The organism is Flagellimonas meishanensis, from assembly GCF_019880545.1.
Lineage (GTDB): Bacteria > Bacteroidota > Bacteroidia > Flavobacteriales > Flavobacteriaceae > Flagellimonas > Flagellimonas meishanensis.
Map to the genome: position 1 here is coordinate 576,447 of NZ_JAINVW010000001.1, position 57,671 is coordinate 634,117.

Here is a 57,671-nt window from a genome sequence, read left to right on the forward strand (position 1 = left end):
AAAATGCGAATTCAAAATTATTTAGGTCTTTATATAACCTGATGGTTTTCTTCGTTTCGGTTGGATAGATCCTGACTGTTAATTCAAAGTTGTCATTTGGCTGATAAGCTTCTTTGTCAAATGCCAAGTATAGATTAGTGTTTTCAAAATCATTCTTGGAACAACCAAAGGTTAAAATCGAAAGTAGGAAAATAGATAAGGTGCATTTCATTTTCAAAATAGGTTACAACTTGTTAATGGTAGTGTAAAATACATTTCTGTGCTTCCTAGTTGGGCCAAAATCGATGTATTAAATCCCCTTTTATTTTCATCGTTTATTTGAACTTTCTGTATAAAATATAAATCCTAACTCCTTAGTTTCCCTACTTAGAGTGTGGTTTAAGTTTAATTCCAGCATATATACGAATTGGCAGGTCATTTTCTTTTGGTGGAATTGGGCATGAATATTTTGGGCTGTAAGCACAATAAGGATTATATGCTTTGTTAAAGTCAATTATAATGAAATCCTCTTTTGGAATTTCCAAATCGATAAATCTACCCCCAACATAGGTTTCCTCTCCATTGGTTAAGTCAGTGAAAGGTAAAAACAGATAGTCTTTGTATTCCTCGGTATCCCTTAGACTATGACTTTGGTAAATATTTAATTTAAGTTTTTGATTATTTAACTCGAAGGTCGCAACACCATAAATTTCATAAGTGGGCAATCTGTCCGTTGTTGTTTTCATTAGGAACGGGACTGCTTTGTCAACCCTCTTGAATTCTGCTTTCACCTTAAATTTTTCATCGATTGGGAAAAAATCATGTCCCTTGAATTTTTTAACATCACTCTTTTCAAGTGGCGATTTTTCAGAATCTTGATATTCGGCATTTAAGTGGGATTGAAATTCAAGGACTGAATCCTTGTACGATTGACCAATGATTGTGTTCATTTGAAGTAAAATGCCAATAAGCAATGCTAATCTCATATGCTTCGTTTATTATAATTATTGTCGATGTTGGAATTAAACTGGTGTGGCATAATAGTTAATTTGAAATTTAACTATTCTAACCTATTACATTTTAGTCTTTTCTATATGAGTTGTTTGATCCATAACACTTTTTGTCTGTAATTCTATTGCGAAGACGTCCAACTCTGTTTTTAAATTCATCTCCATTTCAAGATAAAACTTTGTAAAAAACTGCTTTTCGATATCATAATCAATCTGCCCATCTCCAGTACCATCCAGCACCATTTCATAGTCTTTAGTTGCAGATTTAATAATGTAATCTTGATTTAAATCAAAATATCCAACCCCTTTGTCAATTTTTCTCAGGGTGTATTTCGAGTCAATTTCCAATTCGATGGTGACATCTGCAATTGGCATTGAAATTGGGTTTTTCTGCTCAAAGGTTTCACCAACCTTTATCTTTCTATTTGGATACTTGATTTGATTCAGCATTGATTCCATTGCTTGAATTAAAACCTCTTTTTCATCTACCGCCATAACGGATGAATAAATTGAATCAATTTCGATTTCTCCATCAATGGTCTTTCCATAAAATTTGGTTCCACTTACTAAAGTTGGATTATTGGACTCCAATAATTCTATTTCAACAGGAAATTCATTTCCAATTTGTTTTCCTGTTTTAGAAATACTTTTGAGTAAACTCGTATCCTTTGATATTGTAGGATTTTCAATTCCATTATTTTCAAGTCTTTGTAAAATCTCATCTGAGGCGATGTATTTCACATTGTTTTCTGAAATTTGTTTTTGTTTTAATGTATAATTGAAGTTTGGCAAATAGCCGACTTTAAAATCAATTTCTTCTTGACACATTACCTTGACATAAACAAACGTCAATAAAATAAGTAGGGTTGTTTTTTTCATGAGGATGTTTCGAATGTATTGGTAATCCTTTATTTGAACTTTTCCATTTATACTTTACAAGTCCTAATCTATAAAATTCACTTTTACTGCTTCCTAAAATTAATAGATAAGTTCTGAATTCTCATTTTTAACCAAGCATACGTGTGCTTTGCTCTACTTTGAACTCCTAATCCATGATTTAATGGAGAAAAATTGGATTTAAAAGTATTATGCTTGCATAATAAATTTTTTAGTAGTACTTTTAAGTTAGTGATAAGAAAAATGATACATACAGGTGTTAATAAAAGTCATACGAAGAAGAGATCGAGAGACCGGCGGTTCGTTCTGACGTAATTTACCCTAGGATATAAATTATTTTACAAACCGCTTGAAAATCAGGCGGTTTTTTTGTGAATACCCCCCAAGTTCTTATTTGATAGATGAATTTCTGAAAGGCAATTTAGACGTGTTATTGGATTATTATCCAAATGGTTATTCCCTAATAAATCCTAAAAACCATTACAAATGAAAAATTCTAAATTCAGAAAGACTTTAAAAAAATTCATTAACGAAATTGACTCCTGGAGCCGAGAAACAAGAGACGGTGTAATACTTATTATTACTGTGTTTTTCGCAGTGTTGTTCATAATCCTATTAAGAATACCATTCTTTAGGGAATTTGTAGCAAAAGAACTGGGAGAACCGTTGGAACTGGTTATAACATCTCTACTCTACATCATAGTTTCATTATACATTTTTTTCTGGGTATTGTTTAAGAAAATAAGGATGCTTTTAGAAAAGCTTGAAGAAACAAAATTGGATTTTGATGATAAGTTGAATTTCGAAGGTACTGATGGAATTTATAAATCGGTCAATGAAGAAATGAAAAAGCGAAAAATCTTAACCGATAAAGTTACCATTGATATTATTGGATATACTCTGTATTCTGTTCAACCCAAAATAATTGAATGGAAAAAAATGGGATTGCTTAAAAATATTGAAATAAACATTTGTCACCTGGACCCCTCTTTTATTGAAAATAACGAACAGTTTGACAAAACTTGGAGCACTCATCTCAAAATGTATTTAAAATCAATTGGTATATTCATAAAGGATAATGAACTGGAATTGAGAAACAATAAGGTTAAGTTCAACTTTTACCCCTATAAGCACAATCCTGGAGTCCACGGGTTTCGACTTTCAAATGGTTCTTTGTTCATGTCCTTCGCGAATTGGGACGGTGGAATAATAGAACAACCTACTAATTCAGTTTTTGTTCATTTAAGGCCAAATGAAAACTCTCAAATGGCCTTTCGAATGAGGCTTTTATTTAGAAACTGGTTGGAAAAATCTAAATCATATGCCTTCAAAAGGCGAGTGGACGGAAATGAGTCAGAAGACCAGATGAGAAAGGCGTAAATAAAAAAATATCTGACTGATAGGTCATCAACCTAATAGTTTTTAAGTACATATTGAATATCTAAGCGAACACAATATGCACATGGCCTCGTTTTGCCTAAATGTTGCCTTGTTAGTAATGGATTGGATCCTTTATTTGAATTTAACATCACTGTTTGCAAATAGCTGAAATAAAAAGGTAATGTCCATTTTTTATTGCTTTATAGAGGCTGCCTTTTTTGGTAAAAGCCACGTGCATTTTATTTTTTCCTGTTAAATATATTTTTTCACCCTCCATTTGATACAAAAGATCTACTTCAAGCACTCCGCTTGTAATCCCCGCTACCACGCGAATATCTTCAATTCTTACTCTGGAAAAAGTCGAAGAACTCGATGGCAAAACATTAGAATCAACATATTTTAGGGACATTTCTGTGTCTTTATCCAATTCACGGATTGATTTAATAAAGGTTTGTTTAAAGTCGGGGAACTTTGAATCTCCATATGTAGGGAGCCCCTCGTATTGAAATTTTTCAAAATCACTTCGTTCATCATATGCAAAATAAAAAGTTCTATCACAATTGATTTCTGAAGCAAGTTTATTCGTTTGCTTGTGTGAAACACATCCAATGTTAAGAATTACTGAAATTATGAGTATTACTTTCTTCAATTGTAGCTTTCGGGTAACTTGTTTATAGCGATATCAAATGCACTTCTATAATATCAGATCGGAAAAAAATCGATGTATTAGATCATCTATTATTCGAATCGTTTATTTGAACTTTTGGATCAGTTCCTTAAACATTATTTGCACATTGTTTCTCAAAAACATCAACTAAGCGCCCTATACAATACAAGAATCAGTCCCACCATAAAAATAGTGGTAAATATTAGTTTGTTATACTTGGCCAACCAGTTAGGTAAGAAAATGTCAAAGTTATCTTTTTGGGAACTCGAATAGTTTCGTGCCACAACAGTGAGAGGGCAAGACATTTTGAACAGTAGGAGAACCAATCCTTCCCCAATTATTAAACCAATGCCAATCCAGGTATAGGTGGTTAATCTGTTTGTAACACCTGAGTAGACGATATAAAAGATTATAGCAACGAAAATCACCCAAATAAGGGTATGGATTAGTTTGATGGCAAGTAGTTTACTTTCCTTGTTCATACCTCCTCCAGCTTCTTATATTGCACTGACGGTCTCGTATAACCGTCACGGCTAAATTTACGTTAAATTTCGGATAGCACGCACGTCAGTAATTACGTAGTGGATTCGGACATAGTCGAATCCGCCGAAATTGCGGTTATACATTGTTGTAGACTGCCTTTTTTATTTTTCAATATGAATCTTATTCAGTTGCCGGTTGTATTATTTCACGTATGGTAGCCCAACCAGTCGGGCTTTTATCATATCTAATATAAGTAACCATCGTTCGCCCACTAAAAATAAAAGGCTCACCACCGTTTTTTGGTATTCCTCTTATTGAAAACTTGGTTTGTTCAATTGCAATATTCTCATTTACGAAAATACTTTCAACATCATTCTTAATGAATTCTAAATTGAAATTTTCTAATGTTTCCTTCAGACCTCTAATGACTTCATCCCTTCCAATTTTCAGGTCATTATATCCCAATGCCTTAATGACATCAGGATGATGCAGAGATTTTATTTTTTCGATATTCCCATCAGCAAAGGCTTTTCGAATAATTTCTCCGTTTTTGAGAATTTCACTTTCAATACTCTTATTTTGAGAATAAACTCCAGTTGGTATTTGAAGTGCCATAAAGAGTATTAAAATCCAATTATTTGTTCTATTTCTTGTTTTCATTAGATTACTTTAAGTTGTCTACAACGACCCGCTAAACGTAGTTCCGGGATTTTTAAGGAAATATAGCGAAATCGTCCAACAATGTTGCAAGAAATGGACTTCCTATGTCTCTTGTGGCATTGTTTTTCAAGTAGGTCCCGAAGGGTCCGTTACTTGTCGATTTAGCGGTATTGGGAATAAAAATTTCGGCACCAAATTACCGTTTAGTACCCTGTTATGGTACGTTGCCGCTTGAGCGGCTCCATCGCCCGAAGCTGTATGGCGCTCATCGTACCGTGATTTGGTTTAGCGGGTCGTTAGGGTACATTTCTTTTGGGGCGGGAATGCGCAGCATGTAGCAACAAAAGTCAGCCGAGGGCTGAATGTACCCTAACGGTCTCGCGTAAATGGCGTTGCGAGCAAAAGCTCGCAATGAGTATTTTATGCATTGTTCTCTTTTCATTTCCTGAATGAATATCACCTAACTGATTTAAATAGCTCTTCCGCACATATATTTTAGTGCATTTTCAGTTGCCAGCAAAAAGTATCAAATTGAATAGCCCCCTCATTGTCATATCATTTAAGTCCTTAGGAAATAGATAAATACAGCTCAATTCACACATAAAATCTTACAATTTATACAGTTTTATCCAAGATACTACAGAAAATTTGCTATTTTTTTTGGCATTGGTACTTTGATCTGGCTCACTTCATTTTTACCTATCCATCTGAATGTCAAGTTAATCGTCGGAACAACGTGCGAATATCAAATAATTAATTAAGTCTTAAGGTCATGCTTAGAAAAAGGAATCTTGTTATAATCCTAGCATTGGTTTTTGCAAACTGTCATGTACAGCAAGAACAAAGAAAAGTGGATTTCGTCAGAACAGCACTTTTTAACGGACAGCTAAGATTTAACCAAAATGCGGGAACCCAAGATGTCCCGCTGCTTGTAGAAGAATTTATTATAGATGGTGGGCAGCGCTTACCTGAGATTGATTTTCCATTTGAAGGCCTATTGATAATTCAGCTACGGGGCGGAGAACTTACAACCTTGGAGAATAACAAAACCATAAAAAGAGATGTTAACGAATTTTGGGTTGTTCCAGGGAATGGCCCTTTACAAATTAACACTTCCGATGATTCCGCAATAATCAGAACTTACTTGCTGGGAAAGGAGTTTCTTGAAATGAACCAAGAAAGATCTGCAATAGTAAACGAACAAAAAGGGCCTTATAGTTATTCAGAAATCGCCAAAAATCTATTTGCAAAAGAATTCCAAGTATTCGGTACTGACAATGGGCCTATTATCCGGTTTATCGATTTTAACATTGGCCCCGGAAGAATTACTGAGGGCATCACACTCCCCGGAGCCGTACAAATTCAGGTGGTCTCCGGTGGTAATGACTTGGTCGTTAATAACAACCGTCTTGATAAAGGCCTTGGAGCTACAATGGCAATACCAGAAGGAGAGCAAATAATTGTGGACAATCGCAAAGGAATCAAACCCGTCAAACTAAGGGCTGTGATATTCCTTAAATAATGTCAAACTAAAAACCTCATTATGCTTTGCACACCCGCCATTTTAAAGTTACTTCCTAGAAGTGTGACTGCTGTCAAAATACTTATGTCGTTTGTTTGGGTTCTGACCATTATTGGATGTCGTGGTGATGACCGGATATCGGAGGTACGAGAACCAGACCCCAATGAAGTTCCGACTCCAGACATAAATCCGAACAGGGAATTTGTCTCACCTCCTACTTTACAAAAACCAATTTATGAGTGTGCTTCCACTGTAGTGGTCAAGGACTTTGTTTATAACGCTATTTTGGAAGTTTTTGTTGATGGAGCTCCCGTTACTTCCCAACAAGGAACAATAGTGGGGGGCCAACCAATCGACGTTGGGTTTGAGTTTAATTTAGGCCAAGAGGTTTATGTAACTCAAAGTTTTGAAGCAGGGACCAGTGACCCATCCAATATGGTGGTTGTCAGTAGTTATTTAGACGATTATCCCGATGGGCTTCCCATGCCAAGAATAAGTCGTGTTCCTCTATTGGAATGTGGCAGGGCCATAGGCCTTGCCGATTATGTGCCTGGGGCTACAGTAAGGGTATATGCCGAAAATCCTGATGGAGCAGGAGGGTTTGATCCCCCTACAATAATTGCAAGCCAGAAAGATTTTGGATACGTTTATGTTCCAAGTTTAGTTAAGGACGCCAGAATATATCTAGATCAAACCCTTTGTGGTGATGATAGTGACCCTTCAACACCAAAAGAAGAAGTACAACCAGATCCAGGCACTCCGCCAACGCCAACATTGGATCCAACCCCAATTGCAGGTGCAGAAATTGTTGTGTTCTGGGGCCCTGGCGGTAGCCCAAGTGAATTAATGAATGGGACTGTTCTAACCATTGAGGAAAGTGGAACAAAGGTTGGAGGTCAACCAACCCCGGGTGGAGGACAGCAAGTTGGTGTAAATCCGCCAATTGATGATAGTAAAACGTATTCTGTTATTCAGGAACTCTGCGATTCCTCACCACCTGGAACCATCAATCCAGAACCATGTTCATCTCTCACCGCACCTAAAATTTATCCACCATTACCTGGGCAATCTTTCGTAGAAGTTTACGAGTATCATCCTGGAGCACAGATTTTAGTGTTTTCAGGAGGTCAAGAGATAGGTCATTCAGGACCAACAATAATTAACTTAAATAAAATTTTGGTACAAGGGGAAACTCTTGTTGTGGTTCAGAAATTAGGAAATTGTATTAGTTCTACCGCAATTCAAATTGACGTTGATTGCAATATTGGGAGAAACAGTACGGCCTGTGGAGGAGATTGGCCCACTTTTAGACAGAATGCCGCACGTAATGCCTGGCAGCCCAACGCTCCCAATTTGGCAGACCCGAATGACATCAAAACCTTAACGGTCAAAGCGGAGTGGACCCCAGGTTCAATGCCAGAGGGATTTACAGCTTCTCCCATTGTATATAAAGGCAAAGTTATTATCGGCGGATCCAACGGAAAAGTGTACTGTTTAAGTGACGATCTGGGGACAGTGCTCTGGGAATACCCATCAGGCGGTGGAACGTTAACATCAACATACACGTGTAATCCCTCTAGTGAAGGTATCGCATCAACCGCTGCCATAGGTTTGGTAGATAATGAATTGGAAGTTGTTATTTTTGGAGCGCCTGACCAAAGCATTGGTGCTGGTCTGGGATCTGGCAGGCTTTTCGCCTTGGATATTACAAATGGTAATTTGGTCTGGGATTCAGATGAAGTTGCGGTTTTAGATGGGTCCAATCCTGGGAGTTTTTCAGAATTACATGAACAAATTGGTTATTCTTCTCCCTTGGTCTATAATGACAGGGTTTATGTTGGTATTTCTAACCATTGCGATAACCCAATACAAAGAGGAAAAGTACGTGCAGTAAGCTTAAGCACCGGTAATTTAGTAGGAGGGTTTCAATGGGAAGGCGTAGGCGGTGATGAAAAGACCGCCGATGGACGTGGAGGAGGAGTTTGGAATTCACCCACAGGAGGATATTCCGGCGGAGTGTATTTTACCACAGGGAATACCCGTATAGGCAGTCAAAGTGGAGAGCCCTCTCCCAATCATGGACTTAGCCTGGTGCGCGTAAATGAAAATACTGGGGATATGATATGGAAATTACAGCCAGTACCATATCCGATGGATGGAGATCCAGATTGGGCGGCCGGAGCTATAGTCACGAACACATCTTGCGGAGAAGTTGTTTTGTCTACAATGAAGGATGGCTGGGCCTATGGAGTAGATGCGGGTTCGGGAAGGCCTGGAACCGCTCCGGTAAGGTGGCAATTTCCCCCTACAGGGACTTTTGACCCAGCGACCACCAATTTCTTTTCTCCCGGTGACGGCACAAATCATGGTGATATCAGATATCTTGTTCCCGGAGCAGCGCAACGTAACAATTATGTCACCATGACCGGTGGAGAAGAAGTCACGGATAATGTCAATCTTGGATTTGGCCGACTTCATTCTGTAAATGCTTGTTTCGGAAATGTACGATGGCTCAAAGACATTCCCGGGACTGGCTCAAGTAGTTATCAATTGGGGCCGCCATCTATTTCAAATGGAATTACATATGTTGGCACAAGACAGGGTAACTTAATCGCTATTGCCGACCCTTCGGTCTATAGCACAGCAAACTCCCAATGCAGCAATCCGGCATTTTCAGTTGCCGACTGTGTGGCCAACGGATATAGTATTGTAAAAGACCCTATCATTTTGAAGAACTTGGCCATTGGCCGAGGGCCAATGATTAGGAATGAACCTGTAATTGCCAATAATCGTATTTATATCTCCACGACCTCTGGATGGCTTATGATGATCGAGCCAGAATAATTTATAATTGTTAGGATGCCAAAATTATTTCATTTTTTATTCGGATTGGTTGTACTAATTTCTGCGTGCACAGAGAGTAATGTCCCCAAAGGAATTGCTTATGTGAGCAATGAGGATTCCGGAACGGTCAGTATTGTAGATCTAAATTCTTTACAAGTTGTTGATTCCATCAGTGTTGGCAAACGTCCCAGGGGAATAAGATTATCACCAGATGGAAAAAAGCTCTATGTGGCCTTAAGTGGATCTCCAAAATGTCCTCCCTGGATGCCTAATGAAGAGTGCGAAAGCCAAATTGAAGATAAATCTGCGGACGGTATTGCGGAAATTGACCTGGAACAAAAGAAGGTAATCAGGGTAATTGAAGGGGGGTCGGACCCGGAACAATTTGATATTACCAAAGATGGGGCACTTTTGTTTGTTTCCAACGAAGATATTGGCAAGGCAAGTGTCCTAGATCTTAATAAAGGTGAAATTTTAAAGCAACTAACTGTCGGTGGAGAGCCCGAAGGGGTTAAAATAAGTCCAGACCAAAGATTGGCACTTGTTACCAACGAGGCTGATGCAAGTGTTTCCGTTATTGATGTAGCAACTCTGGAAGTTATCAATAATCTGGCTGTGGGCAATAGACCCCGGGATATTTGTTTTCATCCAGATAACAACCTTGTTTATATTTCAAATGAGTTTAATCATTCAGTATCAATTTTAGATTTATCCAATAACATCCCTACGGAAAAGATTCAACTTGAGAAAGGTCAATTACCAATGGGATTGGCCCTTGATGTCAAAAGCAATAAATTATTTGTTGCTACAGGAAGGGGACAAAAAGTGGTCTCCTACAATATCAAAGACAAAAAACTTCTTCAAGAGGCGATAGTCGGGAAAAGACCTTGGGGAATTGCATTAACTTCAAATAAGAAGTTTTTGATCTCCGCCAACGGTCCATCCAATGACGTTACCATACTAGACACTAAAAATTTCCAGATAATAAAAAAGATTCAGGTTGGAAGAAATCCTTGGGGCGTAGTCATTGGTTCGTCCCCTTAGCTTAAAGGTTCATCGTTAATTTAAACTATTAATAGAACTAATCAGGAACATAATAACAAACCAGTCGGCCATTATTTTTCACGGCTACCAATCCAAGCCCTTTCTTATAATATCTTGTGTCCTTTTGCCCACTTGCATACAACATCTCGATAACCAACAAATCGGCAAGTTTTCCTTTGGGTGTTTTTAAAGTCGCTCCGACTTTTCTTACGGTACCATTTGCGGTTGTTTCTCCTTCAACTGGGTTAATGCTGAAAAATGGCATGTCGGTCCTTTTTACCTCATTGAAATAGTAAATAGTGTCGTTCGAATTACGATAGTACATATTAATGGTTTCATCAGGTGGAAAAATCTGGGCCACTTGAGTATAGACTTCGCCTTCAAAAGTAATTGTATCCTTGATGACTTCTCTATACTTATTTTTATACCACGTCAAAGTTTTACTTATCCCTTTAGCAAGAGGAAAATAGCTATCCTTTTCGGTGATACTGTCCTGTCCAAAAGTTATTGTACAATACAATAAGGTTGTAATAATGAAAATCAATTTTGTCATATCGTTTATTTGAACTTTACTTAAGACTTTTCAGAACCTCTCTTATTTCCACTGCCTTTGTGGTATCAAACAACATTGTCCTGGTACAGCGGTTGGTCCACAATCGATTCTGATTCACTCTATTGTCATAATCTCCAAAAAATTTCTTTGATAGTCTTTCTGGATGCAAGAAGACAATGAATTCTTTTCCTACTTCAAAACCAAAGTAACCACATGATGGGCCATGCATGTAAGTATAGATTGTTAAACTAGTTCTATCCATGTTTCCTTTATACGAGTCAACTATTTCTATTTCAACTTTGGTGACAGATTTAGGTTCAAAAACGTTCAGCATTTTAGGTTCGGATTCAAATTTCTTTGCTAGGTACTGAAGCTCTTCGATTGTAAAAATTTCTTTTTTGGACACATAATCAATGTTTATAACCCTAGCATGCAGAATTGAGCTGGTATGCTTTAATTCATTTCTTAACTCAGTGGTATGGCAAGTACATGCAAAACTCTTGCAAGTAGATAGTGCGAAAATTATAAATAGAATCCTCCTCATCGTTTTTTCGAACCTAAAAAATTCAACAGTCTTTTATTTTAGTTTTAACTCTTTTCCCATCGACTCAACCGCGTATATTGAAATTTTGTCATCTCGTAACTTCAGTTTAATACCATTGGATATTAAGGATGTCTCTCCCATTTGCATTTGCGTTGCATCATCGTTATAAACAGGATGTATGAAGATTACCTCTCCCGATTCCGGAGTTATTCTGAGTTTTTCATGCTCCTTGTTTCGTTTGCAACTGTAAATATGTTCCATATCGGCTTTGACTTTATGAAGGAAATATGCCCCTTTCTTTACATAAATCAACTTTTCCCCATTATATAAAACTTTGGCTGTGGGTAATTTTGCACAATAAATGTATACATGGGAATATCCATTTTCAGGCTTTACAATACTTGACTTATTGAATGATTCTACAATGCTTTCGTCCGACACGAAAATATCTGATAGGTTCATCAAGTTAATTACAAAGGGTTGGGATTGTTTGAATAGCCGATATGTGACCCTCCCATTTTTGATTTTGACAATCTTACAATTAAGTATTATCCCATTCAAGTCTTTTATATAGTCCGTTTCATAATCCCTAGCCAGACTTTGCCCTTGAACTTGAAGTCCAAAAAAGATTAGTAAGGGGAGCAAGTAAATGTTTTTTTTTGTAGCTGTCATTCTAAAAAAACTATGGTCTTTAATAGACTAAGGCTTAAATCTTATTTTTCAACCATTCTGTATAAATCGTTTATTTGAACTTTCTGCTTTAATTAACTGAACTTTATGGGAAAAGTAAACGGAATATCAACTGGGCTGCCATTTTTTGTCCCGGGCTCAAGAGGAGGGAGTTTGTTTATCACCCTTATCATTTCCTTTTCATAATCCCCAGATTTGTCATCACTTTTAATGAAATGAATATTTCTAATTTCACCTGTTTTTGTAATCGTAAATTGGACTATCATTTCAATTGCCTCATCTCCAAGCTTTGAGGTATCGTGCCTAATTTTTTTTCTCAAGTGTCCATAAAATGTCTCACTGAAGCATTTTCTTCGGCCTTCAGATGATTCGATGTTTTTGCATTTTCGAAAGGTTGGATCCCTGTCAATTCCATAATCAGGACTGGTTGCTTTAATCCCGTTTTCAGGTTTTATATAGTTTCCAAAATGTCTACCTCTTAAGGTGTCCTTTTTGTAATCATTTTTGATTACTGTTGAGTCTTGGGTATAAGCAGATAAGCTTAAAAAGGTTATGACAAACAGAGTGAAATATTCAGTTTTCATTTTCTGAACGTTTTACAACTTATTTATATGAATGTAAAATACATTTATTTAAACACATTTGGGAATATCCTCGATGTAATTGACAATCGTTTATTTGTACTTCACTTATTGTCCGACCACCATTCAATTACCTGCTTAGCTAATAATTCAGATTCTTGCTTATTCATGGAAAATCCATAATTAACTGATAGCTCATGATGGATAGCTTCTCGAAGTTTGAATTCATCAGCCCCTCTATATAGAAAACTTAGGCACATATGGTTTATAGAGTCGAACTCATCAGGAGGTGAGTCCGGAATCATATTCCAGGAATTGATTAAATCCCTTAGACTCGAAAAATGAATTTTATATCTCCTTTTAAGCTTTGTGCTCATCCTTTACTTGAACTTATAAATCTAATCAAAGAAAATTTCCTCCAGTTCTCCTTTCTCGTGGGCTTTCAAAAATTTCTTTGCTTTTGAACTAAGCGATAGCCCATTTTTTTGATTGGAAACATAGTCCAAGAATATTTTGGCACCACCTATTTGCGATTCCCTGACATCATCTTGTTCGCTATACTTCTGGCCCTCAATTTTCATGTTTTTCAGATACCGGTCATTGTTGAGTTTTTCGTTCAAAATATAATTCGTAATAGCAATCATATAGAAGTAACGTTGATTACTTTTTGGATTCAAGGAATCATAAAAACCTCCGAAAATGGGAACGTTGATTCCAGTATCCTCGTTCTTCCAAAAATCCACGATTCGACAAGCACTTACAAATTCCTCAGATTTAAAATTCACAGGATTGTCAAAGATATATTCTGTGGCATCAAAAAATAATTGCTCATAGCTGGCAAAATTTGGTTCTGGATCGGATTTCATTTTTTTAAGAGATTCCGATAACTGAGAATGACTGAATATTGGTATACTGAAAATCGTCAGTAAAAGCATTTTCTTTATCATATCAATCGTTTATTTGAACTTTGGCACTCGCTGACAAACAAATATCTGTTTTTCCGAATCGTCATGAAATGCTACTTCCGCAAAATCTCCAAACTTGTGGATGATTTCAAAACCATTCCATTCCAAGTACGAATCCAATTCTTGAGGAAAAAAGAGTCGCATATCCAAATTTTGTATTGAATCAAACTCACCATTTATGAAATAATGCCATTCTATGCGATTGATTTGGGTTGCATTTTCATAGCGCATTTGTTGCTTTATCAAAACTTCCCTACCGTCATTAGTGGTGTATTCCGAAATTTCCTTTTGTTCTTTTTCGGCTTCAACGAGATATTCAATATTCGGATTAAAGCAATCCAACAAAAATAGACCTCCTTCCTTGAGATGTCTTTTAACCGCGTTGAATGCCATAAACAAATCTTCATTAGTATATAAATGATGGATAGAATTAAATGGAATAAAAATCAGGTCGTATTTGTCCGGTAAATCCAAGATTCTCATATCCCCCTCGACAAACTTGATATCCAATCCTTCCTGGACAGTTTTTTCTTTGGCCTGTGCGAGCATTGAAGGCGTAAAATCCACCCCTGTAATGTCATATCCTTCCCTGGCAATTGGAAGTGTAAGCCTACCGGTACCACAACAAAGCTCAAGTACACGGGCACCCCTGTTCTTGGGCATCCATCTCTTATAAAACTCCAAATCATCCAAGTGGGTATTCATGCCATCATAAATACTCGCATCATAAATTAGATCGCCAACCTTATAGTTACTTTTCATATAAAAGCTTTTATATCCATATATCATGTTTTTTTAACTACCCCCACTTTTTAATAAATATCTTTATTACATGAAAACCAAGCAAGTTTGACGAGCTATAATTTAAAACAGTAAAATTTGGATAACTTTTCTCCAATGCAAGTCTCCACATTTTATGGATGGTGGCAATTCTCGGTGTGTCTTTTCGCATTTCTTGCGTTATTGTCCATTTGGTACCATATAGGTAAAAAGCAGGATGATTTTGGCCAGGTATGGTTGGCACTATCGATTCTGTGCTGGTCGGCCTCCGGTCTAGTTGAAATCATTTCATGGGAAAACATGACGCCGGGCCTACATTTCAAAGAAGGGCTTCGGAGTGTGTTTTCCCTCTTGAACAGTCTTTTTATACTTCTTGCACTACCATGGTTCAGATATTTGCCTAAAGTACTTGCCCCGATAATAAAGTCCAAGTTTTGGCCCTATACCATCGGAATTCCGTTTGTGTTTGCCCTTCTTCCCACACTGCAGAAAATGTTCTCCACTAGCAATACAGCCATTATCAGTGAATTGGATGTGTATTATGCATTTTTGACCCTGTTTTTTTTAGGGTTTGTCCTTTGGGAGTCATTTGAAAAAAGAAGATTGCCGCTATTGGGGTGGCTTTCAATAGTGACAATTGCAATAACCTTGTTGGCCCAGATATACAAGCTCTTGGACAATAGGATAAACCTACTCTTGTTTTCTGCCATATTCAAGACATCCCTGATCATGCTTTTCTTTGCCCTGGCACTGAGCTGGGTAAAGGAACTTACGGAAACAATGATTCCTGCGGCCTACCAGTTGAAACTCCGTTTTCTCAAAACAAGTGGATTGGAAAAAAATAGATTTCAAGTTTCGGTGTTGGGATTTGCTGGAAAAGAGGATAGGGTAGTACAGCTCACGCCAACCCATTATAGACTGTTTAAGCTCTTTGCCGAACGAAGGCTTGGTGATACCGAAGGTTGGCTTGAAATAAAGCCCAAAAACTTTGATGTTTCCAAAACATATGACATCAATGACCATAATGAGATAAAAAGACTTATGGTTGTCTTGTTGGATGGTCTGTTTGGCAAACAGTGCTGGACAAAAGAGAAGCATTTCAAGCCCTTGAAAGCCACGTTGTTCGAAATGTCCAAACATAGGGAAAGAAGAATCAGGCTATTACTCCCCAAAGAGAACATAACCATCGAGAATGATGGCTAGACCCCCATTTGTCAGTTTTGACGTTACCGACATTTTCATATTCATTCCGACATGGACCGGTTAATCCAATTCTGCTGTTGAAATTTCAGAAACATTTTGGATCATGGTCACACGATTTCGTTTTCAGGAAACTTCAACGGCACAAGGGTTTGCCTCTTCCATTGAAAAAGGTCTTGATGAGAAAATCAATGATGCCTTTATGCCCTTTGCGGTATGGTGGGAAAAATTGATTCTTTCTGAGGTGGACCTGTTTGGCATGGGTATTCCAGTGGTTTTGATACTACTTATTCTGGGAGCCCTGTTTTTTACCCTCTATTTTGGTTTTGTCAACCTCCGCCATTTTCCAACAGCCATACAGGTAGTCAGGGGGAAGTTTGATGAATTGGAGCAAGAGGCGAAAAGGTTAAAACCAGTGGTCTATGAAGTGGATGGGAATCTGAAAGGAACCATAAAGGACGAGGGGCATTTGGGCGAGGTCAATCACTTCCAAGCCCTGGCAACCGCGGTGTCAGGTACTGTTGGCCTTGGCAATATTGCTTTGGTCGCGGTGGCCATTTCCATTGGGGGACCTGGGGCTACCTTTTGGATGATCTTGGCAGGTTTACTGGGAATGTCAACAAAGTTTGTGGAATGTACACTCGGAGTAAAATACCGTGATATAGACAGTAAAGGGACAGTTTTTGGCGGGCCCATGTATTATTTGTCCCGGGGACTGAAGGAAAAGGGTCTCGGACTTTTGGGCAAGTTCTTGGCCATGGTCTTTGCCGTCCTCTGTGTCGGAGCATCCTTTGGCGGCGGCAATGCCTTTCAAAGTAATCAAGCAGCAGCTCAAATTATGGGGTCATTTGGTCTTTCCGGTCCGGCAACAGGAACCATAATCGGATTGGTGTTTGCCCTTTTTTCGGGAATTGTCATTATCGGGGGCATTAAACGGATAGCCAAAGTGACGGAAAAAGTGGTGCCCCTTATGGCCATTTTGTATGTTGGGGCTTCACTTTTCATTATTTTTTCCAAAATCGAATTGGTCGATGATGTCTTCAGGTTGATTCTGTCCGAAGCCTTTGAACCTGTGGCAACCATATCTGGAGGGTTCGTGGGGGTCATGATCCAGGGTTTTAGGCGCGCGGCGTTTTCAAATGAGGCCGGGGCAGGCTCAGCGGCAATAGCACACTCCGCGGTCAATACTGCCTATCCGGCCTCGGAAGGATTAGTTGGCCTATTGGAGCCCTTCATCGACACTGTTTTGGTCTGTTCCATGACAGCAGTGGTGATCATTCTTTTTAATATGGATGGTACATTTATCTATGGAAACGTAGTGAACGGAGAGGCCCTTTTTCAGGATGGAAGCCGTTTGGGAGGGGTCAACATCACCTCCCTGGCTTTTGAAAGCTCGATCAATGGTTCGTCCTATGTCCTGATGATTGCCGTCTGCATGTTTGCGTTTTCAACCATTCTGTCCTGGTCCTATTATGGTCTGCAAGCTTGGAAATATCTTTTTGGCCGTGGAAAACTAACCGATTTGACTTATAAATTGCTGTTTCTGGTTTTCACGGTATTGGGTGCGGCAATCACTTTGGACGCAGTGATAAAGTTTTCCGATGCCATGATACTGGCTTTGGTTTTCCCAAATATGATAGGGCTATTGATTCTGTTTCCCAAGGTAAAAAAAGAACTTGCGCAGTATATTGCTCTTATCACAAAAACCGTATCAAAGTGAGAAAGAATCGTTTACTTGAACTTTTAATGCTTTGGGGTTGGTCCATGTTCAGTTTTAATAAAATTTTGCTTACTTATCTTAGGTTCTCAGGTGGACAAAGTGGAGGAGGCCCTTTAAATCCAAATTTGTCAGACACTTTTACTATTTCAGGCACATAATTTTTCCAATTGCCAAGCCACCATTCTTCTATTTCTTTATCGCCCGTTATCAGTTTCTGATTTTCAAAATTTACAGTTTTATCGTCCCAATTATATTTTATTGATGCTTTGAGCACAAAATAATACCTTCCTCTTTCATAATCTTCACCACTTCTTTTACTTAAGATTTTCATTGCTGGAATAGTCAAGTCGATGATGTTTTCCTTATCCGTCAAGTAAAAGTATGGGTGTGCATAGGTGTGCTCCGATACACTATTAAAACTAAGTTCTTGATTTGTGAACATACTTTTGAATTCTTCAAAATTTTCTAAATCATTAATTTGAAGTAATTCACCTATTTGTTCTACATTTCCATTTAAAATCAATTCACGAATTTTTCCCGTTTCTATAAATATTTGATTGAATTCTTTTTTTGTTAATTCTTGTCCAGACATTATTGGGGCTATAATTAATGCAAATAGAGCGGTAAATAAGTTCTTCATAATATTGGTTGCTGCTGGTTTTTTCAATTGTTTAAGTTATTATCGCCTTTATTTTAAAAAGCTTTTGCCCTTTTTCTGCCAAGTTACTTGTATACTTCTCATCGAAAAAATCTTTGAGAAAATCCCAGTCACTTGCGTTAATGCTTCCATTTCCATTCATATCCAGATTTTCAATGATGTTCAATTGACCTACAAATACTAGATTTTCTCTGAATTTAATAAAGTCTTTTCGCCATATGGTCAGTCCATATGACCCAAGGAAATATGGTTTGATTTCAGGATGAACAGACCACATAATTACCAGCTCATTTTCTGAATATCCAAAGGTGCTGTCTTTCCTATTGCCAATGCCATAAAAACAACTTTCTTGGATTTCCTCTAGATTTGGCAATTCTTCTTGGTTTGTGGAAAGTGCAGCAAAAGTGAAATAATGGGGGCTTCTTTCCTTGAATGTACTCGTGCAAAGCAATGCCTTGTATCTCTGGTCGTTTGCTTTAAAAGCTATAACATCGCCTTTATTCACTTCTTTAACATTTCTCATGGTTTTGGCATCCATCAATCGTTTATTTGAACTTTGATTAATTGCAGCTATAAATATAGCCCTTGTTACCATACGCTTTTTAATCCGTCAGCACAGAGTTTGAGTTCAAATCAAACCAGCTTTTTGAAATCAAAATGCCTTTTTCGTCAAACTCGGCTGTCATTAGGGGAGCACCCATGTTATAGTATATCACCGATTTCACATGTCCATTTTCATGCCACTCCGTCCATATCCCATTTTCATAACCGCCTTCCTTTTCTCCGTCGGTCTTTGGATTTCCGCTGTCATAGAATTCTAGTATTTTTTCATTGAAAGGAATTGGTTCAATCGTTTTATCAGTTCGTATAAATTCCAGTTTATTTTTGAAAATGACCAGGTCACCAACTTCCTCCATTGAAAATTGGTTTTGGGAGTATTCGAGTATTCTGTATTTCTGATTTCCAATTGTTAACGTCGAATCCGAAATCAAATAGTTCGCCTTGAATTGTCCAAAATCGTATTTAATATCTAGTATTCCATCCTTTTGAAAGAAATAGATGCTTCTGGAAACATGATCTGTTTCGTTTTGCTCGTTTGATTTTAACAAAATTTCTGGGTCTATTTTTGGTTTTTCATGTTCCCAGGTCCCAAGTATTTGGTTTTTAAATGATTCTTGTCCACTCAAAGTAATTGGTACAATAAATAGAATTGAAAAAAGTGTATAGTAAATTGAATTTTTCAAAATGTGTCGTAATTAGTTTGTATGGATTTTTAATACATCTATATACCTCCTAAAACCAATAAAATCCATGTAATTGATAATCGTTTATTTGAACTTAGCTTTTTAAATACCCACTATTTTCATCTTCCAGAAATAGATAATCAAGGTTATACTTCCAGCTATAATTGTCACCATACTCTTCTTAAGACCTTTTGCCACCAACATGAATGACAGCCCTAAGACCAGAATAATTCCTCCATGATAGATAGGTTGATACAATTCAGTGAAAATTGATTTTTGACCGTCTAATCCATCTAGTATATGAGTGGAAGTATCTTCTAAAACGTAGAAGATCCCTAAAAGCATAAAAAGAATCCAACCAATGAATACGTTCGCAATTACTGAAATCCAATTCTTTATTATGTAGTTTTTTAGCCGATTCATTAAAATCGTTTTTCTGAACTTTGATTTTTAGCCTTTATGACAATCTGGTATAAAAAGCGATAATTCAAACTAGATTGAACGATAAATAATCGTTTTCTTGGTCGAACCTATACTCAACAAGTCTTACATTATTCCATGTCGAAGGAACGGCCGGTCTAAAACCTTTAATGAAATTCCTCTCTGATAATTCTTCAAGACTTAAGGAGACTTCTGGACTAAAAGAATGTCCTAAAAGAAACGCTTCTATCATGTCATATTCCCCAAATGCATATTCATTTTTTACCCAATCAACATATTTCATGAGTTGAAGAATATCCTGCCGTGAGATGTTTCCTTTCTTTATTTCAACAATCAAGTATTTGGATATTATCGGTCTTTGTCCTCCGACAAAACGATAACCAAAAACATCCATTTTATCCATATAATCAATTGGTTTAAATGGTGATGCTATGACTTGATGTGTCAAATAATCCCAGTTTCCAAAAACTTCCCGAGCATTCCCAGTATTATTACTTAGTTGATAAATGAGTGCGGCTTCTACAGCCATTTCGTGTCTGAGACTACCATTTTCTAAATTAATGGTACTCAAAAACGGAGCTAAACTGAAACCATACTCATTTTCTTGCAATTTCCGTTGTACTAAAAAATGACGTTCCTCAATAAATGAATTAAATATTGTTTCATTGTTTGGATTGCTTATCACACTTTCGTTTCTTCTCAGTAATATGTCTAAAAATGCTTGGTTTTCTTCATCTCCAAATTTTATAAAACTCAACTTCCAAAATGCCCTAAGAATTTTAAACTTGTTCGGAGATGACCCTAGAACTTCATCCATATCAATACCGAGTTGAAAAAAATAAGGACTTGGCTCAAAGAAACAAACGAATCTACAGTTAATTGAATTTGGACCAGTATTAAGAAGTAGATTATTCTGTACTTCCTCGTATTCATAATTTACCGGTAGGTTTGAACTTGGATAGTTCAGATACTTGCAATCGCCATCAATGTTCTTTAATTTTCCAACACCGTAAATCTTCCGATCAATAAAGAAGAAAACATTATCCCCTTCTTTCATGGAGGCATAATCAGAAAATGTTCCCTCAACCGGAGCAGACCAAGTATTATTATTTCTTGGCATTGGAAGCTTAGTCGCGTAAGCACCATTTTCGATACAGCGTACGAGGGATTCCTCACTATCTAAACCAAATAAGTAGCCTGCCACTATTTAAAAAACTTTCTTGTAAAGGGACTTGCCAATCCTTTCCACGATACCTACAACCAAAGCATTTCCCATGAAAAAGGCTCTTTTTGAATCAGTAATACCTTCAAGTTTTGTGTGGTTTTCAGGAAACATATTTAATCTTTCCAATTCAACCGGTGTCAGTCTCCTTAAACCTCGGTCAGATTCGACAACGTGTTTAAATCTGGAAGGTGATTTTCCTCCTTCGCCTGTTATTATTGTTCTTGACGCATTATCTAATGGGTCCGGATAAATCATACCGCCCTCACTATAGTTGTATTGATAACCATCTTTAGTGGTTCTTAGCTCTTTTTTAGCACCTTTAAGATATTCCCATTTGGGTTTGTCTTCTTCACTCAGAAAGAAATCTTGGGTTACTTCTCCATTCTGCAAAATATCCCCCAATACTTTGTATGGCCCATTGTAACTTGCGTATGTCTTAACCGTATAAACCCTTCCATCAATCATCACCCCAGTATTTTCAAAAGGTGATATCTTCCCATTCTTGTTGAAGTTTTTGGTGATTTTTACTAAATCGTTATTCAATTCAAAATGATTGATGACTGGATTTTGTTCTTCTCTGACAGGAAAAGCATCTGCAATTGTTCCTTCTTCAAAAATCCAATCTTGTTTGTCTGATGACTTTAATCGCGAAAACAGCTGAGTAGATTTATGGTAACCAATGAAAAACACTCTTCTTCTTCTTTGAGGCATGCCGTATTCGGCGGCATTAATAACTCTCCATTCAACAGCATAACCTAAATCGTTTAGACTCTGAAGCATAACTGCAAAATCGCGACCTCTTTGCTTAGCCGGGGATTTTAGAAGCCTATCAACGTTTTCCAAAAAAAGATATCTTGGTTTCTTCTTTTTCTCTTCTAAAATTCTGTGAATCGTCCACCAAAGAACTCCTTTTTTACCTTTCAGCCCTTTTGAATTAGTTAAAGTCGTGGCAACGGAATAATCTTGGCAAGGAAAACCGCCGCAAAGTAAGTCGTGATCCGGGATTTCTTCAATTGGTACGGTTGCAATATCCTGGTTTGAATGATTTTCTGCTCCAAATCGAGCTTCATAAACCATTGAGGCATGTTGTGTTTTGGTCAAAGGTTCCCATTGATTGCTCCAAACAACTTCGTAATTACTTTTTTCGAGTCCTAGACGGAAACCACCGACCCCGGCAAAAAGCTCAGCTACTTTTAGTTTTTCCTTATTTGTAGACATAGCTACGCAATCAATTTTTGGGTTCTTATCTATTAATGCATCAGGGAAACAATGCTAACCTTTTGACGAATTTAATTATATGTTTTGTCTCAGAACAATACAATATTAAATTTATTTGACATTTTATAGTAATGTTCAGATTTCATCAAAAAACATTTCAAGCATAGAAAGAAGGTCTACTAAAGGAATCCGTAGAATACAGTGTTGGTACCCCGAGGCCATGATTATTGGTTTTTGCCAAAACATCATTTAATTCGCATTTTGAAGAAACTTTGGCAAGTGCTCCTTCATAAAACCTTTGAAAAGGTAATTTTCTACCTAATTTTGGCGGAGGGTAATTAATTTCTTCTTGTAGCGTTATCCAGTAAATTAATTCAATAAATGATTTAGAAAAAAATTTCGTCGTTGCATTCAATCCATTTTTATAGACGTCCTCCAAAGAATGAACCACCTTATTAAAATTTTTTGTTGTAGTACCATTATAAATTTTATAAACAACATCTGTGTGGGTTGGAGCCTTCCCATTTATTGTTAGCCTATAGTCACCAATACTTTTTTTTCCTGGGTAGTTGATTGTTAGATTACCTACATTGAAGCTATCAGATTCATTTGGTTCTAATTTTGACGCTTTGCCTTTCATGAATTCTATACCTTCTTGATAGTTCATTCTAATTCATTTTAATGATTAAACTGATTAAATCCATATAACATAGAAAGCATATTTTATTTTGTTTAATTTCTTTCTTGCCAGTCATCAGAGATTTTTTTCCAATCAACTTCCCGAATAACCTTTTCGCCCTTTAAGTCCTTTCGAGTCCAAACATCCCAAAAATCTGGGTCATCTGATTGAGGTCGATTCTTAAATGGTAGGTCACGAACTTTCATTAATATTGGTAATTCAGAAGCCCATCCCAATAAAACAGCTTTTTGGGATGGCAATGAGGGTAACTCTCGCAAAAGTCCTCTAAAATTATCCGGGAGTAACCTCCCAACTAATTCTTGATCTCGATCATTACTTATCCTGTGAAGAATGTAGCTATTACACTGGGAAAGCACAGTGGGTGACAATTCTGAAGGTCTTTGAGAAGAAAGAACTAAACCAAGACCGAACTTCCTTCCCTCACGTGCAATCTTTTCAAAAGCTTTTGTACATATTGAAGAAGTATTTCCATCTGTATTATCATTGTAACGAGTTATGAATGAATGTGCCTCTTCCATAACCAAAACGGACGGTAAAACTTTTTTATTCAGTTTTCTATATCTCTGTAGAGCCTCAAAAACAATTCTTGAAATAACAGATGTTGTTACGTGGACGATTTCAGCGGGTACTAAGGAAAGATCAATAATGGTTATAGACTTCGTTACTGCATTTCCGAGGTAGCGATCTAACCATTTATCAAGTTCTTTCTCTGTTTCGTCACCAATAATTGAATCCATTCGTGAATCCCCTAAAAGTGTTCGGATTCTCGCTATTAAGAATTCTAGATATTGTTCATTACCGGTTTCTTGAGCTAACGCTTCTAAGTAGCTCAAAAATACATCCCCTTCAAATGGAATCGGCAAGTCTTCATTTTTGGGATAAAGCTCGTTTTCTCCTCCTCCTAGGTTTGTATAACTATGCCGCATTTCCACAATTAAATCGTCTATTTCTACGATTGTATATTCCGAATAATTAATCCAACCATTCTGTTGCTCATCTCGGTGTTCATCAATCAAACCCCTTATCCTTTCAATTAAAGGATTCAATAACTGATCATTCTCCAAGACGAAGGACTCTAAGGAGTTCAGCCAAATAATGAGTCTTTCGGTAAAATTCTTATTATGAGGAAATCCTTGAAAAGGTTCCCCTCTATTCTCACTAGCAACAGTTGCTTGCAATATTATCCCAACAAATTTTTTAGCCTTTAAATTGGGGTCGACATGAAATTCCAATTCCTCATTCCTCATTGCTCTTAATGCTCGTTTCAAAAGAGGTAATTGAGCGCCAGGTTTAGCTTGGGTAAATGCCCTCCATTCTTCACTGTTCCAAAGCCAAAGAGGAACTTCTAGACAATTTTCGTCTTTTCCACCAACTTTTAGAATCTTTGCCTTATTTCCAAAAACCTTTGCATATTCTCCATTAGGATCAAGAATAATGAATCGTGAATTTGCATTGTCTCCTTGCTCAGTTGCTTCAAGAGACCATTGAATTATCCCAGCTACTGTACAGGACTTTCCGCTACCAGTATTTCCAAGCACAGCCAAGTGCCTGCCAAATAGGCGATCAGGGTCAATTCTAACTTCAGCATTTGCAGTTAAAGGACTATTACCAATATAAACACGTCTGTTTGACCCTGATTCAACAATAGACTTAAGTTGTAAGTCTGTTGGAATTAGAACTGGTGACCCAATGCTTGGAAAAGAATGAACCCCTCTTTGAAATTTAAACTCTTCTTGGGCATTTATTTTGAGTATTCCTAAAGGTGCAACCTTCATCTTGCGCATAGGAAAAGGCAGGTCTATTAAGCCATAGTCTTGATAGCCTTTACGTTTAGGAAAAGAAGATCGCTCAATATTAATCCATTCCACTTGACATACTATATGACCTCCTTCATTTGGAATAAGAACGTAACTGTTGATACGTGGAAACTCTCTTGGCACACCTGCATTAGCAGCAATTCCGTCAGGGGCTTCTAAATCAAGTTGGACCTTAATATCATCTGGGGCTATGAATTCAACAACTCCAATTCTAAGGTCTGCGTGATTTTCTATTGGTGACCTACCCATGATTTTCTTGTTTTTCCTGTTCTGAACTTTTGTCCTCATTAGATTTGACGGTTACCCCTCTAGCCTTTAACAGATCAGCCATTTTATAGGTTGTTCGGTCAATGGCTGGTTTTGGGAGATAATGGTCAACCAATGTTTTTAAGTCGCCGAAATGGCTTCCTATTAATAATGAAATCTGAACAGGTCGTTTAGCCTTGGCATAGAAACGTTTTATTCTATCTCCAACATCATCAAATGCAATGATAACCAAGTGGGTTGACGGTATAGTTAACATATCATTCAATACACGGTTAATATGATCATCTCCAAAACTATATCCGTAAGAAACAACAGTCGAGTTGGGTCTTATTACTGCGCTGGCAAAATCTCGAAATAATTCAACATATGGATATTCCGCTGTCTCTCTATCCTTTGAAGAGTTCGGGTAAATCATTAAGCTACCTTCTTGGATATTGTAAGTGCTTATTTCTTTTGCTCCATATGGCAACGCAAATCTTTGAACGATTCCATCGTTTTCAACCCAATCTAAAGACCCGTGGAGTTTTGTGAAATTTACCACTCCTTCCAAATACCTTGGCTCTCCGCGTATTCCTGGTGGATTATAATGTATGTCAATATTCAGGCGAGAAGACCTAAATATTGGAGATATGCTCCCAACAAATCTATCAATCAAGTGTAGACCAGCCAATTCTGCACCAAACTCAAGAATCCTGTCATAATTGATAGTAAACAAGTTCAATCTTTCTCTTGTAGCAATTCTACTAGCAAAACTCAACATAAAATTCATTAAATATTCCGCTGCTGCTTCATTGGTTGAACTTACAATGTTTCCCTCAGCTGCTAGTACATTATTGGCAAAACCAACAATGCCACTTTTAAGCTCTTTTTTTAAAGTCTCAACTTCCTCTACTAAATCGTAAAGTTCATCTTCTTCCTCTACATCACACAGATAAATTTCAAGCCCCTTTACTAATTCATTAACAGTACGTATTTGGTCTTCTATATTAGGTTGCTCTCCCCTTCCTGCTTTTTCGGCTGCCTCTTTAGATTTGATTTTAATTTCATCTTGAAATACAGATAATTCAATAGTACTCATTCCAGCCCCGGTTGATCCTGTTGCAAGGGAATGTACTGCTGAGGATATTCCAGCCCCGGTAAATAATGACAAGTGTTCACTTTGACAAAGCGCCGTAAGCCAAGGTTCAACTTCTTCTCTTAGTTTTAAAGCATCTGGCTCTTCTATAGTTGTAGGAACTTTGTAGTCCCTGAGCTTTATAATATGTTTACCTTGCCAATTCCCAGTAGATTCAGCCATTTTTCATAATATTATTTAGTATAAGGTCTAAGACTATCAGACAAACCCCTGAATCTTAGATATTTGTAATAAGTTGCTCTTGAAATATCCAATCGCTCACATATTTCAGAAACGGTCAATTTTCCTTCTTTGAAATACTCTTCACAAATTACAGCTTTTTGTTTATTTTTCTTACTGATTCCTTTTGGTGCGCCAAGAATTTTCCCACGTCTTCTTGCTGATTCCAGACCAGCTTTTGTTCTTTCAATAATGATGTCTCGTTCTAGTTGGGCCAAAGCTGCAAAGATGTTGATAATAAATTCTGAATGTGAAGACTTTTCTGTTGTATCAATAAAGGGTTCAGTTATACTTTTGAACCTCACCCTCTTTTCCTCCAGTTCTGTCATCAACTTGGTAAAATGAATCAGGCTCCTGGCCAATCGGTCCAGTTTCCAAACTATGATTGTATCACCCTCTCGGACATAGTGCAACAACTTCTTGAGGCTCTTTCGTTCCTCTTTGGTGCTCGAGACCTTATCGGTAAAAATGTTCTTTTGGGGAATCCCCTCCTTGAGGAGTGCATCCAATTGCAGGTCCAGATTCTGCTCCTGGGTGCTTACCCTAGCATATCCAAAAATCATATAGGTTAAGTTTAAATAAAGGTAAAAATGTAGACTATTTATTTAGTACGGACAAATAGACTTTATGGAAATAGAGAACCCATAATCTGGGAAAAGTTCAGTAAAACGGTGGATTTTGTGTAAGACATATATTGTCGTACCTTAACTTTTCCACGCAGTGCAACAATTTGATACGTTTCATATTTTGAAAGTTCATCAAACAATTTGTTTTCATCAGGTAAAAATTTTAGGCAGAGTGCTTTTTGCCGTCCTAATCATGACACAAACAACTTTTGCACAGGACCTAGATACCATTTCAGCTCATCAATACTACCTGAAAGCCCGCAAGTATGGCGATGCTGCTGACTATAGACAATCCATTATTTATTATCAAAAGGCACTGACAGGATATGAAAAAGCAACTTATTGGCCGGGTTATGTGAAATCATTGAACGGGTTAGGGGCGTGTCATACTTTGATATCAGCACACAGAGAGGCTCAGGAATATCTACAACTGGCACTATCTGTTGGACTGGAAAGACTGGGAGAAGTTCCAGAAATAGCAGATACTTATCAAAATCTTGGTTTCGATTGGAGTAGACAGGGAGATTATGACAAACAGTTTGACAGTTACAAAAAGGCTTTAAAAATCCGATTGGAGACCTTGGGTGATACCCATCCCAAAATAGCCCAGACCTATAGTAGCTTATCTGTCAGTTATAAGTATCGTGGCGATTATGAAAATGCTTTGATTACTGCGAAAAAAGGATTGGACACAAGACTCAAATCGTTAGACCCCAATGATTTTGGTCTTTCCCAAGACTATACTAATATCGGTGCCATTTACTTGAGTATAGGGGAGTTTAAAAATGCCCAGGAATATTTTCAACAGGCATTGGACGTCATGGAAAATGCAACAGGGGAACAAAATCAATTTAAGGCAATAGGATACTCAAATCTTGGCAAATCTTTGGATGCACAAAAACAGTACGACAAGGCCATTGTTGCCTATGAAAACGCATTGGAAGTTTTGATTAAACTACTTGGTGAAAAACATGTGTATGCTGGTATTTTTTATAATAACTTGGGAGCGGCTTGGCATAATAATGGAAATGCTGGGAAAGCCATCAGCTACCATGAAAAAGCGCTGAATATTTTCATTGATGCCCTGCCTGCCAATCATCCTTATGTGGCCACAACCTATATTAATTTGGGTAAAAGTTTTGGAGCCATTGAGGAAGAAGTAAAGGCCTTTGACTATTTCAATAGAGGGTTGGAAATTCAAAACAAGGTGCTAGGCCCAAACCATCCGGAATATGCAAGCTCTTGTCATATCATTGGGTTGTACTTCGCAAAACTGAACCAATGGGGCAACGCCCTGTCCTATTTTCAAAAAGGTTTGTCAGCTTTATCCAAGGATATCAATGAAGCTGACATTTATGCCAATCCCACCGCGCAGGAAATTACCTCAAAAAATATTGCTTTGGATTTGCTGGCTACAAAGGCAGAGGTTTTGTTATCCCGCTATAAAAAAGGCACGAATCAGAATATTTTGGATTTAGAGAACAGTTTTGCTACCTGTAAAACCGCTTTGGAACTGATTGACGAGTTCAAATTTGAAATTACCTCATCTATTTCAAAGCAAGAGCTTATTGAAAAATCGATTCCGATCTACGAAAAGTCTATTGAGCTTTCCCATGAACTTTTTAAACGGAGTAAGGACAAGAAGTATTTAAAAAAGGCGTTCGAATTTTCGGAAGAAAGCAAGGCCTTTCTTCTACTGCAGGAACTTAAATATTCCGAAATCAAGAAGTACGCAGGGGTTCCTGATGGTGTTATTGAAAAAGAAAAAACACTGAATATAAAATTGGCTTTCTACCAAGGTGAACTGCATTCAGCAATTAAAAAAAGAGACTCTGCAAGGGCAAAAGCGTATAGGGACAAACTGTTACATACCAGAACAGCATATGAGTCGATTCGGGAAGAAATTGAGCATCGATATGGCCGATATCATCAGTTAAAGTATGGTGTGGATGAATTTTCGATGGAAGATGTACAAGAAGAACTGTTGGACAAACATAGTCTGCTGTTGGAATTCTTTGTTGGGGAAAATCAATTATATCTTTTTAGCGTTACACAAGATGATTTTAACGTCTTCAACATTGAGAAAACAGCGGCCTATAAAAAATGGATAAAGGATTTCAGGGAAGGTCTGACAAACTATCGACAAGTAATGGAAGCCAGCCCAAAAACCAAAAAAGCTTTTGCGGAAGCTGCCCACGGTTTATACAGGATGCTATTAAAGAAAACATTGGATGGGGCAAAACAATCCATAAAGAAAATCATCGTGATCCCGGACGGGGAGTTGAGTTACCTGAATTTTGAAGCTATGCTATCAAGCACCCCTGCCGATACCGGTAGCTTTAACTACAAAGATTTGCACTACCTTATTAAAGATTATGCCATAGGTTATGCGTACTCGTCCAAATTCTTAAGAAATTCAATAGAAACTCCTAAATCCAATTCCAGTCAAAGAAGAAAATCAACTTTTGGAGGATATGCATCGGATTATACCTTAGCTATGCCAACATCGCCTAGTGACAATATAGATTTGATGGGTCTACCTGGAGCGGAAAAGGAGGTTCGCGGTATTGCTGAAAAATTACGGGGTAAAGCTTTTATTGGTTCTTCTGCCACTGAAGAGGTTTTCAAGAAAACTGCAGGTGAATTTCAAATACTTCATCTTGCCATGCATGGCCTTTTGAATGATACCGACCCGATGTTTTCCAATTTAATGTTCACCCAAAATGAGGAAAGCAATGAGGATGGTCATTTAAACGCGGTGGAAATATATAATTTGGAACTCAATGCCGATTTGGCCGTGTTGAGCGCATGCGATAGCGGTTTCGGAAGAATAAACAAAGGAGAAGGCATGATGAGTCTTTCTCGAGCGTTTGCCTATGCAGGTTGTCCAAGTTTGGTTGCCAGTTTATGGAAAGTACCAGATGAAACCACCGTTGCACCCATGATTGATTTCTATGACAAAATCACCGCTGGCCTGCCAATTGACGAGGCATTGCAAAAGGCCAAATTGAATTATCTCCAAAATGTGGAAATTCCGCTGTACGAGCATCCTTATTTTTGGGCAGGTTTTGTGGTCCATGGAAATACCAGACCACTAAATATTGAATCCCATAACACAACAGCCTATGCCTATGCTGTCGCAACACTATTGGCGGGGTTAATTGTGCTGATCCTGATCAGAAAAAGAAAATCCTTGGGCAACTCATCAGTCTAATTCAGCGAGCAACTTTTGAGCCTCTTCCATTTTGTAACCGGTAATGCTTTTCAGGGTTTGTCTGCCAAGTGATTCTTGGTTGTTCTGTAGATGGGCCAGACTTAAGTACCATAGACCCGGTTCCGTAAATGGGTTTTCGCCATCCACAACTTTCTGCAAGTGTTGTATTGCCTTATCCGGTTCAGGGTCTTTTAAATACAGATAGCAAAGACCGGTATAAAAGTGAGCCATTGAAAGTGTTTCTCCTTCGTCGATTATGGCCTCTAAGAAAGTAATGGCACCACCATAATTTTGGTTTCCGTATGCAAGGGCTACTTGGTTCCATAGCATTGAATTTTGGTCGGGCTCACCTCTGGTAATGGGTGGGTTATCGTATGGTGCTGACAGGTGGTCTTCCAAAATGTCGGCTTTGGATTTCGTCCTATTCAATAAAAGAACAGTGGGAATTATCAAAAAAATTGCAATCGCCGCAACGCTTGAGATTCGATACCATAATGGACGTACTTTTGGGTGTTCGGTCGATGGTTCTTCCAAGGCCACATCCAAGGCCGCTAGTATTCCTTTTTTTGTTTCGTGCAAATACTTTTCAAGTTTCTCCCTGTCCTGACCATAGGTTTCATAATACCATTTAATGTTGTACACAATTTCCGAACTCTCCGGATGGTTTTTGATGTGTTCTTCGATTTTCTTTCGAGATGTAGCATCCAAAATACCATCGACATAGTCGATAAGTACTTCCAATGCTATATGCTCTTTATTGGTTGAAAGATCATTCATAAGACCACATTAACTATTTGTATAATTTTTAATTTCCAATATCAACTTTTTTCGGATGATGGATTTTTTGTTGTCCACTGTCTTTCTTTGAATCGAAAGGCGCTGCGATATTTCTTCGCTGTTATATCCATCACAATGCAGGTTCCACAATTCATACTCTGCATTTGTCAGACAGGAGCGACACATTTTGGCAATATCCTCTGCTCCCAGTTTATTTAAAGCTTCTGGCTGCACCGCTATCCCATTGATGGCCGGTGCAGGATTCTCGACACTCTTTATTCTTTTATTTTTGGTGTTTATGTCTACCCATACATTGGATGCGACCTTGTATAGATACGCCTTGAAGTTTTTAATGCCCTTTTTATGCTTGGCCATTTTGAGCCATGCCTCTTGGGCCACCTCCCTTGCGATTTCCCTGTTCTTGGTCTTTCCCAGCAAGAACATGAGCAACGAATCATTGTACCTGCCAATAAGTTCCTTGAGCGCGGACCTATCCCCTTTTAAATAATTGTTCCACAAAACATCGGCATCATCATTTCGAATAGATCTACCCATTGAGGTCGAGGTGTCGGTTTAATGACTACAAAATAGATAAAATTTTCCCGATGACCTTTTTGGTCATTTAAACCTTTTTGCTTGAACGTCGGGAAAAAACAGCCCTTTTCGGAGTCTATAGGTTAGCATAGTATGCTTTAACCAAACAAATACACAAATGCTAAAAAAGAAGGACACATTTTTTGGCGCAGTATCGCAGGCCTTATGTACGACTAGAGCTAATACTATCAAGTATGCTGTTTTTACACTATTGTCATTCCTAATGGTATTCTGGGGGATGGCACAGACCCAGGAAAGAAACCATTATCCCAGAGCCAAGGTCTACTTGAAAGATCATGAAGTCATTAACGCAAAGGATTTTACAATCAGGGCGACAGAGGCATCTTTTATGGATTCAAAAACCGGTGCACAGCAAAGTATGATGCTTGATGCGGTAGACTTCATAAAAGTTCCTAAAGGAAATCATGTGCTGATAGGGACATCATTTGGCGCAGCAACCGGAGCTTTAAGTTCGCTGCTCATAGATCTGGATACCGATCCATTGGGACGTCCGCGGGAAAAGGATGCTGGTTTTTATTTGGCCATGACAGGCGGGGGAGCTGTTTTAGGGGCTTTGGTTGGGCTTCTGGTACCCAAATGGAAATCGGTATACCTGAATAAAAACTCTGCTGGGCTTCACATTCCATTACAATTCGACATTTCACCAGAAATAGGTGTTGCAACCATTAAAATCACAATGAAAATATGAAACAACATTCACGTTTTACCATCATATTGGCGCTATGCCTTTGTACCATGTCTTTTGGGCAAAAATGCAAATACTCCGAAAAAAGGGTGCGAAAGGCAAACAAGCACTTTGAAGAAGAAAAAATAACTAAGGCCACCAAACTAAAACCTTTGTTCTCCAAATTCAGCCAAGCTGCATCTGCCAACTTTGTGAAATCAGAGGAAAACTACTACCTATCTTTGGTGTTGGTCCGGGAATTGGGCCGAAGAATCGATATTTTAAAAGATAACCCGCTCATCGTTCGATTTCAGGACGAAAGTGTTATCACTCTATATCCCAACAGGACATTGCTAGGCAAGTTCACGTTGCCTGTCACAACCGAAATCAACCGTCCATATTACAAAATAAGTGCCGAGCAAATGCAATTGTTCGCCACCCAGCCTGTGGCCTATGTCAAAGTATATTTTTCCTCGGACAAAGTGTCTGAAGAGAAAATGGGACAGGATGAACTGGGAACTTTCTTTGACTACGAAATACTCAACAAAAATCTACAAGCGAGTTTGATGGAACCCGCAGCATGCATTATCCAAGAATGATTTTAACCTAGTCAACCAAATATCATGAAACCTCTTTTCCAATATTTTTCAATACTAGTTTTGCTATTATCCCTTTCCTGCACATCAGACGGAGAAGGCGGGAATTGCAGCATAAGTTGTGGGGGATTTGGCACCAGTCAACCTTTTGTACAGACCAATCATCCTTTTGTCTCTGAGTCAAGATGCGTGGAAATTGCAAAAGAAAAACAGGGAAGTGCCTGTAAAGCCTCATATTGTCCGCCCACTGGAGACCCGGATGATTGTTATCAGGTGTATCCTTAAATACTGTTTTTCTAGATTTTGATATTTTCTTAAAGTTCAATTTCCCATGCCTATTTCTAAACTTACCTTAGTACACGAAAAGGTTAATTTGAAGGACGCTAAACGTTGGCTTGAAAAACACATATCACAAAATGAATTGGACACAAAGGCAAACGCAACGAAGTGAAGTGCTGCAAGCCCCAAATCTTACCTTTAACTAATTTACTGAGCGAGGCAAAAGATAGAATTCCAAGCAAAATGGGTCAACTTTTTCCTTTGTTTTTAGGGCTTTCGAGAGGATTTGACCCAATTCTTAAAAAAGAACATTAAAAAATAGTTGTTTCCCGATATTTCCCAGTCAACCATTAAAACTCTTTTGCTGTGTTCTGGATTCCTAAGTTTTTACTGTAAATTTTTTCAATGTTTTTAGGGGGTTCCAGAGTTTTTACAGCAAAAAAATAAAATTCCTTCATGAGAAGGAACTGCCAAAAGTTCCAATTTCATTGGCCTTTCAGCCAGAAATTGGACAACGTAGCACCGCTTTAGCGTGCTACCCTCTCGCTGTACAAAATTGGCCTACTTCGCATCCCAATTTCGCACACTGCCAAACCAACTATTCACATCCAAAAATAGGTTGTGCGCCCTATTCCAATTTTATTTCACGCTTATCTTTCCGAATGCTATAAAATTGGAACAGGATCCATTCGCAAAGTTTTTGGGTAAGATTTGGGTTTTAAAAACAAAAGAGTACTGTTCTTTTTTTCAGTTTTATTAAGAGATTGACAACCATTTTAAGCATTGGCATATTTACTCCTGACCAATTCCATGTCCTCCATAAGTTTTTTGTCAAGCACCTTGGCGTATATCTGGGTGGTCTTTATGGACTGGTGCCCAAGCATCTTGCTCACCGATTCGATTGGGACCCCGTTTGCCAAGGTAACAGTAGTGGCAAAGGTATGCCGGGAAAGATGAAAGGTAATCCGTTTGTTTATTCCGCACAATGACGAGATTTCCTTTAGGTACTGATTAGTTTTTTGGTTACTCAATACCGGAAGCAGATGCACGTTTTCAGCATTGGGCGAGTTATTCTTATACTTCTCCAATATTCTTTCCGCCATTGGCAAAAGTGGAACTGTACTTTTGACCTTGGTCTTTGTCCGCAAAATCTTTATCCAATGCCTACCATCTATCCCGATTGAAATATCGTCTCTTGTCAATTTTTTGACATCGACATAGGACAGACCTGTAAAGCAGCAAAAAATGAAAACATCCCTTGCCCGTTCCAAACGATGCGATTTGAATTCCTTCTCCATCAATGTTTGTAGTTCAACCTCGGTCAGTACCTCCCGTTCGGTTTTCTGCCATTTGGCCTTCCAATGGAAGAAAGGGTCAGAGGCGACCCAACTGTTGGCAAATGCCATCCGCACTATCTTCTTGAAATTTGTCACATATTTGGTAATCGTATTATGGCCCCCTGCACCGACCATATGGAGATATTGCTCAAACCGGGTAACAAACCCTAGATCTACATCCTTGATAAAAAAATCATTCTGTCCATACTCTTTTCGGATGAATCCTTCCAAATGGTCTCGAGTCCGTACATGCCTTCTATAGGTGCTATAGGTATAATCCTTTCCCATCAAACTTTTCACTTTGGCATTGTGCCCATCATAAATTGACAGTACTGTTTTGAGTTCGTTGCCCTTGTTCAACAGACGCCCTTTTAGCATCGATGCCGTATAAGGCTTTGCCTGTGCCACAAAGTCTCCTTGGATACGCCGAATCCGTGTTCTGAGCTCATCAAGATAACCATTGATCTCTTCCGGTATCCATCCCCTTCCTTTGACCTTGCTCGAATTTGGGCACCAATTTTCGGGATCCACTTTTCTTTTTAAACTGAGTTCGGCCCTCTTGGAATCTACCGTGATTCGAAGAAAAAGAGGGGACATTCCGTTCTTGTCGGCGTCACTGGTTTTTGGGTAAAAAAGGATGGAAAATGTGTTGCTTGCCTCCATAACTGTGATTTTTTGGATTTTTAATATCGATTGTAAATCCGAACAAAGAATTGACAGTCAATTCTTTAACATAGTTTGGGCAGCATTTTTGCGAATAAAAAAGTACTCACCGAATCACTCACCAGAACGGTTGATTTCATATGGTTTTATATGAAACCAATGAAAATGAAAAAGCCTGAAAACAGTTCATTTTCAGGCTATTAGAGAAATTTTGAAATCTCCCGGTGGTCCCACCTGGGCTCGAACCAGGGACCCCCTGATTATGAGTCAGGTGCTCTAACCAACTGAGCTATAGGACCCGCAATTTTGCGGATGCAATATTACCATTTATTTTGCTTTGGCGCAAGGTTTTAAATACCTCTACCCTTGTTTTATCTCTTGGCATAACTCCACCAGCACCCCGTTTGTACCTTTGGGATGCAAAAAGGCAACAAGTTTGTTATCCGCTCCCTTTTTTGGGGTTTCATTCAATATTACAAAGCCCTCACCCTTTAATCTGGCAATCTCAGCAACAATATCCTCCACGGCAAAGGCAATATGGTGAACACCTTCTCCCTTTTTTTCTAAAAATTTGGCGATGGGACTTTCGGGATTTGTGGCCTCCAGCAATTCCACCTTATTGGGTCCGGATTTAAAAAAAGAGGTCCTTACCCCTTCCGAAGCCACCTCTTCCTCCTTATACGGTTGGGTCCCAAAGATTTTTGCGAATAGTTGTTTGGAAACTTCCAGGTTTTTAACTGCTATACCGATGTGTTCAATTTTGTCCATACTTTGCCCTTTTCCCATCTTGCGATGGTGCCATAGTGCAAAATTACACACTGTTTGGGTATCATATCATGAGGTTAGTCATTAAATCGCTTATTTTTGTGCCATGGAAGAAACCCAACGGCAAAAAAGGATAGCTGGAATTATACAAAGGGATTTGGCTGAAATCCTACAACGGGCCGCCACCGATGGTGGGCTCAAGGGGACCTTGATCTCCATTTCCAAAGTCTATGTGACCGTTGATTTGTTGTTGGCCAAGGTATATGTGAGCATTTTCCCCAATAAGGAAGCCAACTCGCTGTTGGAAGGAATAAAAGCCAGCCAAGTCGGCATTCGATATGAATTGGCGCAGCGAACAAAAAACCAATTGCGCCGGGTTCCAGAACTCAACTTTTATCTTGACGATTCCCTGGAATATATCGATAAGATAGAAAAATCCCTGAAAGGGGATGAAAATCCCATTGAAAACCGGGACTTGCTGGATAAACGAAAGAAATCCTGATTTTGAACTTCGCTTTTTACATCGCAAAGCGCTATTTGGTCTCCAAAAGCAACCAAAATGCGGTGAACATCATCAATTTTATCACTTTCTTGGTTATTGTGATCGGTGCGGCAGCATTGTTTATAGTACTTTCCGCATTTGCGGGCCTTAAGACATTCAGCCTTTCATTTACCAATACTTTTGATCCCGACGTCAAGGCGATTCCGGCTACGGGAAAATATTTTGCGCTTTCTGCCGACAATGAGAACGTTTTGGAAGCAATACCCGGTTTGATTGGCTATTCCAAAGAAATTGAAGAGCGGGCCTATCTCACCTTTAGGGAGAAAAGTTGTATCGCCTATATCAAGGGGGTGGATGATAATTATAGGCATATCACGGGAGTGGACAGCACTCTTTATTTTGGAAATTGGGGCGTGTCTGAACTTGATGCGGTGACCGGTATCGGGATTTACAACCAACTTGCCGTTCCACTCAACAATTATAGAAGCCCGTTGACCGTACTGGTGCCCAAACCTGGAAAGGGTTCAATCACCGGCCAAGGGTTCAATTCCAAACCCTACAATCAATTGAGCCTGACACTGAGCGGCGTGTATTCCGTAGAAGAGAATTTGGATAAAAAGTACGTTTTTGCCCAACTTCCTTTGGTGCAGGCGTTGTTGGAAAAGGATAGTTTGCAGGTGTCTGGAATCAACTTTAAATTGAGGGAAACTGCTGATCTAAAAGATGTGCAAAACCAACTAAGAGGCATTCTTGGAAGCGATGTTCTGGTGCTTTCGCGACGTGAACTGAACAGCACCCTGTACCGAATGCTGAACACGGAGAACCTGGCCACCTATCTTATTTTTACCCTGGTGCTGATCATTGCCCTTTTCAATGTGGTCGGAGCCATCATTATGATGATTCTGGACAAGCAACAAAACTCAAAGACACTCTTCAGTTTGGGCACTACCATAAAAGAACTTCGGAAGGTGTATTTCATCCAGGGGGTTTTGGTGACCTCTTTTGGCGGACTGATCGGCGTGATGATCGGCTCTCTTTTAATCGGCTCCCAATTACTGTTCCAATGGCTCAAAATAACCCCTTCACTGGCTTATCCGGTGGAATATAATGTGATGAATGTGTTGTTGGTGCTGGCGACAATCGTGGTCCTGGGTGTTATTTCCTCTAAAATCGCCAGCAGCAGGATAACCCGAAAGTTGATTGCCGCTTAGGCAAATTGATAGTCCCCAAATTTTTCCAGCACCTCATCAAAAGCGGCAAAAACATCGACAGCGTCATCGCTGGTCACCATTTTCATGCGATAATCCTTAAAATGTGGAATCCCTTTGAAGTAGTTCGTATAGTGGCGTCTTGTTTCAAAAACACCCAGTTTTTCGCCTTTCCAATCAATGGACATTTGCAAGTGCCTTCGTGCGGCATCAACCCGTTCCTCCATGGTGGGCGGCGGTAGGTGTTTCCCAGTTTTGAAATAGTGCTTCACTTCCTTAAAGAACCAAGGGTTGCCAATACTGGCCCGTCCTATCATGGCGCCATCCAGACCATATGCATCCCTCATCTTTTTGGCAGCTTCGGGAGAATCCACATCGCCATTGCCAAAAACTGGAATCTGCATTCTTGGGTTGTTCTTTACCTCGGCAATGGGCCTCCAATCCGCTTCTCCCTTGTACATTTGTACCCGAGTCCTACCGTGAATTGAAATGGCCTTTATGCCCACGTCTTGAAGCCGCTCCGCAACCTCCACAATTTTGATGGAGTTGTGGTCCCAACCCAACCGGGTTTTAACGGTAACCGGTAATTTGGTTCGTTTTACAAGGGCTTCGGTCAATTTTACCATTAATGGGATGTCCCTTAAAATGCCCGCACCTGCATTTTTGCAGACCACTTTTTTTACGGGACAGCCAAAATTGATGTCAATAATATCCGGATTGGACTTTTCAACAATGTCAACAGCCTGCAACATAGAGTCAAGCTCGGCGCCAAAAATTTGAATGCCCACGGGCCGTTCCTTCTCATAAATATCCAATTTGATGATGCTTTTGGCGGCATCCCTTATCAATCCTTCCGAGGAAATGAACTCAGTGTAGACCACGTCGGCTCCCTGCTCCTTGCACAGGGCACGAAAAGGCGGGTCGCTCACATCTTCCATTGGCGCCAAGAGCAGCGGAAAATCGGGAAGTTCTATGTTGGCAATCTTTATCAAATCTCATTTCTATTGGACTGCAAAAATACAAAATGCCCCAATACCGGAAATCTATTCCTCTTTTTTGAGCCTTTCCCTCTCGTTCTTGTCGATGTCGCGTTGGTTGTCCTCCAGTCTAAAGTTCCCAAAATTATAGGTGAACCCAAAACGGACGAACTGTGTTTCCGGTCGTCTTCTGTAGAAGTTATCCTGATTCAAATATCTGGATGTGTAAGTGGGAACATATTGTTCCAAAATGTCCTCGGCCGCAACCGAAATCACCGCCCTATTGTTGAACAATGACTTTCTCAGGCCCAATGTCAGATTCAGTTGCTCATCCGAAATATAGGATCCGAACAAAAACTGTGAAATGTAGGAAACTGCAAGCTCTCCTGTAAATGTACCGTCTTTTGATAAGGTAAGGTAATTGGCCAGGTAGGCATATACCCCATCAACTTCGTTGGTGAATTCCTGATTGTTGCTCTGAACTGCCAAAAAGGTTTCCTCTTCATGAAACAACGAAGTATAGGCGTACAAAAACCAATTATCAGTCAGTGTTTTGCTAATGGTAAAATCCAGTCCATACGATTTGCTTTCCAATACATTCTGCTTCAACTCTACCAAGGTCTGGTTGGTGTTGTCCTGAAACACCAGGTCGGCAATATTGCGCCCGTTGTCCCTGTAGTAGATATCAAAAAAGTATTCACTGTTCAACGTATAGTTCAGATTGAAATTATTGCCAAAGCTTGGCGTCAACCTTGGATTCCCCTCTTCAAAGTCATTCTCATTAAAAAAGAAGCGAAAGGGGTTCAGGTCGCTATACTTGGGGCGGTCCACATTTCTTCCATAATCGAAGGAAAAGCTGTGGTTGTCCGATGGGGAATAAAGCAAATACAGGGATGGAAAAGGCTCAAAAAAGTCTTGGGTGTTTGTTTCGTTCAGGGTCAGGGAAACACCCTCCGCATCAGTCAATTCTCCCCTTAGCCCAAACTTAATTGACCATTTTTTCCAGTTTTTCACAAGGCTGAAATACGCCGCAAAAACATTTTCTTCGTAATTGAACCTGTCGGACAGGGAAGCATCTACAGTGTTGCTCGCTCCGGTAAAGTTGAAAAAGTCCACGTTGCTTTGAGAGCTGATGGACGATATTTTTGCGCCCGTTTCTAGGGATGCGTTCCCAATGGGCGAGGCATAATCAATCTGTCCGGTGAAAATTTCTATGTCCTGCTGCGAATCGGAATCAAAACCAAAAGTGCGCAAAAAATCGTCGTTGGAGTCAAAATAATCCGAGGTCAAATCTTGGAAAGAGTCTCCGCTATAATAGGTATAATGTCCGTTCATGGTAATGCTGGCACCAGGCTTTTTTAGTTTGTGCACGTAAGTAAGGTCAAAGGCCAAGTTGGTGTTGTCCAAGGTAGCATTGTTCCGTGTGGTGAAGGTGGAGTCAAGCTGACCTAGACCATTATTGATAGCGTTGTTCAACCGGGTTTGTTGTTCCTGATCTAGATTAAAAATCAAATTTGATGTCACGTTTAGGCTATTGCGGTCATCAAAATCATAATCCACGATAAGGTTCACATTTTGAGATTGCGATTCTTGTGTTCTATTGTATTTGGTGTCCCAAATGGAGAACACCTGCCCGTTATTGTCCTGAAAATTGATTCCTTTATCCGTTTTCAACAGCTCCTTTTGCGGGTTTATGTTGTAATTGGCAAAAAAGTTGAGTTTTTCCGTTTTGTAATAGTGGCTGGTTCCTGCGCTGAATTTTGGAAAGACCGCTTGGGTGTAGCTTCCATTAATGCTTCCCTTATATCCCGGCACAATATTTTTATTGGTCACAATGTTCAAAATCGGTCCTCCTTCGGCATCGTAGCGGGCAGGCGGGTTGGCAATTACCTCCACCGATTTGATATTGGCTCCCGAAAGACCCTGTAGCAAATCCTGAACTTCCTGCCCCGACAATTGGACTTTTCTATCATTCAAATAAACGGTAGCATTTTCTCCCCGGATCAACAATTCATCCTGGTTCACGATCACCCCTGGCGTGTTTTTTAGTATGTCCCATGATGTCCCCTGGGAAACTACAGTATTCTCAACCGAAAAGACCAGTCTGTCTGCTAATCTTTGGAGCTTTGGACGCTGTGCGGTTACCACAACCTCATCCAGTTCATTGTTTTCCAAAGGAATTATCAACGCTCCCAGGGCTATGTCGCCACTAATGTCCAATGCAAGGGGCTCAGAGCCCCGGCCCACATAGCTTGCCTGCAACAAGTATAATCCTGTGTCCACCGCGGTCATAACAAACAGGCCTGCATCATCGGCCGAAGCGCCCTTCACAAAAGTAGTGTCGGCTGCACGCAGAAGCAGTATGTTGGCAAATGGTATAACCACATTTTGCTCATCCACCACCTTTCCCTTTATCTGGTGGGTCTGGCCAACAAAATAACTGGAACATAACAGTGCCATTAACAGGACATAAGTGCTGCGCTTCATTTAACAGATGGGGTTAGCATTCAAATCTAAGAAAATATTTTAGAGCAGTGGAAACGCCCTCTTTCATTATTGGAAAAAACCGATTTACAGCTACCTAAAACACCTATATTTGCAGAGGTTTATCAACCTAGTTTATCGCTTAGCGGTCATTGTATGAAGAACATCAGGAATTTTTGCATCATAGCACATATAGACCACGGTAAGAGTACCTTGGCCGATCGTTTGTTGGACTCCACGGGGTCCGTTACCGAGAGGGAAAAACAAGACCAGTTATTGGACAACATGGACCTGGAACGGGAGCGTGGCATAACCATTAAAAGTCATGCCATTCAAATGGAATATGTGCACAATGGTGAGCACTATGTCCTTAATTTGATAGACACTCCGGGGCATGTTGATTTCTCCTATGAGGTATCACGATCCATTGCGGCGTGCGAAGGTGCCCTGTTGGTAGTTGATGCAGCACAAAGCATTCAGGCTCAGACGATTTCCAATCTATATCTTGCTCTTGAGAACGACTTGGAAATCATTCCTGTGCTAAACAAGGTGGACCTGCCAAGTGCCAATCCGGAGGAGGTTACTGACGATATCGTAGATCTTTTGGGGTGTGCTCCCGAGGACGTGATTCCGGCAAGTGCCAAAACGGGTATTGGCATTGGTGAAATTTTGACCGCTATTATTGAGCGAATCCCGGCGCCCAAAGGAGACCCCAACGAGCCTTTGCAGGCGTTGGTTTTTGATTCGGTTTACAACCCTTTTCGTGGCGTTGAGACCTATTTTAGGGTAATCAATGGAGAAATAGCAAAGGGGCAAAAGATAAAATTTGTGGCCACCGGCAAATCGTACTACGCCGATGAGGTGGGAACGCTGAAATTGACCCAAGTGCCAAAGAACAAGATTTCCGCCGGGGATGTAGGTTATCTCATCACAGGAATAAAGGATGCCCGGGAAGTGAAGGTTGGGGATACCATCACAGATGCGGCCAGGCCCACGCAAAATGCCATTGAGGGCTTTGAGGACGTAAAGCCGATGGTCTTTGCTGGAATTTATCCTGTGGACACGGAAGATTTTGAAGAACTACGATCTTCCATGGAGAAATTACAGCTCAATGACGCTTCCTTGGTTTTCACCCCTGAAAGCAGTGCCGCCCTGGGGTTTGGTTTTAGATGCGGGTTCTTGGGCATGCTCCATATGGAAATTATCCAAGAGCGCTTGGAGCGGGAATTTGACATGACCGTTATCACCACGGTTCCAAACGTTAGCTACCATGCCTTTACAACCAAGGATGAAGAGAAGCCAGTTATCGTGAACAATCCTTCAGATCTGCCCGACCCTTCAACCCTTTCGCGCGTGGAGGAGCCCTACATAAAGGCCACTGTGATCACAAAATCGGATTTTGTGGGCAACGTAATGTCCCTTTGTATTGAAAAAAGGGGGCAAATTGTAAACCAGACCTACCTTACCACGGAAAGGGTGGAGCTCATTTTTGATATGCCCTTAGCTGAAATCGTTTTCGATTTCTACGACCGACTGAAAACCGTGTCCAAAGGGTACGCCTCTTTCGATTATTCCCCCATAGGAATGCGGGTGTCCAAATTGGTCCGGGTCGATATTCTCTTGAACGCCCAGCCTGTTGACGCTTTATCTGCATTGGTTCATTTTGATAATGCCCACACCCTTGGCAAAAAGATGTGTGAAAAACTTAAGGAGCTCATTCCAAGGCAACAGTTTGATATTCCCATACAGGCCGCCATTGGTTCCAAAATCATCTCTAGGGAAACCATCAAGGCCTTGCGGAAAGATGTTACCGCAAAATGCTATGGTGGTGATATTTCCCGTAAGCGGAAGCTGTTGGAGAAACAGAAAAAGGGTAAAAAACGCATGAGGCAGGTCGGGAATGTCGAGATTCCACAACAAGCGTTCATGGCTGTTTTAAAACTGAACGACTGATCACATTCAAACAGCGCGTTGCCTATTCGTCAGCCAACGTGTTGCCCAATGTGCAAAGACCCTCAACATAGGCCTTCTGGGTTTGGTTTCCCAAATCGCTTTTGGTCAGTTTTTCCGTTTCCCCTCCTCCCTTTAAGGTATAGGTGCCGTCCTCATTGTCACAAATCTCTATTTTCACCCCTTGGGTCTTACAGGAGTCGCAATTCCTATTGTCTTCTTTGGAGCACCCAACAAAACAGACCGCCAATACGATGGTCAATGATATAAGTAGGTTCTTCATGGTTAAAATTTGGTTTGCTTAGCAAATCCAAAAATAGTCCGTGAGGTATTGGCTCATGTGCCCAAATTGACGTATGGGCCTGTTGGATTGATGGTTTGTCCGCTTGAAGAAGTCTCTCGACAAGAAGCGAGCTCGTCAGAAAGAGTTAGGATTTTTCTTGTTCTGTTGCGAACTGTTTCCCCAGATATACCAGTTTGTATCCTTCGCCTTGCGGCTCAAAATCCTTGCTGTTGGAGGGAATGATCTCAATGCTGCCGTCGGGAGACTTGGTAAAAACGGGGATTATGTCCTTTTCCTTTTGGGTGATCTCTATCAGGCTGTCGTAGTGGGACTTGTCCTTGAGAGCAATTTCTCGGATTGACGGATAGCTTCTTACCGTTTCCATTAACCTGATAAAGTCGTCCGTATGGGAGAACAGGCCTTCCTTGGGGTTTTTGTTGGGGTCGTTCACTTCTTCCGTATTCACCAACCGGAATGCGCCATTTTCCCCAAACTGCTTCTGAAACTTGTCAATGGCATAATTGTTTATGTCCGAATTGCCGGTAAGTGCCAATAGGTAACCCATATCGTTCAATTCAATGTTGTCCGTGAGGTTGTCAGAAAAAATATCGGCAGTAATGGCCTCGAGTCCCAAACTTTTGGCCTTGTCCACATTACTTTGGTTATTATCAATAAGTACTACATGGCGATTGTTCTTTTTTAGGTAGTTTGCAATCAATCGGGACAACCGCGATGCACCAATAATCAAGATTCCTTCGGATTTCTTTAGGAAAACGCCCACCAATTTGGCAAATAGCCTCGCCGTGGTGGCATTCAGCAAAACCGTGCCGAGCACAATCATGAAAACCAATGGCGTGATATACTCCGCGCCCGGCTCGCCCTTGGCCAACAATTTGGAACCAAACAGCGAGGCTATACCTGCTGCAACGATACCCCTGGGGCCCACCCAACCTATAAAAAGCTTTTCATTGAACTTTAAGTTTGAACCCTGGGCGCTCAAAAACACCCCAATGGGCCGAATCACGAACACGATTATGGCGAACAGTATGGCAGAATCCCAATTATAAACCAATTCCATGTCCCCAATGCTGATGTTTGCTGCCAAAAGGATAAAAAGTATTGATATAAGCAGTACACTCAGGGATTCCTTAAAGTATAACAACTCCTTAAGATTGGGCAAATTCATGTTGCCCATCACCATGCCCATCACCACCACGGCCAAAAGACCGGATTCGTGGGCAAACACATCAGATTCCACAAAAACCAGTAGGACCACCGAAAGGGAGACGACGTTCAAGAGATAGTGAGGAATAAACCCTTTTTTGATCGCAAAACCCAAGGCATGGGCAAAGGTGAATCCAAAGGTGGTTCCAAAAAGCAAGATTTTTGCAAACTCGATCAGTGCGGTTTTTGTAAAAGCCTGTCCTTCACCAACGCTAATAAATTCAAAAACAAGTACCGCGACCAATGCGCCGATGGGGTCTATCAAAATGCCCTCCCATTTCAATACGGCGGAAACATCCTTCTTCAAGGGAATATTTCTAAGTATCGGCGTGATAACCGTGGGGCCGGTAACAATAATCAATGCTGAAAAAAGAAAAGAAATCTGCCAGGAAAGGTCAAAAATGTAGTGTGCGGCTATGCCGGCCCCGAAAAAAGTGACCACTGTGCCTATGGTAATAAGTTTTGTGATAACCGGTCCCACGTTGGCAATTTCCGCTCTTTTCAAGGTCAGTCCGCCTTCAAAAAGAATAATGCTGATGGCCAAGGAAACAAAATAATAGAGCCCGTCGCCCGGGAAAAGTCCCTTTTCCCCATTCCAAATGGGTTCGATGAGCTTGGTGCCGTCCTCGGTATACAAAGTGGCTATCGGCCCTACCAAAAGTCCTATCAAAATAAGGGGTAAAATGGCCGGTAACTTAAATCGCCAAGCAACCCATTGCGCTATTATGCCAAGAATGATGATTCCTGCAAGTTCCAGCATCTTTTTAGTTTTTTTGAAATTTACAGTTTTTCTTTTAGAATCAAAGCACATATCCTACATTGAGATTTGGTAAATCCTATAATCCCAAGTTTTCAAGGCTGGGTAAAATCTATGTTGAAGATTCGTAGCTTCTTTTTTGTTAAAATAGAATCAATAAAAGCCTATTTTGTAATCATATGCGTTGGTCTTTTCTTATTTTGCATGCCATTTGTTTTATAAATGACAATTTATCCCGTAGAGACTGGTAATTTTAAGTTGGATGGGGGTGCCATGTTCGGAGTGGTTCCCAAGGCGCTTTGGAGCAGGACCAATCCGGCCGACGCCAACAATATGATCGATCTAGCGGCAAGATGCCTTCTAATTGAAGATGGCAACAGCCTGGTTTTGATTGACAACGGTTTGGGAAACAAACAGTCCGAAAAGTTCTTTGCCCATTATTATTTGTGGGGAGACCACACCCTGGATGGCTCCCTGAAAAAACTGGGGTTTCATAGGGACGACATAACCGATGTTCTTTTGACGCATCTTCATTTTGACCATTGTGGTGGAAGTGTGCAATGGAACAAAGACCGAATCGGTTATGAGCCCGCCTTTAAAAATGCGCGTTTTTGGAGCAACCAAAACCATTGGGCGTGGGCCACACAACCGAATGCGCGGGAGAAGGCATCCTTTTTGAAGGAAAATCTGTTGCCAATGGAAGCTAGTGGGCAGCTACACTTCATCGATCAGCATGAGGTTGCTTTTAAGAAATCATCGGAATTGGGGTTCGGCATCCATTTTATGGATGGGCATACCGAAAAGCAAATGTTGCCACATATACATTATAAGGGAACCACTTTGGTTTTTGTCGCCGATCTTATACCAACGGTGGGGCATATCCCCCTGCCCTATGTTATGGGATACGACACCCGCCCCCTGCTGACCCTGAAAGAAAAAGCCCAATTTTTGGATGAAGCCTCCGAAAATGATTGGCTCTTGTTCTTTGAACATGATGCCCACAATCAGATCTGCAGTCTTAAAAAGACGGAGAAAGGAGTCCGGCTCAACGAACTCTATACTTTTGATGAAATCTTTAAACCACAATAAACTGAATTTTAATTCCACATATGAATTTTATCCACATTAGAGAATCGTTTTTGGCTTACGCCACATCCTTGCTGCTCATGGGCTGCGGAGCAACCACACTGGTTTCCACGCCCGTCGAAAACATAGACACCGTACCCTTAAAAGTGTCCGAGCTCTCAGAGGACCAGAAAAAAAGTTGGGGCCATGCCGACCTCGTTTCAGATACTATTCCTGGGTTGAGTTTGGACAGGGCCTACAATGAAATCATCAAGAACAGAAAAGGCAAAACGGTGGTAGTGGCCATTGTGGATTCCGGCATTGATTTGGAACATGAAGATCTGGATGATGTGCTCTGGACAAACAGGGGAGAGCGCCCAAATAATGGAAGGGACGATGATGGCAATGGCTATGTGGACGATATCCATGGCTATAACTTTCTGGGTGAATCCTACAATGAGCAATTGGAATACGTTCGGATGTTGCGATTGGGAATCGGTGATTCTGCCGAAAGGGCCAAGGCCCGTTTGAAGTTGGACCAGGAATATCCTTCTGCGCTTCAAAACAAGCAACAGTATGAACAGATTTTCCAGGTGGTCAAAAACGCGGATGATGCCGTAAAAAAGGCTTTGGGAAAAGACACCTATTCCAAAAAAGATTTGATTGCCCTGGAAGCCAACACGGAACAAATGCAACAGCATGTTGCCGTGCTGACCCAAATGTTTGCCTATGGTGACAGCATTCCTTCCGTTTTGGAAGAATTGACCAAGGGCATCGAATATTTTACAGACCAGGTAAACTATAACCTCAACAAGGAATTCAACGGAAGAGAGTCTGTTGGTGATGATCCCTACGACATTTCGGACCTTGACTACGGCAACGGAAACCCAAAAAACCGTGTCGACACGGAAAGCCACGGAACCCATGTGGCGGGTATAGTGGCTGCGGAACGCAATAATGGTATTGGGATGAACGGTGTGGCCACCAATGTGGAACTCATGAGCTTAAGGGCGGTTCCCAATGGTGATGAGTACGACAAGGACATTGCCTTGGCCATTCGATATGCTGCGGACAACGGCGCAAAGATCATTAATTGCAGTTTTGGAAAGTCCTTTTCCCCCAACCCGCAGTGGGTGTACGACGCCATTAAATATGCCGCCTCAAAAGATGTGCTCATAGTACATGCTGCTGGGAACGATGGAAATAATTTAGATCAACTCGAAAATCCAAATTATCCCAACGACCATATGTTTTCCAATTCAGAATTTGTGGACAATGTGATTACCGTAGGCGCGCTCACAAGCCGTTATGGTTCCGAAATGACAGCCTCTTTTTCCAATTATGGAAGTCAAAACGTGGATGTGTTTGCTCCCGGCAGCGATATCTATTCCACCATGCCCAACAACGAATACGATTTTCAGGGAGGAACCTCAATGGCGGCTCCGGCCGTGGCCGGTGTGGCTGCCTTGATTCGTTCATATTATCCCAGATTGACGGCTCCGCAGGTGAAGCAAATACTCATGCAGTCGGGACTGTTCTCAAAATCATCCGTGATTGTATCGGGAGATGCCGCACAGGCGACCACCTTTGACAAAATATCCAAATCCGGGAAAATGGTCAACGCATATAATGCCCTGATTTTGGCCGAGAGCTTTTCAAAGGGCAAAACAACACTTAACAGCAATACAAGATAAAATGAACAAGACCTTAGCATTCGTTTTCGCGATCTGTGCCGGCACATTTTGTGTAAGCTCCCAAAACAATTCCTACTGGCAGCAGCATGTTGACTACGACATGGATGTGACCATGGATGTAAAGACCTATCAATATTCAGGAACCCAAAAACTGGTCTACACCAACAATTCCCCTGATATACTGGACCGTGTTTACTACCACCTTTATTTCAATGCGTTTCAACCTGGCAGCGAAATGGATGCCCGGCTACAACATGTTAAGGATCCAGACCAAAGAATGATGCAAGACGGAAAAAGTAGGATCAGCTCCCTTTCGGAAAGCGAAATGGGATATCTCCATGTAAAAAGTCTTACGCAGGATGGGCAGAGCGTTTCTTTTGCGGAAGAGGGAACCATTTTGGTCGTCGGTCTGGCCAAACCCATTCCCCCAGGAGGAAAAACAACATTGAACATGACGTTTGAAGGACAGGTTCCCCTACAAATCCGAAGATCTGGAAGGAACAGCGAGGAAGGGGTCGCGCTCTCCATGAGTCAATGGTATCCCAAACTTTCCGAATACGATTTTGAAGGATGGCACCCAAACCCCTACATTGGCAGGGAGTTTCATGGTGTTTGGGGTGATTTTGATGTAAAGCTTACCATAGACAAAAACTACACGGTGGGAGGGACTGGTTACTTACAAAACCCTAACGAGATTGGACATGGTTACGAGACACCGGGAAGCAACGTAAGGACGAAGGGCAAGACCCTTACTTGGCATTTTAAAGCGCCCAATGTCCATGATTTCATGTGGGCGGCAGATCCAGATTACATTCACGACACTGTGAAAATGGCAGATGGCCCTACCCTTCATTTTTATTACAAAAATGACCCTGAAATCATTGATAATTGGAAAAAACTGCAGCCCAAAACCGAGACTGCCATGGAATTTTTCAACAAAAACATCGGTAAATATCCCTATGAGCAATACTCCGTTGTGCAAGGCGGCGATGGAGGTATGGAGTACGCCATGAGCACTCTGATCACAGGAAAAAGGGAGTTTCCAAGCCTGGTTGGGGTCATGGTGCATGAAATGGCGCATTCGTGGTTCCAGCATATACTGGCCACCAATGAATCCAAGCATTCCTGGATGGATGAGGGCTTTACCTCCTTTATCAGCGGTCTTTGCATGAATGAAATCATGGAGCAGAACAAGGAAAATCCTTTTGAAAATGCCTATAAGGGCTACTATGCGCTTGTAAATTCAGGTTTGGAAAAACCACAGACCACCCATGCAGACCGTTACGGGACCAACTTTGCCTACGGCATTGCGGCCTATAGCAAAGGTTCCATCTTCCTAGCTCAGTTGGGATATATAATAGGTCAGGATAAACTGATGGAGACCATTGGGAAATACTATGAGGATTTTAAGTTCAAGCACCCTGTGCCCAATGATATCAAGAGAACTGCGGAAAAGGTTTCAGGTATGGAACTCGATTGGTACCTAACCGATTGGACCCAGACCACGAATACGATAGATTATGGCGTACAAAGTGTTGTGGCCGATGGGGGCCAGACCAAGGTTACCCTGGAACGCATTGGAGAAATGCCAATGCCTTTGGATATTTTGGTGGTGGATTCTGAGGGCAATCAGGAAACTTACTATGTTCCATTGCGAATGATGCGCGGTGAAAAGGATAATCCTTATCCCAATTTGAAACGCACCGTGCTGGAAGATTGGGCATGGGCCCACCCTTTCTATGAGCTGACCCTGGATATGGCCCTGGACGAGATAAAGGCAATTGTTCTGGACCCTTCCCAGTTGATGGCGGATATCAATGGGGAAAACAATGTTTATCAGTCCAATCCTTAGGGAATAAATGCAGTTTCGATAACTTTTGCCAACATCTTGCCAGAGGTTGGGTCAATTTCCCTGTTGGGAAGACGCTATATTAACTTTACGTGGAAAAAACGGTCCGATTCACATTCCCAAAAAAAGAAAGGCTAAAGAGCAAAAAGCTTTTTAAGGCCCTTTTCACCGAAGGCAGCGGCATTCGCGAGCATGCGTTAAAGTTATTGTACATAAAAACCGCTTTTGACGATGATGTTCAGTTCAAAGTGGCTTTTGTTGCCCCTAAGAAAAAATTCAACAGTGCTGTAAAAAGAAACCGGATAAAACGGCTGATGCTAGAAGCTTATCGGATGAACAAACCCCTAGTTTTTAACAACATGGAGGGAAACTTTGCGTTCTTATTTTTATATCTTGGTGATGATATGCCCAATCTTGAAGCCATGGACAAAGGCATGAAAAAACTATTGACCGCTTTTTTAAAAAAAGAACGAAATGAAAAAAATGTATAGCAAACATATACTCATTCCTATCTTGGCCATTGGCCTATTGATTGGCGCCAGTAGCTTTAAAAGTGATTTCTACGAGATTGCCAAGCAAATAGAAATTTTCACCACACTTTTCAAGGAACTGAACATGAACTATGTGGATGAGACCAATCCAGCAGAGCTGATGGACTCAGCCATAAAGAATATGCTGGGCGAACTGGATCCATACACCCAATTCTTGAACGAACAGGACGTTGAAGCCTATAAAATCAACAATGCTGGTGAGTATTCGGGCATTGGCGCCTTGGTACGCTCCTACCCAAGCAAGTTGCTTGTTGTGGAGACTTATGAAGGCTATGCGGCGGATAAGGCCGGGTTGAAGGCCGGGGATGAAATCATAAAAATTGGAGAGACCAAGGTTGCAGATTTTGATGATGACGCAGGGGAATTGCTAAAGGGATCGAACAACACCAAGGTAACTGTGGCTTTTGTTCGTCAAGGAGAAACCAAAATAGCCACAATAACGCGCGAAGCTGTAGAGGTCGACGCCGTTCCTTTTTATGATATGATTGATGACAAAACAGGTTATATTGTCCTTTCCCGCTTCAATCAAAAGGCTTCCAGTCAAACAAAATCTGCCATGCAGGACCTTAAGGGAAAAGGTGCCGAAAGATTGGTCCTCGATCTTAGGGGCAATCCCGGAGGATTGCTTTCCGAAGCTGTAAATGTCACAAACCTTTTTGTCCCAAAAGGAGAGCTGATCGTAACCACAAAATCCAAGGTAAAAAAGTTCAACCAGGAATACAGGACCAGAAATCAACCAGAGGATTTGGAAATCCCCCTGGCGGTCCTAATCGACGGTAGAAGTGCCTCAGCCAGCGAAATTGTATCGGGCAGCTTACAGGACCTGGACCGTGCCGTCATTGTCGGAGCCCGAAGTTTTGGCAAAGGATTGGTGCAACGTCCATTGAAACTGACCTATGGCACCCAGCTCAAGGTAACCATTTCCAGGTATTACACTCCTTCTGGCCGTTGCATACAGTCGCTGGACTATTGGAACCGAGATGATGAAGGGAAAGCCGTCAGGAATACAGATTTCACGGAGTTTACCACCAGAAATGGGCGCAAGGTCTGGGATGGCGGTGGCGTTATGCCCGATGTGGAAATTGCCTCCCTTCAATCCAACACCCTTACAGACGCCCTTCAGGAACACAACATCATCTTTGATTTTGCCACAGATTACCATTACGACCACTCCTTCGCCTCTGTTTCAGATTTTACATTCACAGCATCGGATTATGATGCGTTCAAGCGGTTTGCGCAGGCACAAAACTTTACCTTTCAAACGGAGACCGAAACGCTGCTGGAAAAATCCATAAATACTGATGAGCACCTATTGGGAACGGAAGTCCAGGAGAAGTACAAGGACCTTCTCTTGGCCGTTAACAGAGGTAGAATATCCGCCTTGGATACCTACAGGAACGAAATTAAAAAGAAATTGGAGGACGAGATCATCAAGCGTTATTTCTATCGTAGTGGTCTTTATCGCCACTATTTGTCACATGACGATGCCATTGTTTCGGCCAAAGTCCTTTTGGAAGATCTTTCCAAATACAGGAGCATCCTGAAATAGGTTATGCGATTGCATCTCTTACTTTTACTATGTCTTTTCAGGTTGTTCACCTCTATAAATGCACAGACGGTGGTCGAGCGTGGAAAGGTGATAGATTCCATGGTGGTAACGAGCACCTCCGATGAAACCTTCGCGCTTTATCTCCCAAATTCCTTCGTGGATAATTCTCCACAGCCCATCGTCTTTATTTTTGAGCCAATGGCTCGTGGGGCGGTCGGCATTAAGCCCTTTATTGATGCATCGGAAAAGTATGGCCTGATCTTGGTCTGCTCCAACAATTCAAAAAATGGGCCTTACGACCAAAACTTTGCTTTTGCCAATACTCTTTTTAACCATGTTTTTTCCAATTTCAACATCAGACAAGATGAGATGTATGTCTCAGGATTTTCCGGGGGATCCCGTCTGGCGAGCGCCATCGCTTCCTTGACGAACAGATTTGTGGGTGTAATTGGTTGTGGCGCAGGATTTTCCGGTCTTCAGGAACATATGCCCGCAACCCAGGACTATGCCTATGTCGGGCTTTGCGGAAACCGTGACATGAACTACAATGAAATGTTGGAGAACAAGGCGTATTTGAATCTCATTAATTTCAACAGCACGTTGATTACCTATAATGACACGCATAACTGGCCGGCCCCTCAGCAAATCACGCGTGCTTTTGACTGGCTTCGGCTCCAAAGAATCAAGAAAACAAACCCCGCCGGAATCGATGAAATTTTAACTTTTTATCAGGATGATTACGCCCGTTTACATCATTTTTTGAAGGAAAAAGAGTTTCTTTTCGCCAGCGAGCAATACGAACGCATGATAAATGATTATAAGGACCATATCCAAATTGATAGCCTCGATGGGCAATATCGATTGTTCAAAAAATCCAAAGACTACAAGAAAACGGCGGCCGCTTTGGAAGATGCCCTGAAGACTGAGGAAAAATTGAACTCTGTTTTTAGGGACCGGTTCTCCCAAGAATTTGAGCAGTCCGACAGCTTCAATGCGACATGGTGGAAAAAAGAGCTGGAAAAGCTGAGCGTCTTGGGAGAAAAAGGGGATGCCGAAATCCAAAAAATGGTAGCTCGCGTCAACTATGACCTTTTTGCCAGGGCGTATGTCAGAAGAAGCATGCTCCAATCCATTTCCGATTCCTTGCAGATCATATCCCTAACCCAGCTGTTGAAACTAGTTAATCCAAAAGTTCAATAACTGTTTCAGGTCTTAATTGTTGCCATTGGTTAACTGAAATGTGCAAAACATCAATTCTGCGTTCTAAAATTGGCCGTTTTTGGTATCTTTCCATAGCATCCAACTAAAGCTTATGTTGAAAATCAGTCGGGAAGACATTCAAATCATTGGCGAACACAGCAATTGGCCGGAAAAGTCCATCTCCAAGGCGTTGAGAGAACATGTTTATAGCAGTAAGGCTTCTTGGCATCGCTTTATTTCCATTTTCCTGTTGGTCCTTGGTGTTTCCTTTTCCATTTTGGGCATTGTTTTCTTCTTTGCCTACAATTGGGACTCCTTGCACAAATTTGTTAAAATAGGAATTTTGGAAAGCTTGGTCGTTCTGGCCACAACGGCAGTCTTTTTTACATGGAAAAAACCGCTGGTACAAAAAATAGTGCTTACGGCTTCTGCCATGTTGGTAGGCGTGCTATACGCGGTTTTTGGACAAGTATATCAAACAGGGGCGAATGCGTACGATTTTTTCCTGGGTTGGACCTTATTTATAACAATCTGGGCCGTGGTATCCAATTTTCCCCCTTTGTGGGTCATTTATATTGGATTGATAAACATAACCGTAGTCCTCTATGCCGAACAAGTGGCCAACGATTGGTCGGAAATGTTTGTTTTTGCACTGCTTTTTAGTATCAATACCCTGTTTTTGGTTTTGTTCCTGTGGCTCCCAAAATTTCTGCCCCTTAAAACTTCCCCGGGCTGGTTCACCAATGTTTTGGCGCTTACGGCAATTTCATTCAGCACTATTGGAATAGTAAAAGGGATTGGTGTGGGCCATGATGATTTTTTGGCTGTATTGGCGGTAATGGCCTTGGTGGTTTATAGTCTAGGTATTTGGTACGGTCTGGCCATGAAAAAAAGCTTTTATCTCGCCATAATTCCTTTTAGCGTGATTATCATTCTAAGTTCCTTTCTTTTGCATGAATCCGATGGTGCCGGTATGCTGTTGGCCATAGGGGTTTTTATTGTGATCAGTGTTTCCCTGTTGATCCGCTTTCTCAACAAAATTCAAAAAATATGGACGAGCTAGAACAAAAAATGCGTCTTTTGGAGACAATACGATCTCAGGAGGCCGAGAGTTTCAAGGTAGATGAGCAGGGCATTCTGGCCGCGTACAAAAAAAGGAGTGCAAACACCTCCGGTTTGGCCATTAAGATACTGTCCATTTTTGGTGGCATCCTTAGCGCTTTGGCATTTCTTGGATTTTTATTGATTTTGGAAATCTACGATTCCAGCACAGCCATGTTGGTCGTTGGGTTGGGTTTCATCGCCGCCGCCATTTTGATAAGCAATCGGTTCGAAAGGCTTATTTTGGACACTTTTGGTGTATCCCTCTATGTGTTGGGTTTCATTTTGTTCGTAATCGCCTTGTTTTCATTGGATTTCCATGAAGATCACATCATTTTCATGGTCATGGTCATGGCCTTGTTGACCCTTTTTCTTGTTAAAAACTATGTACTATCCTTTATTTCGGTGCTCACCGTTGCGGTTTCCCTACTGTTGTTCATTATTTCCAAGGATGCTTACGAAGCCATTCACTTCTATATTATAATGTATGCCGTGGCCCTAACAATTTTTGTGTTGGAGGAAGCTGCGCTAATGGCTTTGGCTCCGAAACTAATATCACTGTACGACCCATTGCGAATCGGTTTGGTTTTTTCCTTGCTGATCGGGCTTATTGCGCTTGGCAAGGACGGACTTATCCCCGTATCCAAGAATACGGTATGGGTTTCCTCGATCGTATCCATTTTACTGATCCTCTATCTTATTAAGCGTGTACTGCTCGACCTTGAGGTAAAGCAAAAACCAAGACAATATTTAATCTTTTTACTGACCTTGGCAACACTTTTGCCCACGCTTTTTGCACCGGCCATCGCTGGATCGCTGCTTATTGTCTTGCTGAGTTTTAAGGTCAATTACCGCACAGGGTTTGTGATTGGGGTATTGGCCCTGATATACTGCATTGGCCAATATTACTATGATCTTAACATTTCCCTGCTAACAAAATCACTGCTCCTTTTCTCATCAGGTGTGGTGTTTCTTGTGTTTTATCTTTTTTTCAACAAAAAGCCCGGTCCAAATGAAAACGTATAGTGCATTGCTCATTGGCGCCAACTTGATTTTCTTTTTGGGGCTTTTCAATTACGAAGTGGCGCAAAAGGAACAACTCTTGTCCGAAGGCAAACTAGTGCTGCTGGAACTGGCTCCAGTAGATCCAAGATCTTTGATGCAGGGTGACTATATGGACCTTCGCTATGCCATTTCCGAAAATACTTTTGACGACAGCATTCCCAAAAGAGGGTACGTAGTTCTAAAACTGGATTCCCTGGGTGTTGGGCAAAAGGTGCGCTTACAGGAAAACACGCTGCCCAGGGCCGATGATGAGTTGGCCATTGGATACCGTCTAAAGGGTTGGGGGGAAATCAATATAGGTGCAGAGTCCTATTTTTTTCAAGAAGGCGAAGGTGAAAAATATGAGTCCGCCAAGTATGGGGGTGTCAAAGTGGATGTAGATGGAAACAGCATTCTGGTCGGATTGTTCGATGCCAATCAAAACAAGATAGAATAATCCTATTTTTGGGCATGCAACTATTAAAGGTCTGTGAACTTTTTGCCGGCGTGGGTGGCTTTCGGTTGGGCCTCGAAAGCACAGGGCACTATGAAGTGGTCTGGAGCAACCAATGGGAGCCTTCAACCAAGGCCCAACATGCCTCCAAGGTATATGGGGCCCGATTTGGAACCGAGAACCACTCCAACACCAATATTGAGGAGGTGCCAACTTCAGAAATCCCGGACCATGACATTTTGGTGGGTGGATTTCCCTGTCAGGATTATTCCGTGGCAACAACCTTAAAAAATTCCAAGGGACTCATCGGAAAAAAGGGCGTGCTATGGTGGTCCATTCACCGCATACTCGCTGAAAAAGAAAACAAGCCCAAATACCTTTTTCTGGAAAATGTGGACCGGTTGCTTAAGTCTCCCTCCGAACAAAGAGGCCGTGATTTTGCCATCATGCTCCGAAGTCTGTCCAATCTGGGCTATGCCGTGGAGTGGCGGGTGATCAATGCTGCGGAATATGGTATGCCCCAACGCCGCAGGCGAATTTTTTTTCTTGCTTATCACCGTTCCAGTGCCGTTTTCGAAGCATTGGAAAAATCCAGCCCTTCGGACTGGGTGCTTACCAATGGTATCATTTCCTCTGCTTTTCCATTGGAATCCGATGCAGAAAACACACGCAACTTTGAACTGGGGCGAGACCTGGTTTCACTGTCGAAAAATTTCAACGCCGGAAAAGGGCCTTCTCCCTTTTTAAATTCAGGCATCTGCGTCAACGGAAAGGTGTTTACGAGTAAGACCAAGCCATGCTTTGACGGTCATAAAGCAGTTTTAGGCGATGTCCTACAAAATGGGTCTGCGGACCCATCACTCTATATTGATGCCGACAGTTTGCCCAAATGGGAATATTTAAAGGGCTCAAAAAAAGAAACGCGCAAAACCAGGACCGGTTTTGAATATAGCTATAGCGAGGGAAGCATGGTGTTTCCCGATGCGCTGGATCAACCTTCCAGAACCATTATCACGGGAGAAGGCGGTAAATCTCCCTCCCGTTTTAAACACGTGGTCCAGACCTCCAAGGGACTGCGAAGACTTTCACCAATAGAATTGGAGCGGTTGAACATGTTTCCAGACAATCACACTAAATTGGACGGCATTTCAGATGCCAAACGCGCATTTTTCATGGGAAATGCATTGGTGGTGGGTGTTGTGGAAAAGATAGGTGCGGCCCTGTTCCAGAAAATCGAGGTCCTTGAAAAGCAACTTCAAAGCTGATTTGGCCAAAGAAAAAAAATTAGCCACCTTACTGGATTCCTATTACGAAAAGCACTTTGTTTTTTATGGTTTTGAGCGTGTCACAAATCTAAAACAGCAGCTGAAGGGCATAGATCTGGTCCTGACCCATAAAAAGTCGCAAAACACCTTTTTTGTGGATGAAAAAGCTCAATTGGATTATGTGAACGAAACCCTGCCCACTTTTGCCTTTGAGCTTTGCTATGATAAAAATGGTGTTGAAAAACCGGGCTGGCTATTCGATGTTTCCAAAAAGACCCATTTTTATGCCTTGATAACCAGTATTTTCTCCGATGAGGATGGGGTTTTCACCTCGTGCAACATCACCTTTGTTAACCGGCGCATGTTGGTTGCTCATTTAGCCGGCCTAGGTTTAACAGAAGAGTTTTTTTGGCACCTTACCCAGAAGCAGGGTGTGGCCCACGGGAAAATTGTGTTGGAACAACTCAATCCAAAAAAAGAAGGGTATCTGTTCTTTTCAACCAAAAACAAGGCCGAAAAACCAGTGAATCTTATC

General features: G+C 40.7%; 52 protein-coding genes and 1 tRNA gene (2 of these 53 cut by a window edge). 24 read left to right on the forward strand and 29 right to left on the reverse strand.

Features of this window, described 5'->3' with window-relative positions:
* From K7G75_RS02580 to K7G75_RS02590, 3 genes are all read right to left on the reverse strand, one after another.
* Positions 1 to 211 carry the beginning of a hypothetical protein gene (locus tag K7G75_RS02580; RefSeq protein WP_222982479.1) on the reverse strand. The gene continues 326 nt to the left of window position 1, outside the view, so only the first 211 of its 537 coding nucleotides appear in the window; it begins with the start codon at positions 209 to 211; its stop codon lies off the left edge, out of view.
* Between the two features lie 151 nt (positions 212 to 362).
* On the reverse strand, positions 363 to 965 hold the full coding sequence (locus K7G75_RS02585) for a DUF1684 domain-containing protein (RefSeq protein WP_222982480.1): 603 nt from the start codon (positions 963 to 965) through the stop codon (positions 363 to 365).
* An 87-nt stretch (positions 966 to 1,052) separates the two neighbouring features.
* Positions 1,053 to 1,868: a hypothetical protein gene (locus K7G75_RS02590; protein WP_222982482.1), complete on the reverse strand. Its 816-nt coding sequence runs from the start codon at positions 1,866 to 1,868 to the stop codon at positions 1,053 to 1,055.
* A gap of 504 nt (positions 1,869 to 2,372) precedes the next feature.
* On the opposite strand from K7G75_RS02590, the gene K7G75_RS02595 reads away from it, so the two are divergent.
* Complete coding sequence (locus tag K7G75_RS02595; protein WP_222982484.1) at positions 2,373 to 3,266, forward strand: hypothetical protein; 894 nt, start codon at positions 2,373 to 2,375, stop codon at positions 3,264 to 3,266.
* Positions 3,267 to 3,414: 148 nt separating this feature from the next.
* Here K7G75_RS02595 and K7G75_RS02600 read toward each other — a convergent pair whose 3' ends face one another.
* Together K7G75_RS02600 and K7G75_RS02605 are read right to left on the reverse strand one after the other, a co-directional pair.
* Complete coding sequence (locus K7G75_RS02600) at positions 3,415 to 3,915, reverse strand: hypothetical protein (protein WP_222982486.1); 501 nt, start codon at positions 3,913 to 3,915, stop codon at positions 3,415 to 3,417.
* A 681-nt stretch (positions 3,916 to 4,596) separates the two neighbouring features.
* Positions 4,597 to 5,076, reverse strand: a complete 480-nt coding sequence (locus K7G75_RS02605) for a nuclear transport factor 2 family protein (RefSeq protein WP_222982488.1) — start codon at positions 5,074 to 5,076, stop codon at positions 4,597 to 4,599.
* Between the two features lie 772 nt (positions 5,077 to 5,848).
* Here K7G75_RS02605 and K7G75_RS02610 point away from each other — a divergent pair.
* From K7G75_RS02610 to K7G75_RS02620, 3 genes are all read left to right on the forward strand, one after another.
* Positions 5,849 to 6,598, forward strand: a complete 750-nt coding sequence (locus tag K7G75_RS02610) for a hypothetical protein (protein WP_222982490.1) — start codon at positions 5,849 to 5,851, stop codon at positions 6,596 to 6,598.
* 84 nt (positions 6,599 to 6,682) lie between these two features.
* Complete coding sequence (locus tag K7G75_RS02615) at positions 6,683 to 9,442, forward strand: outer membrane protein assembly factor BamB family protein (RefSeq protein ID WP_222982492.1); 2,760 nt, start codon at positions 6,683 to 6,685, stop codon at positions 9,440 to 9,442.
* Positions 9,443 to 9,457: 15 nt separating this feature from the next.
* Positions 9,458 to 10,486, forward strand: a complete 1,029-nt coding sequence (locus K7G75_RS02620) for a beta-propeller fold lactonase family protein (protein WP_222982494.1) — start codon at positions 9,458 to 9,460, stop codon at positions 10,484 to 10,486.
* Positions 10,487 to 10,523: 37 nt separating this feature from the next.
* On the opposite strand, the gene K7G75_RS02625 is transcribed toward K7G75_RS02620, so the two are convergent.
* The 6 genes from K7G75_RS02625 to K7G75_RS02650 all read right to left on the reverse strand — a co-directional run bounded on the left by K7G75_RS02625 (position 10,524) and on the right by K7G75_RS02650 (position 14,581).
* On the reverse strand, positions 10,524 to 11,039 hold the full coding sequence (locus tag K7G75_RS02625; RefSeq protein WP_166524862.1) for a hypothetical protein: 516 nt from the start codon (positions 11,037 to 11,039) through the stop codon (positions 10,524 to 10,526).
* A gap of 16 nt (positions 11,040 to 11,055) precedes the next feature.
* On the reverse strand, positions 11,056 to 11,445 hold the full coding sequence (locus tag K7G75_RS02630) for a hypothetical protein (protein ID WP_222982496.1): 390 nt from the start codon (positions 11,443 to 11,445) through the stop codon (positions 11,056 to 11,058).
* 171 nt (positions 11,446 to 11,616) lie between these two features.
* Positions 11,617 to 12,045, reverse strand: coding sequence for a hypothetical protein (locus K7G75_RS02635; protein WP_222982498.1), 429 nt, complete (start codon positions 12,043 to 12,045; stop codon positions 11,617 to 11,619).
* A 302-nt stretch (positions 12,046 to 12,347) separates the two neighbouring features.
* On the reverse strand, positions 12,348 to 12,857 hold the full coding sequence (locus tag K7G75_RS02640) for an energy transducer TonB (RefSeq protein WP_222982499.1): 510 nt from the start codon (positions 12,855 to 12,857) through the stop codon (positions 12,348 to 12,350).
* Between the two features lie 395 nt (positions 12,858 to 13,252).
* A complete protein-coding gene (locus K7G75_RS02645) occupies positions 13,253 to 13,720 on the reverse strand; it encodes a hypothetical protein (RefSeq protein ID WP_222982500.1) in 468 nt (155 codons plus the stop codon).
* Between the two features lie 90 nt (positions 13,721 to 13,810).
* On the reverse strand, positions 13,811 to 14,581 hold the full coding sequence (locus K7G75_RS02650; protein ID WP_222982502.1) for a class I SAM-dependent methyltransferase: 771 nt from the start codon (positions 14,579 to 14,581) through the stop codon (positions 13,811 to 13,813).
* Between the two features lie 135 nt (positions 14,582 to 14,716).
* On the opposite strand from K7G75_RS02650, the gene K7G75_RS02655 reads away from it, so the two are divergent.
* Together K7G75_RS02655 and K7G75_RS02660 are read left to right on the forward strand one after the other, a co-directional pair.
* Positions 14,717 to 15,802: a hypothetical protein gene (locus tag K7G75_RS02655; RefSeq protein WP_222982504.1), complete on the forward strand. Its 1,086-nt coding sequence runs from the start codon at positions 14,717 to 14,719 to the stop codon at positions 15,800 to 15,802.
* A gap of 103 nt (positions 15,803 to 15,905) precedes the next feature.
* Positions 15,906 to 17,519: an alanine/glycine:cation symporter family protein gene (locus K7G75_RS02660; RefSeq protein ID WP_222982505.1), complete on the forward strand. Its 1,614-nt coding sequence runs from the start codon at positions 15,906 to 15,908 to the stop codon at positions 17,517 to 17,519.
* Between the two features lie 73 nt (positions 17,520 to 17,592).
* Here the strand turns inward: K7G75_RS02660 and K7G75_RS02665 are convergent, their stop codons facing one another.
* The 9 genes from K7G75_RS02665 to K7G75_RS02705 form a co-directional block, all read right to left on the reverse strand.
* Complete coding sequence (locus K7G75_RS02665) at positions 17,593 to 18,186, reverse strand: hypothetical protein (RefSeq protein WP_222982507.1); 594 nt, start codon at positions 18,184 to 18,186, stop codon at positions 17,593 to 17,595.
* A gap of 4 nt (positions 18,187 to 18,190) precedes the next feature.
* Entirely contained in the window at positions 18,191 to 18,715 is a 525-nt protein-coding gene (locus tag K7G75_RS02670) for a hypothetical protein (protein WP_222982515.1), read from the reverse strand.
* A gap of 64 nt (positions 18,716 to 18,779) precedes the next feature.
* Positions 18,780 to 19,094 (reverse strand): toxin-antitoxin system YwqK family antitoxin, encoded by a 315-nt coding sequence (locus tag K7G75_RS02675; protein ID WP_222982517.1) that lies wholly within the window; start codon positions 19,092 to 19,094, stop codon positions 18,780 to 18,782.
* Positions 19,095 to 19,908: 814 nt separating this feature from the next.
* Positions 19,909 to 21,066: a PDDEXK family nuclease gene (locus K7G75_RS02680; protein ID WP_222982519.1), complete on the reverse strand. Its 1,158-nt coding sequence runs from the start codon at positions 21,064 to 21,066 to the stop codon at positions 19,909 to 19,911.
* A 3-nt stretch (positions 21,067 to 21,069) separates the two neighbouring features.
* Positions 21,070 to 22,305, reverse strand: a complete 1,236-nt coding sequence (gene dcm, locus K7G75_RS02685; protein ID WP_222982521.1) for a DNA (cytosine-5-)-methyltransferase — start codon at positions 22,303 to 22,305, stop codon at positions 21,070 to 21,072.
* 157 nt (positions 22,306 to 22,462) lie between these two features.
* On the reverse strand, positions 22,463 to 22,972 hold the full coding sequence (locus tag K7G75_RS02690) for a hypothetical protein (RefSeq protein ID WP_222982523.1): 510 nt from the start codon (positions 22,970 to 22,972) through the stop codon (positions 22,463 to 22,465).
* A gap of 65 nt (positions 22,973 to 23,037) precedes the next feature.
* Positions 23,038 to 25,110: an ATP-binding protein gene (locus K7G75_RS02695; protein ID WP_262420226.1), complete on the reverse strand. Its 2,073-nt coding sequence runs from the start codon at positions 25,108 to 25,110 to the stop codon at positions 23,038 to 23,040.
* Positions 25,064 to 26,386: an SIR2 family protein gene (locus tag K7G75_RS02700; RefSeq protein ID WP_222982524.1), complete on the reverse strand. Its 1,323-nt coding sequence runs from the start codon at positions 26,384 to 26,386 to the stop codon at positions 25,064 to 25,066. Before K7G75_RS02700 ends, K7G75_RS02695 begins: the two co-directional genes overlap by 47 nt.
* 11 nt (positions 26,387 to 26,397) lie before the next feature.
* Complete coding sequence (locus K7G75_RS02705) at positions 26,398 to 27,006, reverse strand: recombinase family protein (protein WP_222982526.1); 609 nt, start codon at positions 27,004 to 27,006, stop codon at positions 26,398 to 26,400.
* A 256-nt stretch (positions 27,007 to 27,262) separates the two neighbouring features.
* Between K7G75_RS02705 and K7G75_RS02710 the strand changes: the two genes are divergently transcribed.
* Entirely contained in the window at positions 27,263 to 30,283 is a 3,021-nt protein-coding gene (locus tag K7G75_RS02710; protein WP_222982529.1) for a CHAT domain-containing protein, read from the forward strand.
* On the opposite strand, the gene K7G75_RS02715 is transcribed toward K7G75_RS02710, so the two are convergent.
* Together K7G75_RS02715 and K7G75_RS02720 are read right to left on the reverse strand one after the other, a co-directional pair.
* Positions 30,275 to 31,060 carry an anti-sigma factor gene (locus tag K7G75_RS02715; protein ID WP_222982536.1) on the reverse strand — a complete coding sequence of 262 codons (786 nt, stop codon included), beginning with the start codon at positions 31,058 to 31,060 and terminating at the stop codon, positions 30,275 to 30,277. The two genes, K7G75_RS02710 and K7G75_RS02715, sit on opposite strands and share 9 nt — an antisense overlap.
* 9 nt (positions 31,061 to 31,069) lie before the next feature.
* A complete protein-coding gene (locus K7G75_RS02720) occupies positions 31,070 to 31,615 on the reverse strand; it encodes an RNA polymerase sigma factor (protein ID WP_222982538.1) in 546 nt (181 codons plus the stop codon).
* Positions 31,616 to 31,772: 157 nt separating this feature from the next.
* Here K7G75_RS02720 and K7G75_RS02725 point away from each other — a divergent pair, with 157 nt between their 5' ends.
* From K7G75_RS02725 to K7G75_RS02735, 3 genes are read left to right on the forward strand one after another with little or no spacing between them, the layout of a single operon-like run.
* Positions 31,773 to 32,363, forward strand: a complete 591-nt coding sequence (locus K7G75_RS02725) for a hypothetical protein (protein WP_222982540.1) — start codon at positions 31,773 to 31,775, stop codon at positions 32,361 to 32,363.
* The gene (locus tag K7G75_RS02730) at positions 32,360 to 32,938 is read left to right on the forward strand and encodes a hypothetical protein (RefSeq protein ID WP_222982542.1); all 579 of its coding nucleotides are present in this window, start codon (positions 32,360 to 32,362) and stop codon (positions 32,936 to 32,938) included. Before K7G75_RS02725 ends, K7G75_RS02730 begins: the two co-directional genes overlap by 4 nt.
* A 24-nt stretch (positions 32,939 to 32,962) precedes the next feature.
* Complete coding sequence (locus K7G75_RS02735; protein ID WP_222982544.1) at positions 32,963 to 33,220, forward strand: hypothetical protein; 258 nt, start codon at positions 32,963 to 32,965, stop codon at positions 33,218 to 33,220.
* Between the two features lie 770 nt (positions 33,221 to 33,990).
* Here K7G75_RS02735 and K7G75_RS02740 read toward each other — a convergent pair.
* The 3 genes from K7G75_RS02740 to mce all read right to left on the reverse strand — a co-directional run bounded on the left by K7G75_RS02740 (position 33,991) and on the right by mce (position 35,982).
* Entirely contained in the window at positions 33,991 to 35,214 is a 1,224-nt protein-coding gene (locus K7G75_RS02740) for a site-specific integrase (protein ID WP_222982546.1), read from the reverse strand.
* Between the two features lie 225 nt (positions 35,215 to 35,439).
* Positions 35,440 to 35,513: transfer RNA gene (locus tag K7G75_RS02745), tRNA-Ile, on the reverse strand.
* 61 nt (positions 35,514 to 35,574) lie between these two features.
* Positions 35,575 to 35,982, reverse strand: a complete 408-nt coding sequence (mce, locus tag K7G75_RS02750) for a methylmalonyl-CoA epimerase (RefSeq protein ID WP_222982548.1) — start codon at positions 35,980 to 35,982, stop codon at positions 35,575 to 35,577.
* Between the two features lie 103 nt (positions 35,983 to 36,085).
* On the opposite strand from mce, the gene rbfA reads away from it, so the two are divergent.
* Together rbfA and K7G75_RS02760 are read left to right on the forward strand one after the other, a co-directional pair.
* Complete coding sequence (gene rbfA / locus K7G75_RS02755; RefSeq protein ID WP_222982551.1) at positions 36,086 to 36,481, forward strand: 30S ribosome-binding factor RbfA; 396 nt, start codon at positions 36,086 to 36,088, stop codon at positions 36,479 to 36,481.
* Positions 36,482 to 36,483: 2 nt separating this feature from the next.
* On the forward strand, positions 36,484 to 37,692 hold the full coding sequence (locus tag K7G75_RS02760) for an ABC transporter permease (RefSeq protein ID WP_222982553.1): 1,209 nt from the start codon (positions 36,484 to 36,486) through the stop codon (positions 37,690 to 37,692).
* On the opposite strand, the gene dusB is transcribed toward K7G75_RS02760, so the two are convergent.
* Both dusB and K7G75_RS02770 read right to left on the reverse strand, forming a co-directional pair.
* Positions 37,689 to 38,681, reverse strand: a complete 993-nt coding sequence (dusB, locus tag K7G75_RS02765; RefSeq protein WP_222982555.1) for a tRNA dihydrouridine synthase DusB — start codon at positions 38,679 to 38,681, stop codon at positions 37,689 to 37,691. The two genes, K7G75_RS02760 and dusB, sit on opposite strands and share 4 nt — an antisense overlap.
* Before the next feature lie 51 nt (positions 38,682 to 38,732).
* On the reverse strand, positions 38,733 to 41,153 hold the full coding sequence (locus K7G75_RS02770) for an outer membrane beta-barrel family protein (protein ID WP_222982556.1): 2,421 nt from the start codon (positions 41,151 to 41,153) through the stop codon (positions 38,733 to 38,735).
* A 153-nt stretch (positions 41,154 to 41,306) separates the two neighbouring features.
* Between K7G75_RS02770 and lepA the strand changes: the two genes are divergently transcribed.
* Positions 41,307 to 43,103 (forward strand): translation elongation factor 4, encoded by a 1,797-nt coding sequence (gene lepA / locus K7G75_RS02775; protein ID WP_222982558.1) that lies wholly within the window; start codon positions 41,307 to 41,309, stop codon positions 43,101 to 43,103.
* A 22-nt stretch (positions 43,104 to 43,125) separates the two neighbouring features.
* Here lepA and K7G75_RS02780 read toward each other — a convergent pair whose 3' ends face one another.
* Positions 43,126 to 43,383, reverse strand: a complete 258-nt coding sequence (locus K7G75_RS02780) for a hypothetical protein (RefSeq protein WP_222982560.1) — start codon at positions 43,381 to 43,383, stop codon at positions 43,126 to 43,128.
* A gap of 145 nt (positions 43,384 to 43,528) precedes the next feature.
* Positions 43,529 to 45,367, reverse strand: coding sequence for a cation:proton antiporter (locus K7G75_RS02785; RefSeq protein WP_222982562.1), 1,839 nt, complete (start codon positions 45,365 to 45,367; stop codon positions 43,529 to 43,531).
* A gap of 219 nt (positions 45,368 to 45,586) precedes the next feature.
* Between K7G75_RS02785 and K7G75_RS02790 the strand changes: the two genes are divergently transcribed.
* The 11 genes from K7G75_RS02790 to K7G75_RS02840 all read left to right on the forward strand — a co-directional run.
* Positions 45,587 to 46,453 (forward strand): MBL fold metallo-hydrolase, encoded by an 867-nt coding sequence (locus tag K7G75_RS02790; protein WP_222982565.1) that lies wholly within the window; start codon positions 45,587 to 45,589, stop codon positions 46,451 to 46,453.
* A gap of 20 nt (positions 46,454 to 46,473) precedes the next feature.
* Positions 46,474 to 48,123, forward strand: coding sequence for a S8 family peptidase (locus K7G75_RS02795; protein ID WP_222982567.1), 1,650 nt, complete (start codon positions 46,474 to 46,476; stop codon positions 48,121 to 48,123).
* A 1-nt stretch (position 48,124) separates the two neighbouring features.
* The gene (locus K7G75_RS02800) at positions 48,125 to 49,975 is read left to right on the forward strand and encodes a M1 family metallopeptidase (RefSeq protein ID WP_222982570.1); all 1,851 of its coding nucleotides are present in this window, start codon (positions 48,125 to 48,127) and stop codon (positions 49,973 to 49,975) included.
* A gap of 89 nt (positions 49,976 to 50,064) precedes the next feature.
* A complete protein-coding gene (locus K7G75_RS02805) occupies positions 50,065 to 50,463 on the forward strand; it encodes a ribonuclease P protein component (protein ID WP_222982572.1) in 399 nt (132 codons plus the stop codon).
* Positions 50,447 to 52,072, forward strand: a complete 1,626-nt coding sequence (locus K7G75_RS02810) for a S41 family peptidase (protein ID WP_222982574.1) — start codon at positions 50,447 to 50,449, stop codon at positions 52,070 to 52,072. Before K7G75_RS02805 ends, K7G75_RS02810 begins: the two co-directional genes overlap by 17 nt.
* Before the next feature lie 3 nt (positions 52,073 to 52,075).
* Positions 52,076 to 53,272 carry a hypothetical protein gene (locus K7G75_RS02815; protein ID WP_222982576.1) on the forward strand — a complete coding sequence of 399 codons (1,197 nt, stop codon included), beginning with the start codon at positions 52,076 to 52,078 and terminating at the stop codon, positions 53,270 to 53,272.
* A 112-nt stretch (positions 53,273 to 53,384) separates the two neighbouring features.
* Complete coding sequence (locus K7G75_RS02820) at positions 53,385 to 54,335, forward strand: DUF2157 domain-containing protein (RefSeq protein ID WP_222982577.1); 951 nt, start codon at positions 53,385 to 53,387, stop codon at positions 54,333 to 54,335.
* Complete coding sequence (locus tag K7G75_RS02825) at positions 54,323 to 55,399, forward strand: DUF4401 domain-containing protein (protein WP_222982578.1); 1,077 nt, start codon at positions 54,323 to 54,325, stop codon at positions 55,397 to 55,399. Before K7G75_RS02820 ends, K7G75_RS02825 begins: the two co-directional genes overlap by 13 nt.
* Complete coding sequence (locus K7G75_RS02830) at positions 55,386 to 55,874, forward strand: GDYXXLXY domain-containing protein (protein ID WP_222982580.1); 489 nt, start codon at positions 55,386 to 55,388, stop codon at positions 55,872 to 55,874. The genes K7G75_RS02825 and K7G75_RS02830 overlap by 14 nt, the downstream gene beginning before the upstream one ends.
* 14 nt (positions 55,875 to 55,888) lie before the next feature.
* A complete protein-coding gene (dcm, locus tag K7G75_RS02835; RefSeq protein WP_222982581.1) occupies positions 55,889 to 57,136 on the forward strand; it encodes a DNA (cytosine-5-)-methyltransferase in 1,248 nt (415 codons plus the stop codon).
* A protein-coding gene (locus K7G75_RS02840; RefSeq protein WP_222982582.1) for a hypothetical protein crosses the window boundary here: on the forward strand, positions 57,114 to 57,671 show its 5' portion. The gene runs 51 nt beyond the window's last position; the window shows 558 of its 609 coding nt (coding positions 1-558); it begins with the start codon at positions 57,114 to 57,116; its stop codon lies beyond the right edge, outside the window. Before dcm (K7G75_RS02835) ends, K7G75_RS02840 begins: the two co-directional genes overlap by 23 nt.

Coding starts and splice junctions, on each gene's coding strand:
- K7G75_RS02585 (WP_222982480.1), bottom strand. CDS start 965: ATGAGATTAGCATTGCTTATTGGCATTTTACTTCAAATGAACACAATC.
- K7G75_RS02590 (WP_222982482.1), bottom strand. CDS start 1,868: ATGAAAAAAACAACCCTACTTATTTTATTGACGTTTGTTTATGTCAAG.
- K7G75_RS02595 (WP_222982484.1), top strand. CDS start 2,373: ATGAAAAATTCTAAATTCAGAAAGACTTTAAAAAAATTCATTAACGAA.
- K7G75_RS02605 (WP_222982488.1), bottom strand. CDS start 5,076: ATGAAAACAAGAAATAGAACAAATAATTGGATTTTAATACTCTTTATG.
- K7G75_RS02610 (WP_222982490.1), top strand. CDS start 5,849: ATGCTTAGAAAAAGGAATCTTGTTATAATCCTAGCATTGGTTTTTGCA.
- K7G75_RS02615 (WP_222982492.1), top strand. CDS start 6,683: ATGTCGTTTGTTTGGGTTCTGACCATTATTGGATGTCGTGGTGATGAC.
- K7G75_RS02620 (WP_222982494.1), top strand. CDS start 9,458: ATGCCAAAATTATTTCATTTTTTATTCGGATTGGTTGTACTAATTTCT.
- K7G75_RS02625 (WP_166524862.1), bottom strand. CDS start 11,039: ATGACAAAATTGATTTTCATTATTACAACCTTATTGTATTGTACAATA.
- K7G75_RS02635 (WP_222982498.1), bottom strand. CDS start 12,045: ATGAACCTATCAGATATTTTCGTGTCGGACGAAAGCATTGTAGAATCA.
- K7G75_RS02640 (WP_222982499.1), bottom strand. CDS start 12,857: ATGAAAACTGAATATTTCACTCTGTTTGTCATAACCTTTTTAAGCTTA.
- K7G75_RS02645 (WP_222982500.1), bottom strand. CDS start 13,720: ATGAAATCCGATCCAGAACCAAATTTTGCCAGCTATGAGCAATTATTT.
- K7G75_RS02650 (WP_222982502.1), bottom strand. CDS start 14,581: ATGAAAAGTAACTATAAGGTTGGCGATCTAATTTATGATGCGAGTATT.
- K7G75_RS02655 (WP_222982504.1), top strand. CDS start 14,717: ATGCAAGTCTCCACATTTTATGGATGGTGGCAATTCTCGGTGTGTCTT.
- K7G75_RS02660 (WP_222982505.1), top strand. CDS start 15,906: ATGGTCACACGATTTCGTTTTCAGGAAACTTCAACGGCACAAGGGTTT.
- K7G75_RS02670 (WP_222982515.1), bottom strand. CDS start 18,715: ATGGATGCCAAAACCATGAGAAATGTTAAAGAAGTGAATAAAGGCGAT.
- K7G75_RS02675 (WP_222982517.1), bottom strand. CDS start 19,094: ATGGAGGAAGTTGGTGACCTGGTCATTTTCAAAAATAAACTGGAATTT.
- dcm (WP_222982521.1), bottom strand. CDS start 22,305: ATGTCTACAAATAAGGAAAAACTAAAAGTAGCTGAGCTTTTTGCCGGG.
- K7G75_RS02690 (WP_222982523.1), bottom strand. CDS start 22,972: ATGAACTATCAAGAAGGTATAGAATTCATGAAAGGCAAAGCGTCAAAA.
- K7G75_RS02695 (WP_262420226.1), bottom strand. CDS start 25,110: ATGAGGACAAAAGTTCAGAACAGGAAAAACAAGAAAATCATGGGTAGG.
- K7G75_RS02700 (WP_222982524.1), bottom strand. CDS start 26,386: ATGGCTGAATCTACTGGGAATTGGCAAGGTAAACATATTATAAAGCTC.
- K7G75_RS02705 (WP_222982526.1), bottom strand. CDS start 27,006: ATGATTTTTGGATATGCTAGGGTAAGCACCCAGGAGCAGAATCTGGAC.
- K7G75_RS02710 (WP_222982529.1), top strand. CDS start 27,263: ATGACACAAACAACTTTTGCACAGGACCTAGATACCATTTCAGCTCAT.
- K7G75_RS02715 (WP_222982536.1), bottom strand. CDS start 31,060: ATGAATGATCTTTCAACCAATAAAGAGCATATAGCATTGGAAGTACTT.
- K7G75_RS02720 (WP_222982538.1), bottom strand. CDS start 31,615: ATGGGTAGATCTATTCGAAATGATGATGCCGATGTTTTGTGGAACAAT.
- K7G75_RS02725 (WP_222982540.1), top strand. CDS start 31,773: ATGCTAAAAAAGAAGGACACATTTTTTGGCGCAGTATCGCAGGCCTTA.
- K7G75_RS02730 (WP_222982542.1), top strand. CDS start 32,360: ATGAAACAACATTCACGTTTTACCATCATATTGGCGCTATGCCTTTGT.
- K7G75_RS02735 (WP_222982544.1), top strand. CDS start 32,963: ATGAAACCTCTTTTCCAATATTTTTCAATACTAGTTTTGCTATTATCC.
- K7G75_RS02740 (WP_222982546.1), bottom strand. CDS start 35,214: ATGGAGGCAAGCAACACATTTTCCATCCTTTTTTACCCAAAAACCAGT.
- mce (WP_222982548.1), bottom strand. CDS start 35,982: ATGGACAAAATTGAACACATCGGTATAGCAGTTAAAAACCTGGAAGTT.
- rbfA (WP_222982551.1), top strand. CDS start 36,086: ATGGAAGAAACCCAACGGCAAAAAAGGATAGCTGGAATTATACAAAGG.
- K7G75_RS02770 (WP_222982556.1), bottom strand. CDS start 41,153: ATGAAGCGCAGCACTTATGTCCTGTTAATGGCACTGTTATGTTCCAGT.
- lepA (WP_222982558.1), top strand. CDS start 41,307: ATGAAGAACATCAGGAATTTTTGCATCATAGCACATATAGACCACGGT.
- K7G75_RS02780 (WP_222982560.1), bottom strand. CDS start 43,383: ATGAAGAACCTACTTATATCATTGACCATCGTATTGGCGGTCTGTTTT.
- K7G75_RS02785 (WP_222982562.1), bottom strand. CDS start 45,367: ATGCTGGAACTTGCAGGAATCATCATTCTTGGCATAATAGCGCAATGG.
- K7G75_RS02790 (WP_222982565.1), top strand. CDS start 45,587: ATGACAATTTATCCCGTAGAGACTGGTAATTTTAAGTTGGATGGGGGT.
- K7G75_RS02795 (WP_222982567.1), top strand. CDS start 46,474: ATGAATTTTATCCACATTAGAGAATCGTTTTTGGCTTACGCCACATCC.
- K7G75_RS02800 (WP_222982570.1), top strand. CDS start 48,125: ATGAACAAGACCTTAGCATTCGTTTTCGCGATCTGTGCCGGCACATTT.
- K7G75_RS02810 (WP_222982574.1), top strand. CDS start 50,447: ATGAAAAAAATGTATAGCAAACATATACTCATTCCTATCTTGGCCATT.
- K7G75_RS02815 (WP_222982576.1), top strand. CDS start 52,076: ATGCGATTGCATCTCTTACTTTTACTATGTCTTTTCAGGTTGTTCACC.
- K7G75_RS02820 (WP_222982577.1), top strand. CDS start 53,385: ATGTTGAAAATCAGTCGGGAAGACATTCAAATCATTGGCGAACACAGC.
- K7G75_RS02825 (WP_222982578.1), top strand. CDS start 54,323: ATGGACGAGCTAGAACAAAAAATGCGTCTTTTGGAGACAATACGATCT.
- K7G75_RS02830 (WP_222982580.1), top strand. CDS start 55,386: ATGAAAACGTATAGTGCATTGCTCATTGGCGCCAACTTGATTTTCTTT.
- dcm (WP_222982581.1), top strand. CDS start 55,889: ATGCAACTATTAAAGGTCTGTGAACTTTTTGCCGGCGTGGGTGGCTTT.